This is a genomic window from Sporotomaculum syntrophicum (assembly GCF_009932395.1).
In the GTDB taxonomy this organism is placed as follows: domain Bacteria; phylum Bacillota; class Desulfotomaculia; order Desulfotomaculales; family Desulfallaceae; genus Sporotomaculum; species Sporotomaculum syntrophicum.
Genome location: NZ_LSRS01000001.1, coordinates 252,919 through 310,589, shown reverse-complemented (window position 1 = coordinate 310,589; position 57,671 = coordinate 252,919). Strand labels below are relative to the sequence as shown.

General features: G+C 48.0%; 59 protein-coding genes, 1 other RNA gene and 1 riboswitch (1 of these 61 running past the window's edge). Of the genes, 56 read left to right on the top strand and 4 right to left on the bottom strand.

The features are described from left to right. The 3 genes in view from SPSYN_RS01645 to SPSYN_RS01635 are tightly spaced (at most 53 nt apart) and all read left to right on the top strand, a layout consistent with a single transcriptional unit that may run on beyond the window. On the top strand, nt 1-357 hold the final stretch of the coding sequence (locus SPSYN_RS01645; protein WP_202623700.1) for a RelA/SpoT family protein. Its footprint begins 1,821 nt before the window's first position; the window shows 357 of its 2,178 coding nt (coding positions 1,822-2,178); its start codon lies off the left edge, out of view; it ends in the stop codon at nt 355-357. Nucleotides 358-410: 53 nt separating this feature from the next. Continuing rightward, complete coding sequence (locus tag SPSYN_RS01640) at nt 411-1,025, top strand: MBL fold metallo-hydrolase (protein ID WP_161820756.1); 615 nt, start codon at nt 411-413, stop codon at nt 1,023-1,025. A gap of 50 nt (nt 1,026-1,075) precedes the next feature. Continuing rightward, nucleotides 1,076-1,693: an MBL fold metallo-hydrolase gene (locus SPSYN_RS01635; RefSeq protein ID WP_161820755.1), complete on the top strand. Its 618-nt coding sequence runs from the start codon at nt 1,076-1,078 to the stop codon at nt 1,691-1,693. A gap of 76 nt (nt 1,694-1,769) precedes the next feature. Here SPSYN_RS01635 and SPSYN_RS01630 read toward each other — a convergent pair whose 3' ends face one another. Then, nucleotides 1,770-1,985: a DUF896 domain-containing protein gene (locus SPSYN_RS01630; RefSeq protein WP_161820754.1), complete on the bottom strand. Its 216-nt coding sequence runs from the start codon at nt 1,983-1,985 to the stop codon at nt 1,770-1,772. 241 nt (nt 1,986-2,226) lie between these two features. Between SPSYN_RS01630 and hisS the strand changes: the two genes are divergently transcribed. From hisS to SPSYN_RS01415, 45 genes are all read left to right on the top strand, one after another. Next, entirely contained in the window at nt 2,227-3,483 is a 1,257-nt protein-coding gene (hisS, locus tag SPSYN_RS01625; RefSeq protein WP_161820753.1) for a histidine--tRNA ligase, read from the top strand. 92 nt (nt 3,484-3,575) lie between these two features. Next, nucleotides 3,576-5,390, top strand: a complete 1,815-nt coding sequence (gene aspS / locus SPSYN_RS01620) for an aspartate--tRNA ligase (RefSeq protein WP_161820752.1) — start codon at nt 3,576-3,578, stop codon at nt 5,388-5,390. An 81-nt stretch (nt 5,391-5,471) separates the two neighbouring features. Then, nucleotides 5,472-5,654, top strand: a non-coding RNA gene (gene ssrS, locus SPSYN_RS01615) — 6S RNA. Nucleotides 5,655-5,779: 125 nt separating this feature from the next. Further along, nucleotides 5,780-6,511 carry a tRNA threonylcarbamoyladenosine dehydratase gene (locus SPSYN_RS01610; protein ID WP_161820751.1) on the top strand — a complete coding sequence of 244 codons (732 nt, stop codon included), beginning with the start codon at nt 5,780-5,782 and terminating at the stop codon, nt 6,509-6,511. Nucleotides 6,512-6,619: 108 nt separating this feature from the next. Then, nucleotides 6,620-6,949: a thioredoxin gene (gene trxA, locus SPSYN_RS01605; RefSeq protein WP_243152867.1), complete on the top strand. Its 330-nt coding sequence runs from the start codon at nt 6,620-6,622 to the stop codon at nt 6,947-6,949. A gap of 77 nt (nt 6,950-7,026) precedes the next feature. Beyond that, the gene (locus SPSYN_RS01600; protein ID WP_161820749.1) at nt 7,027-8,349 is read left to right on the top strand and encodes a replication-associated recombination protein A; all 1,323 of its coding nucleotides are present in this window, start codon (nt 7,027-7,029) and stop codon (nt 8,347-8,349) included. Nucleotides 8,350-8,448: 99 nt separating this feature from the next. Next, nucleotides 8,449-8,886, top strand: a complete 438-nt coding sequence (locus SPSYN_RS01595; RefSeq protein WP_161820748.1) for an RrF2 family transcriptional regulator — start codon at nt 8,449-8,451, stop codon at nt 8,884-8,886. Between the two features lie 38 nt (nt 8,887-8,924). Beyond that, on the top strand, nt 8,925-10,148 hold the full coding sequence (nifS, locus tag SPSYN_RS01590) for a cysteine desulfurase NifS (protein ID WP_161820747.1): 1,224 nt from the start codon (nt 8,925-8,927) through the stop codon (nt 10,146-10,148). Nucleotides 10,149-10,297: 149 nt separating this feature from the next. After that, nucleotides 10,298-10,666, top strand: coding sequence for a Fe-S cluster assembly scaffold protein NifU (gene nifU / locus SPSYN_RS01585; RefSeq protein WP_161820746.1), 369 nt, complete (start codon nt 10,298-10,300; stop codon nt 10,664-10,666). Then, nucleotides 10,629-11,780, top strand: coding sequence for a tRNA 2-thiouridine(34) synthase MnmA (mnmA, locus tag SPSYN_RS01580; protein WP_161820745.1), 1,152 nt, complete (start codon nt 10,629-10,631; stop codon nt 11,778-11,780). The genes nifU and mnmA overlap by 38 nt, the downstream gene beginning before the upstream one ends. Before the next feature lie 157 nt (nt 11,781-11,937). Continuing rightward, entirely contained in the window at nt 11,938-12,111 is a 174-nt protein-coding gene (locus tag SPSYN_RS15670; RefSeq protein WP_202623699.1) for a hypothetical protein, read from the top strand. Nucleotides 12,112-12,136: 25 nt separating this feature from the next. Continuing rightward, nucleotides 12,137-12,337, top strand: coding sequence for a hypothetical protein (locus SPSYN_RS01575; protein WP_161820744.1), 201 nt, complete (start codon nt 12,137-12,139; stop codon nt 12,335-12,337). Nucleotides 12,338-12,385: 48 nt separating this feature from the next. Beyond that, nucleotides 12,386-13,444 (top strand): AI-2E family transporter, encoded by a 1,059-nt coding sequence (locus SPSYN_RS01570; protein ID WP_423828265.1) that lies wholly within the window; start codon nt 12,386-12,388, stop codon nt 13,442-13,444. A gap of 239 nt (nt 13,445-13,683) precedes the next feature. Continuing rightward, nucleotides 13,684-16,320: an alanine--tRNA ligase gene (alaS, locus tag SPSYN_RS01565; RefSeq protein WP_161820742.1), complete on the top strand. Its 2,637-nt coding sequence runs from the start codon at nt 13,684-13,686 to the stop codon at nt 16,318-16,320. A 104-nt stretch (nt 16,321-16,424) separates the two neighbouring features. Continuing rightward, on the top strand, nt 16,425-16,679 hold the full coding sequence (locus SPSYN_RS01560) for an IreB family regulatory phosphoprotein (RefSeq protein ID WP_161820741.1): 255 nt from the start codon (nt 16,425-16,427) through the stop codon (nt 16,677-16,679). Nucleotides 16,680-16,708: 29 nt separating this feature from the next. After that, complete coding sequence (locus tag SPSYN_RS01555; RefSeq protein WP_161820740.1) at nt 16,709-17,653, top strand: aldo/keto reductase; 945 nt, start codon at nt 16,709-16,711, stop codon at nt 17,651-17,653. A 40-nt stretch (nt 17,654-17,693) separates the two neighbouring features. Beyond that, nucleotides 17,694-18,119: a Holliday junction resolvase RuvX gene (gene ruvX, locus SPSYN_RS01550; RefSeq protein WP_161820739.1), complete on the top strand. Its 426-nt coding sequence runs from the start codon at nt 17,694-17,696 to the stop codon at nt 18,117-18,119. Nucleotides 18,120-18,165: 46 nt separating this feature from the next. Continuing rightward, nucleotides 18,166-18,489 (top strand): DUF1292 domain-containing protein, encoded by a 324-nt coding sequence (locus SPSYN_RS01545; RefSeq protein ID WP_243152866.1) that lies wholly within the window; start codon nt 18,166-18,168, stop codon nt 18,487-18,489. A gap of 250 nt (nt 18,490-18,739) precedes the next feature. Then, entirely contained in the window at nt 18,740-20,392 is a 1,653-nt protein-coding gene (locus SPSYN_RS01540; protein ID WP_161820738.1) for a VanW family protein, read from the top strand. 53 nt (nt 20,393-20,445) lie between these two features. After that, nucleotides 20,446-21,516, top strand: coding sequence for an endolytic transglycosylase MltG (gene mltG / locus SPSYN_RS01535; protein ID WP_243152865.1), 1,071 nt, complete (start codon nt 20,446-20,448; stop codon nt 21,514-21,516). 41 nt (nt 21,517-21,557) lie between these two features. Next, nucleotides 21,558-22,778 (top strand): peptidase U32 family protein, encoded by a 1,221-nt coding sequence (locus SPSYN_RS01530; protein ID WP_161820737.1) that lies wholly within the window; start codon nt 21,558-21,560, stop codon nt 22,776-22,778. Nucleotides 22,779-22,840: 62 nt separating this feature from the next. After that, nucleotides 22,841-24,547: a peptidoglycan D,D-transpeptidase FtsI family protein gene (locus SPSYN_RS01525; RefSeq protein WP_243152864.1), complete on the top strand. Its 1,707-nt coding sequence runs from the start codon at nt 22,841-22,843 to the stop codon at nt 24,545-24,547. Between the two features lie 163 nt (nt 24,548-24,710). Continuing rightward, a complete protein-coding gene (locus SPSYN_RS01520) occupies nt 24,711-25,484 on the top strand; it encodes a helix-turn-helix domain-containing protein (RefSeq protein WP_161820736.1) in 774 nt (257 codons plus the stop codon). An 89-nt stretch (nt 25,485-25,573) separates the two neighbouring features. After that, nucleotides 25,574-25,825: an FmdB family zinc ribbon protein gene (locus SPSYN_RS01515; protein ID WP_161820735.1), complete on the top strand. Its 252-nt coding sequence runs from the start codon at nt 25,574-25,576 to the stop codon at nt 25,823-25,825. Beyond that, nucleotides 25,776-25,985: a hypothetical protein gene (locus tag SPSYN_RS15665; protein ID WP_202623709.1), complete on the top strand. Its 210-nt coding sequence runs from the start codon at nt 25,776-25,778 to the stop codon at nt 25,983-25,985. The genes SPSYN_RS01515 and SPSYN_RS15665 overlap by 50 nt, the downstream gene beginning before the upstream one ends. 220 nt (nt 25,986-26,205) lie before the next feature. Beyond that, on the top strand, nt 26,206-26,832 hold the full coding sequence (gene mobA, locus SPSYN_RS01510; RefSeq protein WP_161820734.1) for a molybdenum cofactor guanylyltransferase: 627 nt from the start codon (nt 26,206-26,208) through the stop codon (nt 26,830-26,832). A gap of 56 nt (nt 26,833-26,888) precedes the next feature. After that, entirely contained in the window at nt 26,889-27,458 is a 570-nt protein-coding gene (locus tag SPSYN_RS01505; RefSeq protein WP_161820733.1) for a YqeG family HAD IIIA-type phosphatase, read from the top strand. Next, complete coding sequence (locus tag SPSYN_RS01500; RefSeq protein WP_161820732.1) at nt 27,439-28,335, top strand: shikimate dehydrogenase; 897 nt, start codon at nt 27,439-27,441, stop codon at nt 28,333-28,335. Before SPSYN_RS01505 ends, SPSYN_RS01500 begins: the two co-directional genes overlap by 20 nt. Before the next feature lie 71 nt (nt 28,336-28,406). Then, on the top strand, nt 28,407-29,567 hold the full coding sequence (aroC, locus tag SPSYN_RS01495; protein WP_161820731.1) for a chorismate synthase: 1,161 nt from the start codon (nt 28,407-28,409) through the stop codon (nt 29,565-29,567). A 48-nt stretch (nt 29,568-29,615) separates the two neighbouring features. Continuing rightward, complete coding sequence (locus tag SPSYN_RS01490; RefSeq protein ID WP_161820730.1) at nt 29,616-30,137, top strand: shikimate kinase; 522 nt, start codon at nt 29,616-29,618, stop codon at nt 30,135-30,137. Continuing rightward, nucleotides 30,134-31,222, top strand: coding sequence for a 3-dehydroquinate synthase (aroB, locus tag SPSYN_RS01485; RefSeq protein WP_161820729.1), 1,089 nt, complete (start codon nt 30,134-30,136; stop codon nt 31,220-31,222). The genes SPSYN_RS01490 and aroB overlap by 4 nt, the downstream gene beginning before the upstream one ends. A 114-nt stretch (nt 31,223-31,336) precedes the next feature. Continuing rightward, nucleotides 31,337-31,446, top strand: a riboswitch (cyclic di-GMP riboswitch). A gap of 104 nt (nt 31,447-31,550) precedes the next feature. Continuing rightward, the gene (locus tag SPSYN_RS01480) at nt 31,551-33,221 is read left to right on the top strand and encodes a GspE/PulE family protein (protein ID WP_161820728.1); all 1,671 of its coding nucleotides are present in this window, start codon (nt 31,551-31,553) and stop codon (nt 33,219-33,221) included. Beyond that, nucleotides 33,222-34,292, top strand: a complete 1,071-nt coding sequence (locus SPSYN_RS01475) for a type IV pilus twitching motility protein PilT (RefSeq protein WP_161820727.1) — start codon at nt 33,222-33,224, stop codon at nt 34,290-34,292. It begins immediately after the preceding gene. 32 nt (nt 34,293-34,324) lie between these two features. Further along, nucleotides 34,325-35,533, top strand: coding sequence for a type II secretion system F family protein (locus tag SPSYN_RS01470; RefSeq protein ID WP_161820726.1), 1,209 nt, complete (start codon nt 34,325-34,327; stop codon nt 35,531-35,533). A 4-nt stretch (nt 35,534-35,537) separates the two neighbouring features. Further along, nucleotides 35,538-36,263, top strand: a complete 726-nt coding sequence (locus SPSYN_RS01465; RefSeq protein ID WP_161820725.1) for a sigma-70 family RNA polymerase sigma factor — start codon at nt 35,538-35,540, stop codon at nt 36,261-36,263. A 41-nt stretch (nt 36,264-36,304) separates the two neighbouring features. Continuing rightward, a complete protein-coding gene (gene pilM / locus SPSYN_RS01460) occupies nt 36,305-37,372 on the top strand; it encodes a type IV pilus biogenesis protein PilM (RefSeq protein ID WP_161820724.1) in 1,068 nt (355 codons plus the stop codon). Nucleotides 37,373-37,375: 3 nt separating this feature from the next. Then, nucleotides 37,376-38,005: a PilN domain-containing protein gene (locus tag SPSYN_RS01455; RefSeq protein WP_161820723.1), complete on the top strand. Its 630-nt coding sequence runs from the start codon at nt 37,376-37,378 to the stop codon at nt 38,003-38,005. A gap of 47 nt (nt 38,006-38,052) precedes the next feature. After that, the gene (locus tag SPSYN_RS01450; RefSeq protein WP_161820722.1) at nt 38,053-38,586 is read left to right on the top strand and encodes a type IV pilus inner membrane component PilO; all 534 of its coding nucleotides are present in this window, start codon (nt 38,053-38,055) and stop codon (nt 38,584-38,586) included. Between the two features lie 39 nt (nt 38,587-38,625). Continuing rightward, nucleotides 38,626-39,375: a hypothetical protein gene (locus SPSYN_RS01445; protein ID WP_161820721.1), complete on the top strand. Its 750-nt coding sequence runs from the start codon at nt 38,626-38,628 to the stop codon at nt 39,373-39,375. Next, the gene (locus SPSYN_RS01440; protein WP_161820720.1) at nt 39,372-40,634 is read left to right on the top strand and encodes a secretin N-terminal domain-containing protein; all 1,263 of its coding nucleotides are present in this window, start codon (nt 39,372-39,374) and stop codon (nt 40,632-40,634) included. The genes SPSYN_RS01445 and SPSYN_RS01440 overlap by 4 nt, the downstream gene beginning before the upstream one ends. 150 nt (nt 40,635-40,784) lie before the next feature. Continuing rightward, complete coding sequence (locus tag SPSYN_RS16140; protein WP_279279230.1) at nt 40,785-41,141, top strand: competence type IV pilus major pilin ComGC; 357 nt, start codon at nt 40,785-40,787, stop codon at nt 41,139-41,141. Between the two features lie 278 nt (nt 41,142-41,419). Beyond that, nucleotides 41,420-41,824 carry a type II secretion system protein gene (locus tag SPSYN_RS01430; RefSeq protein ID WP_161820719.1) on the top strand — a complete coding sequence of 135 codons (405 nt, stop codon included), beginning with the start codon at nt 41,420-41,422 and terminating at the stop codon, nt 41,822-41,824. Between the two features lie 422 nt (nt 41,825-42,246). Beyond that, nucleotides 42,247-43,971 (top strand): DUF7305 domain-containing protein, encoded by a 1,725-nt coding sequence (locus tag SPSYN_RS01425; protein WP_161820718.1) that lies wholly within the window; start codon nt 42,247-42,249, stop codon nt 43,969-43,971. Between the two features lie 126 nt (nt 43,972-44,097). Beyond that, nucleotides 44,098-44,493 carry a type II secretion system protein gene (locus tag SPSYN_RS01420; RefSeq protein WP_161820717.1) on the top strand — a complete coding sequence of 132 codons (396 nt, stop codon included), beginning with the start codon at nt 44,098-44,100 and terminating at the stop codon, nt 44,491-44,493. Beyond that, complete coding sequence (locus SPSYN_RS01415; protein WP_423828268.1) at nt 44,494-45,045, top strand: prepilin-type N-terminal cleavage/methylation domain-containing protein; 552 nt, start codon at nt 44,494-44,496, stop codon at nt 45,043-45,045. 86 nt (nt 45,046-45,131) lie between these two features. On the opposite strand, the gene SPSYN_RS01410 is transcribed toward SPSYN_RS01415, so the two are convergent. After that, nucleotides 45,132-46,355, bottom strand: a complete 1,224-nt coding sequence (locus SPSYN_RS01410) for a hypothetical protein (protein ID WP_161820715.1) — start codon at nt 46,353-46,355, stop codon at nt 45,132-45,134. A 231-nt stretch (nt 46,356-46,586) separates the two neighbouring features. Between SPSYN_RS01410 and SPSYN_RS01405 the strand changes: the two genes are divergently transcribed. From SPSYN_RS01405 to SPSYN_RS01370, 8 genes are all read left to right on the top strand, one after another. After that, on the top strand, nt 46,587-47,654 hold the full coding sequence (locus SPSYN_RS01405; protein WP_161820714.1) for a type IV pilus twitching motility protein PilT: 1,068 nt from the start codon (nt 46,587-46,589) through the stop codon (nt 47,652-47,654). 155 nt (nt 47,655-47,809) lie between these two features. Then, nucleotides 47,810-49,429, top strand: coding sequence for a copper amine oxidase N-terminal domain-containing protein (locus SPSYN_RS01400; RefSeq protein ID WP_161820713.1), 1,620 nt, complete (start codon nt 47,810-47,812; stop codon nt 49,427-49,429). A 279-nt stretch (nt 49,430-49,708) separates the two neighbouring features. After that, nucleotides 49,709-52,162 (top strand): PAS domain S-box protein, encoded by a 2,454-nt coding sequence (locus SPSYN_RS01395; RefSeq protein ID WP_161820712.1) that lies wholly within the window; start codon nt 49,709-49,711, stop codon nt 52,160-52,162. 182 nt (nt 52,163-52,344) lie between these two features. Next, a complete protein-coding gene (locus SPSYN_RS01390; RefSeq protein ID WP_161820711.1) occupies nt 52,345-53,172 on the top strand; it encodes an STAS domain-containing protein in 828 nt (275 codons plus the stop codon). An 11-nt stretch (nt 53,173-53,183) separates the two neighbouring features. Then, complete coding sequence (locus tag SPSYN_RS01385; protein ID WP_161820710.1) at nt 53,184-53,534, top strand: STAS domain-containing protein; 351 nt, start codon at nt 53,184-53,186, stop codon at nt 53,532-53,534. Between the two features lie 16 nt (nt 53,535-53,550). Further along, entirely contained in the window at nt 53,551-53,958 is a 408-nt protein-coding gene (locus SPSYN_RS01380) for an anti-sigma regulatory factor (RefSeq protein WP_279279229.1), read from the top strand. Further along, nucleotides 53,946-54,521, top strand: a complete 576-nt coding sequence (locus SPSYN_RS01375; protein WP_161820709.1) for a PP2C family serine/threonine-protein phosphatase — start codon at nt 53,946-53,948, stop codon at nt 54,519-54,521. Before SPSYN_RS01380 ends, SPSYN_RS01375 begins: the two co-directional genes overlap by 13 nt. Nucleotides 54,522-54,544: 23 nt before the next feature. Then, a complete protein-coding gene (locus SPSYN_RS01370; RefSeq protein WP_161820708.1) occupies nt 54,545-55,918 on the top strand; it encodes a diguanylate cyclase in 1,374 nt (457 codons plus the stop codon). A 5-nt stretch (nt 55,919-55,923) separates the two neighbouring features. On the opposite strand, the gene SPSYN_RS01365 is transcribed toward SPSYN_RS01370, so the two are convergent. Further along, entirely contained in the window at nt 55,924-57,258 is a 1,335-nt protein-coding gene (locus SPSYN_RS01365) for a hexokinase family protein (protein WP_161820707.1), read from the bottom strand. A gap of 221 nt (nt 57,259-57,479) precedes the next feature. Beyond that, nucleotides 57,480-57,665, bottom strand: coding sequence for a 4-oxalocrotonate tautomerase DmpI (gene dmpI / locus SPSYN_RS01360; protein ID WP_161820706.1), 186 nt, complete (start codon nt 57,663-57,665; stop codon nt 57,480-57,482). Nucleotides 57,666-57,671: the final 6 nt, after the last annotated feature.

Genomic DNA, 57,671 nt, shown 5'->3' with positions numbered 1-57,671 from the left:
ATAACCCGCGGCCGGGGGGTATCCATTCACCGGGAAGATTGTCCAAATGTCGAGCCGATGCTTGATGAGCCTGAACGTTTAGTGGAAGTGGCCTGGGACGAAGATTTTCATTCACCTTTCCAGGTGCACCTGGAAATAGTGGGAGCTGACCGGGCCGGGTTGCTTAACGATATTATGGCGATCCTTACGGACTTGAAAATTAGCGCCAACTGGGTTACTGCACGGGGGCGTAAGGATAATACCGGGGTAGTGGAAATAATACTGAATATAAAGAATAAGGAGCAGCTGGATTATCTCATCAGCCGCATTAGCCGCGTGCAAAATGTGTACAGCGTACATCGCCGAGGGCAGGCTTAAACATGCTCAAACTATAATTTTATTCGGATAACCGATGAATTGGAGGGATATTTTTGATTTTTGAACGACTAGTAGTAGGCTCCCTGGCTACTAATTGTTATATTATTGGTTGCCCTGATACCATGATTGGGGCAGTGGTAGACCCTGGTGAAGATGGTCATGTAATATTAAATAAGCTGAACAGCCATAAATTAAAGTGCAAATATATAATCCTCACCCACGGGCACATTGACCATATCGGTGCGCTGGATCAAGTGCATGCCGCCACCGGTGCAGAGGTGTTGATCCACTCGGCCGATGCCCCCAGACTGCTTAACCCGAATAGATATTCATATTTTCTAACTGTTAATTTTAAACTGCCCCAGGCCGACCGTTTGCTGGAAGACGGGGATAAAATTCAGATAGGCAAACTTACCTGGGAGGTCATTCACACGCCCGGCCACTCTCCTGGCGGCATTTGCCTGAAGCATGGAAACTTTTTAATCACAGGTGACACTCTGTTTGCCTATTCGGTGGGACGTTCCGATCTGCCGGGGGGCAATCATCAGGTGATGATTAATTCTATCAAGACCAGACTACTGGGTTTTCATGATGAAACCAGGATTTTTCCCGGCCACGGCCCGATTTCAACTATCGGTGCGGAAAAAAGATTTAACCCTTTCCTATAAAGACAGCAACTATACAGCTTGATAAATATTTAATATGGGAGGTCGTTATTTTGATCTTTGAAGGCTTTGGCGTAGGCCCGATTGATGCCAATTGTTACATTATTGGCTGTGAGCAAACCAAGGAAGGAGCTGTGATAGATCCCGGTGACGAGGGCAGGCGTATATTAAAACGTTTAGATGCCCTGGGGCTTAACTGCAAGTATATAATTCTTACACATGGTCATGCCGATCACATTGGAGCTTTACAGGAAGTGCGTGATGCTACAGGCGCCGAGGTACTCATCCACAAGCAGGATGCCGGTATGCTCACCAACCCAAACCAGAACTTATCCATGATGCTGGGACTGGTGCTCAAATTCGAGGCAGCCGATCGCCTGCTGGAGGAAGGGGACATTATCCAGGTGGGGGATATAGACATTAAAGTTATCCATACCCCCGGTCATTCCTTGGGAGGCATATCACTGCAAGTTGAAGACTTTTTAATAACCGGGGATACTTTGTTTGCAGGTTCGGTGGGTCGTTCCGATTTTCCCGGTGGTAGCCACAATGTGCTGATCAATTCAATAAAAACAAAGCTGCTGGTTTTCCCTGACGAAACCAAAGTATATTCCGGTCATGGCCCCGCTACCACTATTGGCTATGAGAAAAGATATAATCCTTTTCTCTAAAAACAGTTATTACCAGCCAAACGTCAGCGTTTATATTAGCGGCAAAGGGACATGCCTCCTGGGGGAGGAGTGTCCCTTATTGGTGTAGCTTGCAGTCGGGACAATCACAATGGGCGTTGTGTTTTCTTGTATACCCGGCACCTTCCATGGCGTCTACTATCTGCTGTCGGATACTGTCTAGATATTGCCTGCGTACTTTTTGCTGTTCATTTTTTTCCTCTTCGGTCAATCCTTCATAACGTGCTTTGCGAGCCAAATAATTAATTCTAGCCACTAATTCCGAAGTTATCATCAGGACATCACCTCACCCTTTTGTTTAATTATAGCATTTTAGCCTGGCAACTGCCAACGAGGCATTAAATATAGATAGTCTTGTTCCATTCGGGTGGTGCTGGTGCTGGTTGACAAAACTCGATATTTTACATAAAATTGGTTTTAGGTATGTACAGTTGATTACTGCTACACCCTCCCGTTTCCGATAATTGGTTACGGGAGTTTTCTGTTGTAATAAACTGAAGGAGGCACTCATCAGCATGCTGACTACACGGCCGCGGGGGACGGCGGATATTCTACCGGGCCAGATTGAAAACTGGCAGTACATAGAGGGTATGGCGGCTCAGGTGTGCCGGGAGTATGGTTATCGGGAAATACGCACCCCGATTTTTGAACATACGGAATTGTTTGTACGCGGTGTAGGGGATACCACCGATATAGTAGAAAAAGAAATGTACACCTTCCAGGACCGGGGTGAGCGGAGCATCACCTTGCGCCCCGAAGGAACAGCGTCGGTGGTGCGGGCTTACCTGGAAAATAAACTTTACGCCGGTCCGCAACCTGTGAAAGTCTATTACATTGGGCCTATGTTCAGGTATGATCGCCCTCAGGCCGGTCGTTACCGGCAGTTTCACCAATTTGGGGTAGAAGTGTTTGGTGCCCAGCAGCCTACGGTGGATGCCGAGGTAATGGCGCTTGCTATGGATTTTTACGCTAGGTTGGGGCTAACTAACCTGGAGTTGCATATCAATAGTTTGGGTTGCCCCACTTGCCGAACCACAGTTCGGGATAAGCTGCAGCAATATTTCCAGCCCATGCTGGGTGAATTATGCCCTAACTGTCAAAGCCGGTATGACAGAAATCCCTTGCGGATCCTAGACTGTAAGTCCAGCCGTTGCACCGAGCTGGCTTTGGATGCACCAACCACGGCCGACTGCCTGTGCTCGGATTGCCAGGCTCATTTTGAGCAGGTACAGCTGTATATGCAGGACCTGGGAATACCGTATGTGCTAGACAAGCAATTGGTGCGCGGTTTGGACTATTATACCCATACCGCCTTTGAAATAATGGCCCCTGGTATCGGTGCCCAGAGCTCTGTTGGCGGTGGCGGGCGTTATAACGGTTTAATTGAAGCCTGCGGCGGGCCGTCTACTCCGGGAATTGGTTTTGCCCTGGGTCTGGAAAGGATTCTGCTGGCTTTGGAGAAAAGCGGCAAGCTGCCGCAAATTCAGGCTCGCCCCTTAGTATATTTAATCGCAGCCGGGGACCGAGCGGTCCGGTCAAGTTTTTCATTGCTGGCCCGGCTGAGGGCTGCCGGCATTGCTGCTGATATGGATTACCAGGGACGTAGTCTTAAAGCACAGATGAAATACGCAGGCAAGCTGGGCGTGCGTTATGCCGTGATTACCGGTGAGGACGAGCTGCAAAGGGGCAGCGTAATGCTGCGGGATATGAACGCTGGTGAACAGCGGGAAATTCCCGTCGGTGAAGTGATCAACACCTTAGGGAATAGATAGGACACTTTAATGACTAAGACATATGGCCGGCGGTGTTAAATAGTAAAAAGCCGCAGAAAGCCGCCGAAAATGGCAGGGAGGTTATTTTGCTGATGTCAGAATCGATGCAGGGGTTGAAACGCAGCCACTATTGTGGGGAATTAACCGCAGTGGATAATGGCCGGGTAGTCACTCTAATGGGTTGGGTGAATACCCGCCGTGACCACGGGGGCCTAATATTTGTTGATTTGCGCGATCGTACCGGATTGATACAGGTGGTCTTCAGTCCCGAGATTAACAGCGCGTCTTTTACTAAGGCTGGCGGTGTGCGGAGTGAATATGTGCTGGCGGTTACCGGTAGGGTGTCAATAAGGCCTGAAGGGACGGACAACCCTAATTTAGCCACCGGGGAAATTGAAGTGCTGGTTGATGAACTGCGTGTGTTAAGCCAGGCTAAAACACCGCCCTTTTACATTGAGGACGGGGTTGAGGTGGATGAAAACTTGCGACTGCGCTATCGTTATCTGGATCTGCGCCGGCCGGAAATGCAGCACGCTTTGCATTTGCGCCACCGGGCTGCCAAGGCAGTTCGTGATTTCTTGGATGAGCACGGTTTTTGGGAAATAGATACGCCCATGTTAACTCGCAGTACCCCCGAGGGTGCCAGGGATTTCTTAGTACCTAGCCGCTTGAACGCCGGCCGTTTTTATGCCCTGCCACAATCACCCCAATTGTTTAAACAACTTTTAATGGTCTCGGGCGTGGATCGTTACTTCCAAATTGTCCGTTGCTTCCGAGATGAAGATTTACGGGCCGACCGTCAGCCTGAATTCACTCAAATCGACATGGAATTGTCCTTTGTGGATGTTGAAGATGTGCTTGAACTAATGGAAAAAATGGTTTCCAGACTGTGCCGGGAAATGGTGGGGCTTGAGGTGGAAACTCCGCTGCCTCGCTTTACTTACCAGGAAGCCATGGACCGCTTTGGCTCAGATAAGCCCGACACCCGGTTCGGCATGGAATTAGTGGATATTACCGATATCGCCAGGGGCTGCGGCTTTAAGGTGTTCACCTCGGCGGCCGAAGAAGGCGGGCAGGTACGCGGCATTAACGCCGCAGGCTGTGGCGGGTACAGCCGCAAGGATATAGATGATCTGACCAAGTTTGCCGCCATTTACCGGGCGCGTGGTTTGGCTTATTTCATAGTCACTGCTGAGGGCGCTAAATCGCCGATCACGAAATTCTTCAATGACCAGGAAATTGCAGCTATTTTAGAGCGTTTTAACGCCCGTGAAGGTGATCTGTTGCTGTTTGTCGCCGATCAACCGGATGTTGTGGCGGCCTCGCTGGGGGCGCTCCGCGTGCACTTGGCCGAGCAGTTGGATATCATTCCTCGTGATAAATTTAATTTCCTGTGGGTTACTGATTTCCCCCTGCTGGAATATGACGAGGAAGAAAAACGCTGGGTAGCCATGCACCACCCCTTTACTTCGCCGCTGGAGGAAGATCTGCCCTTATTGCAAACCGATCCAGGCAAGGTACGGGCGAGGGCCTATGACATAGTCTTAAACGGCATTGAAATTGGGGGCGGCAGTATCAGGATTCACCGTCGGGATGTGCAGGAACTCATGTTTAATGCCATTGGTTTGACCAAGGAAGAAGCCCACGAAAAGTTTTTCTATATGCTGGAGGCCTTTGAATACGGAACCCCTCCGCATGGGGGCATTGCCTTCGGGTTTGACCGGCTGATCATGCTGCTGGCCGGCAAAAAGACGATTCGTGATGTTATTCCGTTCCCCAAGACCCAAAGTGCCACTGATTTAATGACCATGGCGCCGGGCAATGTGGATGAACGGCAGCTCAGAGAACTGCATATTAAAAGCACATTAAAAAAATTACCTGACCAAAATAATAATAAGAATAAGTAAGATTATTGCGACTATTTGGCGCTTTAACTTGCCATAAAGCTTGTCAATATGTTACCATACAGTTAACATAGATTTTAAGAACATACCCTGTGGTGTGCGAGATCTCCTGGGGTTGTGAGCCAACATCATAATAAAGGGAGCCAGGTCTCTGGATGTGGAATTGTTAGACTCTTCAGTGAGGAAACGTGAAACATTTAGGAGGGCACCCACCTGTGAGAGCAGGTTCAGTAAAACTTGGGGGATTAACGGCATTACGGGGTTATTAAGGACATTACCGGGTTTCCAGGGGACAGTTGCGGGTAAGCAATTGACTGCTGGAAACTTTGCATTATGGCGAGAATCATGAAGAACTCTCCCGCTCTGTAAGATAGTAGCGAGGTGGAAGAAACATGCCGGATAGATTTGCCAGGACGGAACTGCTGATCGGCAGTGTGGGTTTGGCCAAATTAGCCGCCAGCAAAGTGGCGGTTTTTGGCCTGGGTGGTGTGGGATCTTTTACCGCTGAAGCGCTGGCTCGTTCCGGGGTGGGAGCCCTTTTGCTTGTAGACCACGATAATATTGATATTACCAATATCAATCGCCAGCTGCACGCAGTTACAGAAACAGTGGGCTGCCCAAAAACTAGGGTCATGAAGGAACGTCTGCGCCAAATTAACCCTGTTTTGCGGGTGCAGGCACGACAGATAAAATTCACCCCGGAGCAGGCTGCCGCCCTGCTGGATTACCAGGACCTGGACTTTGTGGTGGATGCTATTGATGACGTGGATAATAAGGTGTCTTTAATTGCCGGGTGTGTCAGCCGTAGCTTACCGGTAATTTCCGCCATGGGAGCCGGTAATAAATTAGACCCGACCTCGTTTAAGGTTGCTAGCATATGGAAAACATCGGTTTGCCCGCTGGCCAGGGTGATGCGAAAGAAATTGCGAGCGGCCGGGATTACAGCAGATGTACCCGTTGTTTATTCAACTGCTCGGCCTCTCAGCCCAATTGCGGCAGACAAGGAAGCTTATTCGGGAGGCACCCCGGGCAGTATTGCTTTTGTGCCGCCTGTGGCGGGATTAATTATGGCCGCTTATGTAACGGATAAATTGCTTGGCTTGGATGTTTTTTCCGGTATATGAATTGACATTTTTCACAGAGGCAGATATTATAACCTTATGGACAGACAGAATACGCAGTTAAAGTCAAGATTTATAGCTACATAAATTCACAGTAAAGGAGAAATGCCCGTGGCCAGTGAAAAAATTAATGTGTTAGAGGAAGCTAATTTTAACGACACAGTTAACAATGCTAAAACACCCGTACTGGTGGACTTTTGGGCTGATTGGTGTGGGCCCTGTAAGATGATTGCTCCTGTAGTGGAAGAAGTTGCTGAGGAGTATGAGGGCAGGATGAAGGTAGCTAAGCTGAATGTTGATGAAAACGGTTCTGTTGCAGCTAATTACAGTGTGGTGAGTATCCCTACCTTAATTGTCTTTAAGGACGGCAGCGAGGCGGAAAGGATTGTAGGCTATCGCAGCAAAAAAGAATTAAAGGCCATACTTGATAAGTATATATAATTAAATAACCGAACGAGCCAGGGACGGGGATGTTCCTGGCTTTTTTTAATATTTTCGATGGGGGGAAACATTTATTTATGGAAGATATGTTCCAGCAAGCAGCACGTCACCAAATGAGCCGCTCTGCACCGCTGGCTGTGCGAATGCGACCCCGTACGCTGGAAGAATTTGAAGAGCAAAAAAATTTGGTAGGCTATGGGCGGCCTCTTAGGCAGCTTATTTCTAATGACGGTTTACAGTCCCTGATTTTTTTCGGGCCGCCCGGAACCGGAAAAACCACTCTTGCGCACATCATTGCCGGGATGACAAGCGCGCACTTTGAAAAAATTAACGCGGTGATGGCCGGTGTAGCGGATATCCGCAAAGTAGTAGACCAGGCCAAGGATCGCCTGGCTCTGTACGGCAAGCGTACCGTACTATTTATTGATGAGATTCACCGCTTTAACAAGGCCCAGCAGGATGCGCTACTGCCCTTTGTCGAGGAGGGCACGGTGATTTTAATTGGTTCAACTACAGAGAATCCGATGTTTTCGGTGAATCGCCCGCTGCTCTCCCGCTCGCTCCTTTATCGTCTTGAGCCGCTCTCTACAACGGCCCTGGCCAAAATTGTGCGCCGGGCTCTGGAGGATGAAGAGCGGGGGTTGGGCGGTTATCGGGTGGAGCTGTCCGATGAAGTTGTGCAAAAGATTGCGGGTTTTGCCAACGGCGATGCCCGAGCTGCGCTTAATGTGCTGGAGATGGCTGTGTTGACTACCCCGCCCGGGGAAGATGGACTGCGCCGGATCACCGAGGCCGTGGTACAGGGAGTTTGCCAGAACAGGATTATCCAGTTTGACCGGGCGGAGGAACATTACGATGTAACTTCGGCATTTATTAAAAGCATGCGGGGCTCAGACCCTCAGGCTACATTGTACTGGCTGGCGCGGCTTATTTATGCCGGTGATGCTCCGGCCTTTATTGCCCGCCGTATCATGATTCACGCTGCGGAAGATGTTGGACTGGCCGACCCCCAGGCGCTGGTGTTAGCTTCGGCGGCTGCACAGGCGGTGGAGCGCATTGGTATGCCCGAAGCGCGAATCATTTTAGCCGAGGCCGCGCTTTATGTAGCCCTGGCCCCGAAGAGCAATGCAGTTTGCAGGGGAATTGATGCAGCCCTGCAGGCGGTGCGTCAGTCAGAGTCAGGCTTGGTACCCCTGCACTTGCGGGACACCAGTTACAGCGAGGCTAAAACTTTAGGGAACGGGCAGGGTTACTTGTATCCGCATAATTACGAGGAGCACTGGGTAAAACAACAGTATCTTCCAGATAATATGCTGGATGCGCAATTTTACCGGCCGTCGGGCCAAAAGCAGGAAAAGGCCTTATGGCAGAGGCTGCAAGCCCTTAAGCAGAAACAATAAAATATTTTTCTAACCTTATTGACAAAATCCGAGCGGAATGCTAAGATATTTTTGATTTAATTCCGAGTTGTTTAGTACGGATTGGATGGGGGTGGAAAATTGCGTTTGTCCACACGAGGGCATTACGGGCTGCTGGCTATGTTTGACCTGGCTGAACATTATGGAGCTGGGCCCATCCCGCTTAAAATGGTGGCTGAGCGCCAAAATATATCGGACAATTATCTGGAGCAATTAATTGCCGTTTTGCGTAAGGCCGGTTTGGTCAGGAGCGTGCGTGGATCCCAGGGTGGTTATATTTTAGCCCGGGAGCCGGGCAGTATAACAGTGGGTGAAATCATCAGGGCGATGGAAGGACCAATTGCGCCGGTGGAGTGTGTCAGCGAAGTGGAACCTACGGAGTGTGACCAGGCGGATTCCTGTATTACCAGGCTTGTTTGGACCAGGGTACGTGATAAGCTGGTTGAGGTGATGGATTCTATCAGCCTGGGTGATATGCTGCGTGATGCTGAAAGATTATCGGTATCTAGAAAAGCGTGATAAGACATAGTATTAAGGTCATAAGGAGGAATATTGCGGTGCGCAGAGTTTACATGGATCATAGCGCTACAACGCCGGTACGACCGGAAGTTGTGGAGGTCATGCTGAATTGCCTGACGGAAAAATTTGGAAATCCATCCAGCCTGCATTATTTTGGGCGCCTGGGGCGCAGAGCCCTGGACGAAGCCAGGGAAAAGGTGGCTAATGCCATTGGAGCCAAGCCTGAAGAAATTGTGTTTACTAGCGGCGGCACAGAGGCCGACAACATGGCAATTCACGGGGTGGCCATGCTTAACCAAAACCGTGGCAACCATATCATTACCTCTGCTGTGGAACACCACGCTGTATTAAATACAGTAAAAGCGCTAGGCAAACAAGGTTTTACGGTGACCATTTTGCCGGTGGATAAATACGGCATGGTCAGCGTGGAAGACCTGGCCAATGCGATTACCGATAAAACGATCCTAATTACCATCATGCATGCTAACAATGAAGTGGGAACGGTTCAGCCTATTAAAGAAATGGCCGCACTGGCCAAGGCTAAGGGTGTACTGTTCCATACTGACGCAGTGCAGAGCATGGGTAAAATTCCGGTTAACGTAGATGAGCTGGGAGTGGATCTGCTGACCATTAGCGGTCATAAAATATATGGTCCCAAGGGTGTGGGCGCGCTGTATATCCGCAAAGGCACCCGCTGGAGACAATCACTGTTCCATGGCGGCGCCCAGGAAAGGCTGCGCCGGGCCGGCACCGAGAATGTGCCAGGCATTGTGGCTCTGGGCAAGGCCTGTGAACTAGCCGTGCAGGAATTGGATAAGGAAGCGGTGCGCTTAACCGGCATACGAGACAAGTTAATTCAGGAAGTGATGGAGAAAATTGCCGACGTGCGCTTAACCGGGCATCCTACCAAGCGCTTACCCAATCATGCCAGTTTTTGCTTTGAGTTTATCGAGGGTGAATCAATGTTGCTGAGCATGGATATGAAAGGCATAGCCGCTTCCAGCGGGTCGGCCTGCACCTCAGGTTCACTGGAGCCCTCCCATGTGCTGCTGGCCATGGGTATTCCCCATGAATTAGCTCATGGCTCTATCCGGCTCACGCTGGGTCGGGATAACACGATGGAGGATGTGGATTACTTTATTGAAAATATGGTTCCCATCGTGGAACGTCTGCGGGCAATGTCTCCGCTGAATCCGGACAGCGAATTTGATTTTGAAGAGAACTGTGCGGACTGCAAAATAAGCAGCTCCTGTCACCTGTAAGGGTAATTACCCGGTACTTGCTGGAACGTGAATATACTTGCTGTATGATGTAGCACGGTTAAGAGGTATACGATTAAATTCCAGAAAATTATTGTCTTCGAAGTATAAAGGTCTACCGCCGGTAAAATATATTGGGGAGGATGCGGAGTATGTATTCCGAAAAGGTTATGGATCACTTTGAAAATCCGCGCAACGTAGGCGAAATTGCCGATGCCGATGGAGTAGGTCTGGTGGGTAACCCTACCTGCGGGGATATTATGAAAATATACCTTAAAATAGATAATGATGTGATCACCGATATTAAATTTAAAACCTTTGGCTGCGGGGCTGCCATTGCCACCAGCAGCATGGTTACGGAAATGGCTAAAGGCAAGACCCTTGATGAAGCACTGCGGCTGAGCAATCAATCTGTAGCCGAGGCCTTGGACGGGCTACCGCCTCAGAAAATGCATTGCTCCAACCTGGCAGCGGATGCACTGCATGCGGCGATTGATAATTATCGAGAGAAACAAAAATAAATTGCAGGTGGATACCTTGGCAAAAGATAAGAAAACAGTAGTAGTAGCCATGAGCGGCGGCGTGGACAGCTCTGTCACCGCCGCTCTTTTAATCGAGCAGGGTTATGATGTAATTGGCATCACTATGCAAGTGTGGGATCCTAAGATTACTGAAGTGGACGGTGATTTCGTGGGCTGCTGCTCGCTGGCAGCTGTGGAGGATGCACGGTCGGTGGCCAATAAACTGGGCATCCCTTATTACGTGCTTAATTTTTATGACCTTTTTCGGCAGTCGGTAGTGGATAACTTTTGCCGGGAGTACCTGAACGGTCGCACTCCTAACCCGTGCGTAGTATGTAACCGTAAAATTAAGTTTGGGGCGTTGCTGAGTAAAGCTTTAACCTTGGGCGCGAAATTTATGGCTACCGGCCATTACGCCCGGATCAGCTATGAGGAGAGCGCCGGTCGTTATACTTTAAGAAAAGCTCGGGACTACCATAAGGATCAGACTTATTTTCTTTATAACCTGACCCAGCCGCAGTTAGCCCACACCCTGATGCCTCTGGGGGAATATACCAAGGATGAGGTGCGGTTCATGGCCGCCGAGCGGGGGCTAAGAGTAGCAGACAAACCGGAGAGCCAGGAAATTTGTTTTGTACCCGATAATAACTACCGCAATTTCCTGCGGGAAAATGCGGATAATAGCGTCATTAAGCCTGGTCCCTTTCTTGATTTGGATGGCCGGGAGATAGGCCGGCACCAGGGTATCCCCTTTTACACCATCGGCCAGCGGCGGGGACTGGGGCTGGCGATGGGTGAGCGGGTATATGTGGTGGATATCGACCCTGCTCACAATGCTGTGGTGGTAGGCCCGGAGGAAGCACTTGACCGCACTACGCTGGTTGCTGAAGACTTGAATTTCATCTCCATTGCCGGCCTTACCGGGTCTGAGCAGGTACAGGCAAAGATTCGCTACAACAGCCCGCCTGCCCCCGCCACCATCACCCCCCTGACGGGCAACCGGGTGCAAGTGAAATTCGCTGCTCCCCAGCGGGCTATTGCACCGGGACAGGCCGTGGTATTTTACCGCGATGATTATCTACTGGGCGGGGGAACCATTACAGGTTCGGGTTAACATTTTTTACTGCGCCGCGCAGTTGTTGGTTGTCACCCGGTTTTAACCGGGTTTTTATTATTAAACACCTCGTCTTGCCTAGCATTTTATTTAAAAAATCTGGGCATAATTAATCTAGTTTAGTAAATGTTTTATCTGCTAAATAGGAGGCGATAGTTTGCATTGCCCGGTATGTGGCGGTAAAGCCACCGGCAAGGTAGGTGTGGACCAGTATTACTGCTGGGACTGCTGTGTGGAATACCGTATGAATAAAGAAGGGGTTAGCATCTATGAGGTCGCGGAGGATGGCAGCTTGGTGGCCTTTGATCCCCAAAACGAAGTGCTCCTATAACGTCCTGTATGGGGGGGTGAATTGATTGCAAAATGGTTTTTGGCGTGGCGTACTTGCCGGTGGTATTTTAGCAGCAGTAATATCAATGCTAAAAAAACCGGATCGCAAGTTAGCAGCCGGCATACTTGATATAAATCAAATCAGACGTAAATATCCTCGCCAGACTTCCGAGCAGGTGTTTAAAGAAATGTCCCGCAGGGTAAGCGGACTGATCAAAAAGAAATAAGCAGGTCAAAAAAGTGGGGAAGACTAATCCTCACTTTTTTGTCGGGTGGTGGCTAAGTTGTCCCCGTGGCAAATAAAAACAAATTATTTAAGGCTGGCTTTAAATCTAATACTGGTGGTTTTGGTACTGTACTTCCTTTACCTGATCCGGGGTATCTTTTTATCCCTGTTGCTGGCGGTAGTACTGGCTTATTTATTGTACCCGCTGGTACGTCTTGTGGAGGCCAGGGGTATGTCCCGAACCTCAGCTATTTTAATTGTGTACAGCGCGATGTTTATTATCCTGGCCGGGCTGGTGCTGTATGGTATGCCGCATATTATCGAACAGCTGTACCTGTTGGCGGAGGTGGTACCTGGTTATACCTCCAAGGTGCAGGAGTTAACAGCATCGTTGCAGGTGGAGTATGCCCGGGCAGGTATTCCTGAAGCTGTACGTCAAATTATTGACGAGCGCATCATTTGGCTGGAACAGATGCTGGTACAAATGGCGGAAAAAGTAGTCCAGGTAATCATCAGCCTGGCCAGCTATATTTTTAACTTGATCCTGGCCCCTATTTTTGCTTATTATTTGCTCAAGGATGTGGAGATGTTTACCGAGCGGGCGGCGTTGCTTATCCCGGCCCCGTGGCGGGAGGATGTGCAGTACCTGGGCAGTGAAGTGAGCCGAGTGGTGGACAGCTTTATCAGGGGTTACCTGTTAGTCAGCGTAATTACAGGTGCCATGACCGGCCTGGCATTGGCCTTGTTAGATATGGAATTCGCTTTAATGCTGGGCATCTTTGCCGGGGTTACCAACTTAATTCCATACTTTGGCCCGTTTATAGGTGCAATACCGGCCATTGCTCTTGCTCTGTTGGTATCTAAATGGCTGGTGCTAAAAGTAATCATCGCCTTTATCGTAATCCAACAGTTGGAGTCAAGTATTATATCGCCTAAAATCTTGGGAGACCGGGTTGGTTTGCATCCTTTGCTAATCATCCTGGTATTGCTGGCAGGTGGCCAGCTTTTCGGGTTATCCGGGTTAATATTAGCCGTGCCTGTAGCGGCAGTTCTACGGGTAGTGTTCATATTTGCCATGAACAGGCTTTGGCCAGAGTATAATACTTAGCTTGGCACCGGTGTAAATCGCAGTTCTTGACATGATTTGTACTAATTTTGTATAATTATAACGCATATGGGAAAAGTGAAATACAAAAGTTCTTATATTTCTAGCAAATGGTAATAGGTTTAAATATGTATTGTTAATCAGGTTGGTACCGCGGAGCCTTTCTGTCCCTGGCCGGGGATGAAAGGCTTTTTTACTACTTGATCCGATACACAACAACTGCAATCGAGGGGGTTTTATTTTTGACGGGCAAAGAAATAAGAGAAAAATATCTTAAATTTTTTGCAAGCAAAGGCCATAAGATATTACCTAGTGCATCTTTAATTCCCCATAACGACCCAAGTATTTTGTGGACTGCGGCCGGTATGGTGCCCTTTAAACCTTATTTTACCGGTGCGGCCAAGCCTGAAGTGACCAGGGCTACCACATGCCAGAAATGCCTGCGCACACCTGATATCGAAGAAGTGGGGCATACTGCTCGGCATCATACCTTTTTTGAAATGCTTGGCAACTTTTCCTTTGGCGATTATTTTAAGAAGGAAGCCATTCAATGGGCCTGGGAATTTGTCACCGAACACCTGGGCATGGAGGCTGAAAAGCTGTGGGTTACCATTTATGAGGATGATGATGAGGCTTTTGAAATTTGGCATCTAGATGTGGGCATTCCAGCAAGCCGGATAGTGCGCCTGGGCAAGGACACGAACTTTTGGGAAATAGGGGTAGGTCCCTGCGGCCCCTGTTCAGAAATACACTATGATCTTGGCCCCGAGCGGGGCTGTGGCTCTCCCGATTGTATAGTTGGCTGTGATTGCGACCGCTATTTGGAAATTTGGAACCTGGTATTTATCCAATATTTCCGTGATGAAGAGGGTAACTATACCCCCCTGCAAAGTAAAGGCATTGACACCGGCATGGGCCTGGAGCGAGTGGCCTCGGTGCTGCAAAAAGTAAAAACCAATTTTGATACTGACCTGCTACGGGATATCATGGACTTCACAGCGGAGCTGACCGGTAAACGTTATGGTACCAGCGAGGACGTGGATCTGGCGCTGAAGGTGATTGCAGACCATGTCCGGGCGGTGACCTTTGCCATTGCCGATGGAGCTCTGCCGGCTAACGAGGGACGCGGCTATGTGCTGCGCCGCCTGCTGCGCCGGGCTGTGCGCTTTGGCCGGGTGCTGGGCGTGGCGGAGCCCTTCCTGTACAAGGTAGCCGGAGCAGTGATTGACAAAATGGGTGATACTTACCAGGAGTTGGTAAAAAACCGCGAGCTGGTTACTAAGGTGATCAGAACGGAGGAGGAGCGGTTTGGGGAAACCCTTGCCCAAGGCACTGATATGCTCAGCAGACTGATCCTGGCAGCCAAAGAGTCCGGCTTGCAATGCATCGACGGTGAACAGGCATTTCGGCTCTATGATACTTACGGCTTCCCGCTGGAACTAACCGCGGAAATTGCCGGGGAAAATGGCTTGACAGTTGATCAGGATGGTTTCACCAGGGCGATGGAGCAGCAGCGCAGCAGGGCGCGCAACGCCCGGCAGGAAACCGAGTATATCTCGGAGAAAGCAGCCCGTTTGAAATCCGTACTCGAGCAAACCGGAGAAACGGTATTTGTCGGTTATGAGACTTTGACCAGCCGGTCTACAATAAAAGCTATCTTTGTTGATGAACAGCAAGTTGGGCAGGCCGAGGCCGGCCAGGAGGCGGAAGTGGTGCTGGATATCACTCCCTGCTACGCTGAATCCGGCGGCCAACTGAGTGATCACGCCAAGTTAAGCTCGGAGAACACCGAGATTACTGTGGATATGGTGACCAGGCCAATAGAGGGACTGCACCTGCACCGGGGACGGGTGCTCAGCGGCATGATTAGAGTTGGCGATCAAGTTGTGGTGCAGGTTGACACCAGGCGGCGCATGAATATTGCCCGCAATCACTCGGCCACCCACCTGCTGCATAAAGCCCTGCGGGAAGTGCTGGGTGAGCATGTTAACCAGGCAGGCTCGATGGTTGCTCCGGACAGGCTGCGGTTCGACTTCACTCATTTCGCCGCTATAACCCCGGATGAACTGGGACAGGTTGAACAAATAGTTAACGAAGCCATCTTGAATAATTTACCGGTGCAGACGGTGGTGTCTACGCTGGATGAGGCTCGAAATATGGGGGCTATGGCGTTATTTGATGAAAAATACGGAAACAAGGTTCGAGTGGTCAAAATGGGCGATTTCAGCATGGAGCTTTGCGGCGGCACACATATTAGTTCTACTGCCGAGGTGGGTATGTTTAAGTTGTTGAGCGAAAGTAGCGTTGGTTCCGGTCTGCGCCGGGTGGAGGCAGTGACCGGCCAGGGAGCGATGGATTACCTGCGGGCACGGGAGGACCAGCTCAGCTTGATCGCCCAGGCAGTTAAAGCGCCGACTCATGAACTGGTGCACCGGGTGGAAGGACTGGTTCGGGATCTGCGCAGTCTGGAAAGAGAAGCAGAAGTACTGCGGGCTCGCCTGGCCAGCTACGAGGTGCAAAGCCTACTACACAGCACTGAGGATATTAACGGCGTTAAAGTGCTGGCGGCACGTTCCGATGCATCCGATATGGACAGCCTGCGCGCGATGCTGGATTTACTGCGGGATAAAATGGGCTCCGGAGTGCTTGTGCTGGGTGCTGAGTCCGGAGGCAAGGTTAACCTGGTGGCCGGGGTCAGCAAAGACCTGGTGGGCCGTGGTTTACATGCGGGTAAAATTATTAAAGAAATCGCCCCGTTGGTGGGCGGCGGCGGTGGCGGAAGGCCGGATATGGCCCAGGCGGGGGGCAAAAACCCGGCGGGACTGACCGGCGCGCTGGACAAGGTAAAGACGTTGGTTTTCAAGCAAACTGCTATTTAATACCGGTTATGTTTGCTTTTATCTGGTGTACCAAAGTATAATAGAAACACATCCTGCTGTTTTTGCAGTACGGTGCGGGTAAATATGTTTGGGGGGTATTTCTCATGTCTGGGGAACTAACTGAGCATACCGTCATGTTTAAGGTTCAGGCCGATGAAAATAAAGCCCGGGAAATCCTGCTCCAGGTTTACGCAGCACTCAAGGAAAAGGGCTACAATCCCATTAACCAGCTGGTGGGCTACCTTCTTTCCGGTGATCCGGCCTATATCACCAGCTACAACAATGCCAGAAGTCTAATCCGGCAATTGGAACGGGACGAGTTGCTTGAGGAACTAGTTAAAAATTACCTGGCTTCCTAACCTAACACAGAAAGAGAGTACTAATAGTTTTGCAGTACAACGAACTGGGTAATACCGGCATTATAGTATCCAGGCTTTGTTTTGGCACCCTAACCATCGGCCCTTTGCAAAAAAGGTTGGCCATTTCAGACGGCGCACTGTTAATCCGAATGGCACTTAAAGCAGGGGTCAACTTTATGGATACCGCTGAATTATATGGCTGCTACCCCTATATTAAAGAGGTATTGCGTGAATTTCCGGAAGCGGTGGTGGCCTCTAAATCCTATGCCTCCACCGGGGCGGAAATGGAAAAAAGTCTGCAGCATTGCCTCAAGTCAATTGGCCGGGATTATATAGATATTTTTTTATTACATGAACAAGAATCCATCTATACTATTCAGGGACACTGGGGAGCGGTGGAATACCTGGTCGAGGCCAGGGATAAGGGGTTGGTTAGAGCCATTGGCATATCCACACATTATGTGGCGGGAGTGCGGGCGGCAGCCTCGGTGCCTGAATTTGATGTTATTCACCCGCTGATTAACCTGGCAGGCATTGGCATTGCCGATGGCAGTGCAAGTGATATGCTGGAAGCTATCTCTTTTGCCTCGGTAATGGGTAAGGGCATATATGGGATGAAATGCCTTGGCGGTGGCCATTTAATCCCTGTGCTGGATCAGGCTATGGATTTTATTCTGGCTGTGCCCGAGCTGGCTTCGGTGGCCATGGGTATGCAATCTCCAGCTGAGATTAACTATAACGTCAGCAGGTTTTCCGGTGCTTTACCTGACCGCCGTATGTCCGAGCAGCTCAAAAGAAAAAAACGTCGCTTATTAGTAGAAGATTACTGCCATGGCTGCGGGCGGTGTGTAGAGAGGTGTACCGCCGTGGCGCTCACTATAGTAGACGGGCGAGTCCAGGTGAACCACCAGCTTTGCCGCTTATGTAGCTATTGTGCGTCTGTATGCCCTGATTTTTGCATCAAAGTTATTTGATGGTGCATAAGTATTCTTTAAATGAAAGGTTGAAGTAAACTTGCGCATTATGGGCATTGATTTTGGCGACCGGAAAATTGGGATCGCAGTTAGCGACCTGCTTGGTTGGACTGCCCAGGGCGTTGAGACGATTGTTCGCCAGCCAAGTATGGCAAAAGACCTGGATAAAATAAAGGCAATTGCGCAAAAATATGAGGTAGATAAAATAGTTGTGGGTTTACCCCGTAATATGAATGGCACCACAGGACCACAGGGGGAGAAAGCACTGGTATTTGCGGAAAAAATACGCCAGCACCTGCATCTGCCGGTGGAGACCTGGGATGAGAGGCTCACCACGGCGGCTGCCGAGCGTCTGTTGATTAGCGCCGATGTGCGCAGATCCAAACGCCGCCAGGTAATAGATAAAATGGCCGCAGCCATTATATTACAGGGCTATCTGGATGCTCATTCCGGCGGAGTTTATTGACATTTTGTGCTTTTTTATATAGAATAGCTCTAACTTATGGAAAGAGGTGATAATTCTGCCTGATCAGGATGAAATAATTACGATTATTGACGAGGATAACAATGAGCATGATGTAATAATTTATGATATTTTAGAGTTAGAGGGCAAGAGATACGCTATTGTCGTGCCGCTGGTCGATGAAGATGACGAAGAACCGGAAGACCTGGATTTTGAAGACTTTGACGATGAGTCTGAAGGCGATGCATTTGTGCTAAAAATTGAGCAAGATGAATATGGCGGGGACATACTGGTGGAAGTTGATGATGATGAATGGGAAAAGATCAAGGATGCCTGCATGGAGGTATTAGAGTCAAATGGGAATGAAGTTTAGTTCCAAACAGCAGTAGCCATAAAGCTGGACGGATAGGTATATTCGTTGCCAGCTTTATTATTTTTTCTTGACCTGACTAACTTGGCGTAAGTCTCCCACATAAATTGGGGACATTCCTTGAAAAGGTGTGTCCCCTAACCGCTTGAGAGGGAGTACAACGCCAACTAAGTCATGCATTTTGCAGTTCTAAAATTCAGGGGGAGTTGAAACTCCACCCAAATTAAGAACTTGCTTCAGAGGGGGTTTTCCGGTGCGGCGAGTTGGTTGGCTGTTTGGTTTTCTGGCCTTGCTTGTGGTCGGCGTGTTGTTTGGTTGTTCGGGTGCATCCTTTGCGAACAGTAAGATTACCCCTGGTGTGTATGTCGGTAATTTAAATTTAGGCGGGCTAACCAAAGAGCAAGCCCGGGAACTTTTAACCATGCTCGAAGATGAAGTGACCCATTACCCGGTAGTTATTAAACACGGGGACAATACCTGGACTATTAAAGCCGGTGAGCTGGGGGTAACGCTGGATAAAGAAAAAACGCTGCAAAAGGCTGTCGCTATCGGGCATGCAGGTTCCATTATCAACCAGTGGCGCGAACGGCGCCGGGTAGAAAAAGAAGGCGAGCATATCCAGTCTGAACTGTCTACCAGCTGGGACGTTTTGAAAAAAAAGATTATAGCCGAGATGGGGCAAATTATTGTCGAGCCGGTTAATGCAGGCTTTCAGATAACACCGGGCGACCAGGTGATAATAGTGCCTGCCCAAACAGGTACCGATATAGATTTTAACTCGCTGGCCAGTGAAATTTCACGATTGGTCAGCGATGGAGCAATCAACGGGGCTGAGGTTGGTGAAGTTGAGCTGCCCCTATTATCTGTACAGCCCCAGCGCACCACGGAAGACGTGGAGGCGATGCAGATCAATGGTCGGATTGCCCAGTATACCACGCGGTTTGATGCCGGGCAGGAGGGGCGCACCTACAATATCAAGGTAGCCGCAGCTGCTCTGGATGGGTTGTTGCTTGCACCTGGTGATGATTTTTCCTTTAACCAGGTAGTCGGTCCGCGCAGCTCGGAGGCAGGTTACAAAAGCGCTAATGTGATTGTGAATAACGAATTCGTGCAGGGTCTGGGCGGGGGCGTGTGCCAGGTTTCCTCCACGCTGTACAATGCCGTGCTGCTGGCTAATTTGCAGATACTCGAGCGCAGCAATCACACGCTGCCGGTGAGCTATGTGCCTATCGGTCAGGATGCAACAGTGTCTTACGGGGCCATTGATTTTAGGTTCGCGAATAATCAGGAAAATTATATTTATATTACTTCACTGGTGGAAGGCAACACCATAACCTTTAAAATATACGGCAACCAGGCGAACAGCCCCCGGGTAGAGGTGACCAGCTGGATAACCGAAACCATTCCACAGAAGGTCATATATGAAGATGACCCCAATTTGGCTGCCGGTGAACAGGTGATTAAGCAAAAAGGGAACAACGGCTTTAAAGTTGCCTCAGCCAGGCATGTGTGGGAAAATGGCGAAAAAAGGACCGAACAGCTACCGGCCAGTTATTATCACGCCGTTAACCGCATTGTGGCAGTTGGTACAGGCAAGGCCAAGCCAACAGTGGTAGTCCCACCGGAGAGTGCAGTGTTGCCGGTCAGCCCTGGTGTTATTAACCAACCGGTGCCACAAGAACCTGCCGGCAGTAACTCTGATGAAACAACCGAGCCGGTACCGCCGGCGCCTGAACACACTAATCCGGTTGAGCCCGGAGTGCCTTCTACAGCTGGTGACAGCCGGTCAACAGAGAGTGATGGTCAGGTACCGGAAAACGGGGATGTGCCTCCTGCAACCGGTGACAGCCGAGCAATAGAGGACGCTGAACAGGTACCCGAAACTGGAAATATATCCCCCGATTAGGTGCCGGAGCCGGCCACTGATTTTATAGACCAGGCATCAAGGGTGTCCGATGCTTGAGGAAATTACAGAGAAAGGCTGTAGTAATGTCTTATAATTATTTAACCGCAAGAAACCAAAGACGTCGACGCAAGCAGCGCTATTTACCAACCAGGTTGATTGCTATACTTTTGCTGATGGTGGGATGGGTGGCACTGTGGTACTCGCTGATGCCCGTAGATGCAGAAAATACTGGGGGGGTTACGGTGGTGGTACCCCGGGATGCCTCTACCGCACAAATTGCCACTATGTTAAAAGAGCAAGGTTTAATCCGCAGCGCCAGGGCTTTTAGCCTGTATGCAAGGCTACACGGTCTGGATGGAGCTATGAAACCCGGAACGTATACCTTGAGCTTATCTATGCCGGTCTCAGAGATTATTGAGGTGCTGACCAAAGGTCCACCGGACAGACTTAAAATAACGATACCGGAAGGCTACACCGTGGCCCAGATCGCCGTTTTGTTAGAAAAGCAGGGGATTGTTCAGCGGGAGGATTTTATGCAAGCCCTGCGCGGCCCCTGGCAGATGGCCTTTTTGCAAGGAGTGCCTGTAAACCAGTGGGGTCTGGAGGGTTATCTTTATCCGGATACCTACTTCCTGAGTACTGAAACCAAGGCGGATAGAATTGTGGAAATAATGCTGAAAAATTTTGGCCGGGTTATTGCGGAACATGACTATAGTCGGCATGTCGAGTCTATGGGGCTGACGCTGCATGAAGCGATGACTATTGCTTCTATGGTGGAGCGGGAAACCCTTGCAGCCTCGGAAAGGCCTCGCATTGCCGGGGTGATTTTCAACCGGTTGAAGCTGGGCATGCCTTTACAAATAGATGCTACTGTGCAGTACGCTTTAGGTGAGACCAAGGAGAAGCTGCTGTTCAAGGATTTACTGGTTGATTCCCCTTATAATACTTACCGGGTCGAGGGGCTGCCTCCCGGCCCAATTGCCAACCCCGGCTGGCCTTCAATGCTGGCAGTTATTCAGCCGGAGAGCCATAATTACCTGTATTACGTAGCTAAGCCCGATGGCACACATGCCTTTGCTGAGACATTGGAGGCCCATAATGAAAATGTGCGTAAATACCAGTAAATTAGCAGCCTGGCAAATGTTTGCGACATGGAGATGAACTGATGAATAAACCTGAATTATTGGCTCCAGCCGGCAGCCCGGAGAAATTAAAATTCGCTATTGCTTACGGGGCCGATGCTGTTTATCTGGGCGGTACCGGTTTCGGGCTGCGGACAGCGGCGGCCGCATTTGACTCGTCCTCCCTGGCTTGGGCTGTGGAGTACGCTCATGCTCGTGGAGTGAAGGTTTACGTGGCTTTAAATATATTCGCTCACAACCGCGATATCGAAGCCCTGCCCTCTTACATCCAAGAGCTAGCAGCCCTGGGTGTTGATGCAGTGATCGTGTCCGACCCGGGAGTACTGACCCTGGTGCGGGAGTTGGCCCCGGCTTTGAAAATACATATCAGCACCCAGGCCAATACCACCAACTGGCGCACTGCCCTGCTCTGGCAAGCGCTGGGAGCGGAGCGGATCGTACTGGCCAGGGAACTAAGCTTGGATGAAATAAAAACCGTATACAGCCGTACCGGCATGGAACTAGAGGTCTTTGTGCACGGGGCTATGTGCATGGCCTATTCGGGGCGTTGCTTGCTCAGCAATTATATGACGGGCAGAGGCGCCAACCAGGGGGACTGTGCACAATCCTGCCGCTGGAAATACCGGCTGGTGGAGGAAAAAAGGCCGGGGGAATATTTCCCGGTTTTTGAGGACGAGCGGGGCACCTATATACTCAGCTCGCGAGATTTGTGCCTGCTGGAGTACCTGCCCGACCTGGTGGAGGCCGGGGTGGCCTCCTTTAAAATAGAGGGGCGGGTGAAAAGCATTCATTATGTGGCTTCCATCACCAGAGTCTACCGGCAGGCGCTGGATGCCTACCGGTCAGACCCGGACAACTACTCCGTCCGCCCCGAGTGGCTGGAGGAGATGAGCAAAGTCAGCAACCGCGACTATACCACAGGTTTTATCACCGGTCTCCGTCCTGGCGAAACACCGCCGGAATACTCCATCTACCGGCGCCCCTATACCTTTGTCGGCGTGGTCCTGGGCTATGACGAGCAGCAAAAGATGCTGCTGGTGGAGCAGCGGAATCGCTTTAAACGGGGCGAACAACTGGAAATACTGACCCCAGGACGAAAAACTATCACAATGTTAGTCACCAATATATTAGATAATGAAGGCAATTCACAGGAGGCGGCGCCGCACCCGCGCCAGGTCGTCTTCTTGCCCTGGCCGCGCCCGTTACCCTCGATGTCACTGCTGCGCCGGGCAGAGCATGTATAAAACCCCTGCGCCAGGGGTCACCATAGTAATAATATGGCGATCATTGGAAAGGGGTTTTATTTTTGCTGCCTATACAGAGGCGCAGGATAGCTGCTTCCTTTTGGCTTTTAGTACTGGCCTTAGGGTTGGTTCTGGTGCATCTTTACCAGATACAGCTGCAGGGTTATAAATATGCCCGGCAAGCATTTCAATTGGGGGCTCAAAATATAGCCCTTGAACAATTTACCCGGGGTGAAATAACCGATCGGGAGGGTGGCTCCCTGACTGGGGGTTATTACGCCAACAGGGTGGTGGTGTTTCCAGCGCTGCTAAAACAAAAAGAGGTTCAGCTACAGCGATTAGCAGCTATCTTAAATATGGACACAGAGCAGCTAAAAGAGCGGGCCCGGCAGGGCGCCTTTTATATCGACCGGACACCGACCGGCAGTATCTGTGCGGAGCTGCAAGAGGCCAAATTGCCGGGGGTAATAATACTGCCGGTATACCAGCGTTATGGGAGCAAGCCGCTGGCGGTGCATATCACCGGGCAGCTTGGCAAAATATCCAGCCGGGAACAGTATGCTCAGCTGCAGAGCACTGGCGGCAAAAACTATCTGCTGGGGGACTGGGTAGGTAAGTCCGGTCTGGAATACTTCTATGAACAGCAGCTCAAGGGAACTCAGGCCAAACGCTGGGCCGGAGTGCCGGTTGATGCCCGGGGCAGGGTAATCCAGGGGCCCGGTCTGCTGGTGGACAGTATGGCTCGAGACCCCTGGCGTTTAAACGTAGTAACTACTATTGACGGGCGTGTGCAGAGCATTGTCGAGGAGATCATGGACCGCAATATAGTTACCGGGGCGGTAGTGGTGATGCAGGCCGGTACCGGTGATATACTGGCCATGGCAAGTCGCCCCAACTATCACCCGGAATTTCTTCATGCTATGTCCAGCATGGACGAACTGCCGGGAGAACTATTCATCGATCAGTGCACCGCGTTATTTCAGCCGGGTTCGGTCTTTAAAATTGTGCTGGCCGCTGCTGCACTGGAAGAGGGTCTGGTGCAGCCGACAACACTATTTGATTGTGCCGGTCCAGCAGCGCAGCCGGTGCGTTGCTGGAACAATGCCGGGCATGGACGGATAACCTTCCAGCAGGCCTTTGCTGAGTCCTGCAACCCCGCCTTTGTTGATATTGGCCGCCAGCTGGGTGCAGCCGGCATTATCAAATACGCGACAGCCTTGGGTTTAAACAAACAAAAGATTACCGGCTACCCGGTGCCGGCAAACAGTCACCAGGATTTAGCTCTGATTGCCGAACCCTATAGCCTGGCCAACAGCAGCGTCGGCCAGGGTCCTGTGCTGGTCACCCCGGTTCAGGTAACGGCGATGCTAAATGCTATTGCCAGCGGCGGCAAGTATTATACACCCCGCCTGGTGACCGGCCTGAGCGATGATAGCGGCCGACTGGTCGAGCAGTATAATGCAGAGGAGCCTGTTCAGGCTATTTCCCCGGCTACAGCTGCCCGGCTGGGGGCTTTATTGCACGAGGTTATCGCTTCAGGTGTGGGGAAAAAAGCCGCCCAGCCGGGTGTTGAAAGCGCCGGCAAGACAGGTTCGGCACAGGTGAGCGGGTATGAGGAGGATAAAGTGGATGCCTGGTTTGCCGGCTATGTGCCGGTTGAAAACCCTCGCTATGTAATTACCGTGCTGGTGCGGGGCGGTGCCAGTGGGGGCGATACGGCGGCACCGCTGTTTCGTGAAATAGCAGCCAGGTGTCTGGGGGTAGAATAACCAGCAATCAGTTGCCGGGCTTGGCTGGCGGCAGCCAGCCTGGTGGTAGCCAACCGCACATGCTCCCACAGATTGATTAATTAATCACATTATAGTAGAATGTTGAAAAATAATAACCAATATTAGAGAATTTGTAGTAATTCGCATCAAGCGGGGTGACATTATGAACGTTAGAGGGGAAAATATCCGGGCTTTGCGCGAAGAACGTGGTTATACATTACAGGATTTAGCCAAAAGGGCTAACCTGTCTTTGTCTTATCTCAGCGAAATTGAAAGAGGCACCAAGCGGCCTTCACCAAAAACTGTCGATAAACTCGCCGCCGCCTTGGAGGTACCCAAAACCCGGTTTATTAAGGAGGACGTTTCAGACACCAGCCTCTCCATTGGAAACAAAATCCACCTGCTGCGTGAGGAAAAGGATATATCCTTGCATGAGTTATCCCGGCGGGTAGATATAACAGTTAATTACTTAAGTGAAATTGAAAGGGGCATCATTGTTCCTGCATTGCATACCTTAAAGCGTATCGCCGAAGAATTGACCGTACCGGTGTCTTTTTTAATGGGGCAGGAAGGCACGCTGGGTTATAAACTAAAGGCGCTGCGGGAAGAATACGGGCTGACTCAGGCGCAATTAGCCAATAAAGCCGGTGTGACTGCCGGGTTAATTGGTCAAATTGAACACGGCAAAGTACAGCCATCGCTGAAAACGCTGGATAAACTTGCTAAAGTGATGAGCGTATCACCCTGTTATTTTATCATGGAACCCGGCGCAGTGGATGAATTGCTCAGCTTAATGACCCCGGAATTACGGGATCTGCTGATGCATCCCAATGTGCAGGCTGTTTTAAATTTGGTGTGTAATCTTAATGAAAAGGAATTGCAGTTTATATTAAACTTTATTCAGCTATTTAAAAGATCCGAGATAGCCCTTGGTTAGCTAAACAAATCTATATAAATTAGTATATAATATTCATACAAGACTTAAAGTTATTGCGTGATAATCAATAACAGGAGGTGGAGAAACAGATGCCAAACTATGACTTTCGCTGTGCCGAGTGCGGGCATAAATTTGAAGTTCAGGTGAGTATGAACGATAGGGACAAAGTTACCTGCCCCGACTGCGGAGGAAAAAAAGTGGAACAGCTGTTTACGGGTTGTATGGTGAACACCGGCAGCAGCGATAGTGCCGGTTGTGGCTTTGATTGCGGTATGCCGGGCGCCGGATTCGGTGGAGGTTGTGGAATGCCGGGTGCCGGTGGTGAATTCGGCGGCGGCTGAGGAATACAGCATTAAATCGGCCGTTGGCCGGAGTTATTACCTGGTTGCTTGGCGGTTTCCCTGTGCCAAGCAGCCAGATAAAACTGTACACCGGATGCTTTTAATTAAATGTTTTACCCCAGGCCGGCCGCCGGGGGATTTTTTATACTTTAGAAAATAATGCTTGTAACAAATATAGCAAGCGCTAAGGATAAAAATACTGAAAAGCGCACACAGAGGGAAACGGTATGGGCGTGCTTTTCTTGTTGGACTAATAAATAAGCCACAGGCGGGAAAAATTGAAAATGAAAGGAAAATGAGTTAATGCGTAGAATAAATCTGATGTATACGGTGTAGCGGAACGAGTAAATATGTGCACTTGATAGGAGTTGATTACCCCGTTGGCAAAAAATTTGGCACCTATTTCCGGGATCATACTGGCAGGTGGTAAGAGTGCCCGGATGGGAACCGACAAGGCCTTGCTCAAAGTGGGACCATATTACATAATAGAGCGCATATCCCGGGTACTAAGTACGATGGTGGATGAAATAATCATCGTTACCGACCGCCCGGAAAGGTATGCCAAATATGGTGACAGAACTACATTTGATATTATGCCCGGAAACGGTCCAATGGGGGGCATTCACGCCGGACTGGTTGAGGCAGCTCATCCCTGGGTTTTGGTAACGGCCTGCGACCTGCCCTTTATTAGTACGTCGGTGGGCCGTTTAATGATGCAGTGTGCCGATGGATATGATGTGGTAGTGCCCCGCTACCGGGGTTATTTTGAGCCGCTGTACGCGCTGTACAATAAAAACTGTATTAAAGTCTTTGAACAGCATCTGACCAAGGGGCTGATTAAAATAACCCGTCTCTACGAAGAGTTCAATACCAGGTATCTGGAGGAAGAAGAAATGTTACAGGTGGAACCACACCTGGAACGGGTTTTTTTCAATTTAAATACTCCGGAAGATATCTTAAAAGCCCAGGTCTGGGGCAACGAACCCTTGAAATTGCAGACTGATTAAGGTTACAATAAATGGAATTAGTGATTACTGCTTTGCAAGCTGCTGAGGAGAGCTAAATGCTGCGTATCTTTTACCCCAAGATGTATGTCCCCTCAATTTTTGAGATCAACCCGGAGGAACTGCAAAAACAAGGCATTACAACGTTATTGCTGGATTTGGATAACACCATTGTACCCCGGCACCTGGATGAATTCGCGCCTGAAATAAAGGCCTGGCTTACCGGTATGCGACAAAAAGGGTTTAAGCTGTGTATTGTGTCCAACAACAGCTCGGGCAGAGTAAGCGCGCTGGCCGGGTCGCTGCAGATACCCTGGGTGGTCAGGGCTTTTAAACCCCTGCGGCGAGCTTTTATCCGGGCCATCCGCCTGGTGGATGCCGCCCCGGAGGAAACCGCGGTAGTGGGCGACCAAATATTTACCGATATACTGGGCGGAAATATGCTGGGCATGTTTACCATATTAGTGGTGCCAATGCCCGGCAAAGAATTCTGGGGCACCAAGTTAATCAACCGGCGGCTGGAAAAGGTCGTGCTGAAACGCCTGGCTAACCATGTTTCACATAAAGATAAACAGTACTATGTTATCAAGCGGAAGGGAGCGTGCGGTGATGGAAAACAACAAGTATAGCGCAGAACAGGTTATCGATGGTCGGACTGTGGTGTACGGTATTATCGGTCACCCGGTAGCCCACAGCTATTCGCCGGCTATGCAAACAGCCGCGCTGCGCGAGCTGGGGTTAAACGGCGTATACGTGCCCTTTGACACGGCGTCGGTATACATAGCGGAGGCCGTTGCTGGCCTGCGGGCACTGGGCATTGCCGGGGCTAATGTTACTGTGCCGTTCAAAGAGATTGTAAGGCTATATATGGATGAATTGGACGATTCCGCCAACCTTTACGGAGGAGTTAATACAGTGGTAAACCGGCAGGGCAGGCTAATTGGCTACAACACCGATGGACCTGGTTTTATTAAGGCGTTGCAGGAAGACCAGGGCTATGATCCTGCCCGGGGACCGGCCATGATTTTGGGGGCGGGGGGCGCTGCCAGAGCAGTGGCAACAGCCCTGGTTAAGGCAGGATGCCCGGAGCTGGCCGTGGTCAACCGCCACCCGAACCGGGCTATAGCGCTGGCTCAGACTCTGCATGCACAAACCGGTTTTACAGCGTGGGTGCTGCCATGGGACGCCAGCGACCAGGAGGCGGCTGATTTTGCCAGGCAGGCGAAGCTGGTGGTCAACTGTACTCCACTGGGCATGTCCGGACACGAAGCACGTGATTGGCCGCTGCCCGAATCGCTGCCCGGGAAAGGTCAGCTGGCTTACGATTTGGTCTATAACCCCACTGAGACACCGTTTATGGTCAGGGCAGCCGGCAACGGCGCAGCGGCGGCCAACGGCCTGGGTATGCTGTTGCACCAGGGCGCGCTTGCTCTGGAGGCGTGGACAGGCTTGCCGGCTCCCCTGGCTGTGATGCGGCAGGTTCTCCACCAGCAGGCAGGCGATTAACTTGACAAAGTCATGCATTTAAGAACTTGCTTTAAAAAAGATATAGCTTGATGCGAAAGGATTGATGAGCTTTGCTGCGTTACCTTACGGCCGGGGAGTCCCACGGACCTTCCCTTACCGCTATCCTGGACGGTATTCCGGCAGGACTGGCTATAGATACCGGTTACATAGATTTACAGCTGGGCAGGCGCCAGGGTGGTTACGGGCGGGGCGGCCGCATGGGCATAGAACATGATTTTGTTGAGATAACCTCCGGCGTTCGGGGCGGGATGACTACGGGTGCCCCGGTTACGCTGGTTGTAAATAATAAGGACTGGGATAACTGGTGCGACGTGATGGCCTCGGGTCCTAATGCTGATTTGGAATCTCAACAGGTCACCCGCCCTCGTCCAGGGCATGCTGATTTAACCGGTGCCATCAAATACGGGCATCTGGACATGCGCAATGTGTTGGAACGCTCAAGCGCCCGGGAAACAGCAGCCAGGGTGGCGGCAGGCTCGGTAGCCCGCCAGCTGCTGGAGGAGCTGGGCATTGAACTGATAGGCAACGTGGTGCAAATAGGCAGTGTCAAAGCCATGACACAGGATCTTAATGCAAAAGACCTGGAAAGAGCGGTTCTTAACTCTTCCGTGTACTGCGCCGACCCCGAGGCCTCTCAGGCCATGATTAACGAAATAAAACAGGCCAAGGATGTGGGCGATACTGTGGGCGGGGTCTTTGAAATAAAAGTTTTCGGCCTGCCGGCAGGCCTGGGCAGCTACTCCCAGCGGGACCGCACGTTGGACGGTCGTCTGGCCGGGGCGCTGATGAGCATTCAGGCCATCAAGGGTGTTGAGGTGGGCGCCGGTTTTGCCGCAGCAGCTATCAGGGGCTCCCAACTGCATGATGAAATATTTTACGACTTTAATTCCGGTTTTTACCGGCAGACCAACAACGCCGGCGGCATCGAGGGTGGTATGTCTAATGGTGCTCCGCTGGTGCTGCGGGCGGCCATGAAGCCTATCCCTACCCTGTCACGCCCGCTGTACACGGTGGATTTAAAAAACAAAATGCCGGTCAGCGCTGCAGTAGAGCGTTCAGATACCTGTGCTGTGCCCGCAGCCAGTGTGGTTGGTGAAGCTGTCGTGGCCTGGGAACTGGCTGTTACATTGTTGGAAAAGTTTGGCGGGGATACAATGCGGGAAATAAAAGAGCGTGTGGCTGCTTATCGACAGTATGAAAAGAGTATATAGGCGCCCACCGGGGAAGACCCGTTCTTTGTGCGACTGGAAAGGATGCCAATGAAAAAAAATATCGTGCTAATTGGCTTTATGGGTGTCGGTAAATCTACTCTGGGCCGGCGGCTGGCCAAGCGACTTGGCTATAAATTTATCGACACGGACAGTGCCATAGAAGAAATAACCGGTAAGACCGTGGAACAGATTTTCCGCACCGACGGCGAAATCAGGTTCCGTTCGGAGGAAAAGTTGCTGGCGCGTAAACTGGCAGGCCAGACCGGGCTGGTGATCGCCACGGGCGGCGGTATGGTACTGGAGCAGGAGAACGTCGAATTACTTAAACAAAACGGGGTCCTGATTTGCCTGCATGCGGATCCCCAGGTAATTTTGCAGCGAGTGAAAAACAAAAGGCGCCGGCCTCTGCTGAGCAAGGGCAATTTGCTCGAAAACATTATCAGGCTAACCAGGGAACGGGAAGGCGCTTACGATATAGCCGAGCTTACCCTGGATACCGGTAAGCTTACATATGACGAGATGCTGCAGGAGATAAAGAAATTCTTAGAGCAAAAGGGCTATTTACGATGAGTGAAGTAGAAATTAATTTAGGCAGCCGCTCCTATCGCATCATGATCGGCAGTAGCTTACTGGACCGCGCCGGTGAACTGATTGCCGGGCTGCCTGTAGGCCGCCAAGTACTCCTGGTTACCAATACCACGGTAGGCCCGCTTTACGCCGGGCGGGTGGCCGCGAGCCTGGAGGGGGCAGGTCTGACAGTTACTGTGGCTGAGGTGCCCGATGGGGAACAGTATAAATCCCTGGCCAGCACCGAACTGCTTTATGAACGCGCTTTTTCCGCCGGCCTGGACCGGCGCTCGGCGGTGGTGGCACTGGGCGGCGGGGTAGTAGGAGATCTGGCCGGCTTCGTGGCAGCTACCTATATGCGGGGCGTACCTTTTGTGCAGCTGCCCACCACTCTGCTGGCCCAGGTAGATAGCAGCGTGGGGGGCAAGGTTGCCGTAAATCACCCGCGGGGTAAAAATATTATCGGGGCTTTCTACCAGCCGTCGTTGGTGATTGCGGATACGGACACACTGTCAACCTTAAACAACCGGGAACTGCGCTCCGGCCTGGCTGAAGTGATTAAATACGGCATCATTGGCGATGAACAATTTTTCACCTGGCTGGAGCAAAACTTGCCGCAGGTGCTGGCGCTGAAACCGGAAGCGCTGGCGTATGTTATCGAGCAATCCTGCAGCAATAAAGCCCGGGTGGTGGAAGAAGACGAAACCGAACAGGGTGCTCGGGCACTGTTAAATCTTGGTCACACTGCGGGCCACGCCATCGAGGCTCTGGCCGGCTTCGGGCGTTACACCCACGGCGAAGCAGTGGCCATGGGCACGGCCGTGGCAACGCAGCTGGGAGTGCAGCTGGGCAGGCTCACCCTGGCAGCGGCGGATAGAATCACCGGCCTGCTGCGCCGGGCCGGTTTGCCCACCACAGTGCCGGCGGAGCTGGCCGGAGCAGACCTGGTCGCAGCCATGCACGGGGATAAAAAGACTGTCGGTGGCGCAATAACGTTCATTCTTCCGGTGAAAATCGGCCAGGCGGTTATTCACCCCAACACAGCGGAGGAACACATCAGCCGGGCTATTGTGGCAGCAAGGACATAAATTTTTCTTGAAATTTGTCTCTTTGTTAATATTTGTATTGTTATTTGTATTGTTATTTGTATTTTTTTTATCTATAATTTTAATATCTTTACAAATATTTTTATTTACCAAGAGACCTGAAAATAGCAAATACTTTGAAAGAAGTATACGCAAAGTTTCGGGCCTAAAGTATATACCTACTACCACTATACGTTAGTATATACAATGGCGGCCGGGCAGCTAGGTGCGGGAACTTACCGGTTCGCGCACTTTTTTATATTTACTGGATATTAAAATAAAGCTAAAAAGAAGCTGAAAAACTTTCAAAATATGTTGAGGTTAAATTTTTATGAAGTTCAATAAAAATCTTCTCGGTACTTGGTTAATTCGTGAAGGAATAATAACCGAAAACCAGTTAGCCGAGGCGATGGTTGTTCAAAGAAAGGAAAAAAATTTTTTAGGTAAAACACTGGTCCGGCTGGGGTATTGCACAGAGGATGACATTGCCGGAGTGATTGCCAAACGTTCAGGCGTTGATTTTATTTCCCTTGAAGAAACCGTCATTGACAGTGCCGCCGTGGCCGCTTTGCCTGTCGAGGCATATAAACGCTACAGGGTCCTGCCCATAGGTTTCAGCGATAATAAACTGGTAGTGGCCATGCAGCATCCCAACAACATTATGGCTATTGATGACCTGCGCATTCTATCCGGCTTTGATATAAAAGTGGTAGTGGCTCCCGATAGTGAACTTGAAGCCATGATTGAAAAATATAGCCGGGCTAATATGGATTTTGGACAGGTTAAGGATGATCTGCAGGATGACGAAAATATAACCATAGAAACCGAAGAGCAAACAACCAGGCCCGCAGTACAATTGGCTAATATGATTATAGCCCAGGCGGTGGGGGCCAAAGCCAGTGATGTGCATATTGAGTTATACGAAAACAACTTGAGAGTGCGTTTCCGCATTGACGGCGTGCTGCACAACGTTATGCATCTGCCCAGAGCAATGCACGGCTCTTTAATATCCAGGATAAAAATTATGGCCAATATGAATATAGCCGAGCGCCGGATTCCTCAGGACGGTCGAATGTCCTTGAAAATAGAAGGCCAGACTATCGATGTGCGGGTGGCTTCGTTGCCTGCCAGCTATGGCGAGCGGTTGACTTTAAGGTTGCTCAACCGGTCGTCCAATATAATAACTCTTGAGGAACTGGGCGTTTCCCCCGGGGTGCTGGATAAATACCGGGAAGCCATTAGGCGGCCCTATGGTTGTATTCTCGTTACGGGTCCTACGGGCAGCGGCAAAAGTACAACGCTTTACGCCGGCCTGGCTACGCTTGACAAGAATGCAAAAAATATTATAACCGTGGAAGATCCGGTTGAATATCGCATGGACGGTATTAACCAGGTGCAAATAAATCCCAGGGCCGGTCTGACCTTTGCTACGGGTTTGCGCTCCATACTGCGCAGCGACCCCGACATCATCATGGTTGGTGAAATCAGGGACCAGGAGACAGCCAAACTGGCTATTGAGTCGGCTCTTACGGGACACCTTGTTTTTTCCTCTCTCCATACCAATGACGCGCCGGGTTCTATAACTCGCCTGACGGAAATGGGTATTGAGCCGTTTTTAACCGCATCATCGCTATTGTGTGTGCTAGCTCAGCGTTTGGCGCGGGTACTGTGCCCCCATTGCAAAGAATCCTATACTATTTCGCGAGATAAAATGCCGGATTTTCCAGACTTCCCTTTCGATGAAAATGAAACCGAGGTCGGGCTGTACCGCCCGGCGGGGTGTATGCGATGCAGCAATACTGGCTACCGGGGCAGGACCGGTATTTACGAACTGCTATTTGTTAGCGAAAGGATACATGACATGATCTTGGAGCGGAAATCGTCCCGGGAAATTAGAAATGCCGCCATCTCCGAAGGTATGGTGACACTACGCCGGGACGGGTTGATGAAGGTGAAACAGGGTATTACTTCATTGGAGGAATTGGTTCGGGTGGTGGTATAGATGGATTTAAATGAAATACTCATTCAAACAGTTAATATGTACGGCTCAGATCTGCACCTGGCGGTCGGCATACCTCCCGTGGTGCGTGTCAACGGGGAGTTGGTCAGACTTTCCATGCCCGCTTTGATGCCGTCTGATATTGAAGAGATGGTTTTCCCCTTGCTTCAACCCAAACAGCGTGAACAGCTGGAAAATAACAAGGAGTTGGATTTTTCCTATTCAATACCTGGAGTCAGCCGCTTCCGGGGTAATATTATGTGGCAGCGCGGTTCTCTGGGAGTCAACTTCAGGGTGGTGCCTATGCAAATACCCGGTCTGGATGAGTTGGGCTTGCCGGAAACAGTTAAAAATCTGGCTATGCTGCCTCGCGGACTAGTTTTGGTTACCGGTTCAACCGGAAGTGGTAAATCTACCACTTTAGCTGCGTTAATCAATACAATAAATGAACAGCGCAGTGTAAACATATTGACAGTCGAGGACCCGATTGAGTATTTGCACAGCCACAAAAAATCAATAGTCAAGCAGCGTGAGGTGGGCAGCGACACTCACTCCTTCGCCGTTGCGTTAAGGCATGCGCTGCGTCATGACCCCGATGTTATTTTAATCGGTGAAATGAGGGATACCGAAAGCATTGCCATTGCTCTTACTGCCGCGGAAACAGGACATCTGGTGCTCTCTACGCTGCACACTCAGACGGCGGCTCTGGCCGTGCACCGTATAGTGGATGTATTCCCTGAAGGTATGCGTAGCCAGATAAGGCAGCAGCTGGCCGATTCTTTGCAAGGAGTGCTGGCCCAGCAATTAATACCGCGCAAAGACGGTCGCGGGCGGGTAGCGGCGGTGGAATTGCTGCTTACCAACCCGGCGGTGCGCAATTTAATCCGCGAGGCTAAGGAACACCAGCTATACAGTGTCATGCAAACCGGGCGTGGCGCGGGTATGCAGACTATGGATCAGGCTCTGGCCGAATTGTGCCTGTCGGGTGTTATCACCAGAGAAAACGCCCTGGAGCGGTCTGTGGATAAGGTAGAGTTGCAGAGGGCGCTGAGCAACCAGAATTTTATGATATAGTTGTCCGTTTATAGTTGGAAAGGTATGATAGTATGCCTATGTACGCTTACGAGGCGTTTGACAATGCCGGGGTTCCGGTAAACGGTAAAATTGAGGCCGAGCACGAGCAGTCGGCCGCCGATCGGCTGCGCAAAAAGGGTTACATTGTTGTTGAAATAACCGGGGTCAAAGAAACATCATTAAGAAAAACCTTCAGCAAACATTGCAAAATTAAAGTAGGAGATATAACTTTTTTTAGCCGGCAGCTTGCCGCCATGATTTCGGCCGGTATACCGCTGACGCGTTGTTTATATACTTTGCATGAACAAACCAACAATGTTAAATTGCGCGACATTGTGGGCGAAATTGCTCGCAATGTGGAGGGAGGCATAAGTTTATCCGAGTCACTGCGTGCGTATCCGGAGGTGTTTTCTCCCATGTTCGTAGACATGATCAGAGCCGGTGAAGTGGGCGGTGCTATGGAAGAAATGCTTAAGCGCCTTTCAGAACAATTGGAGCGCAATAAAATACTGCGGGACAATATCCGGGCCGCTACTTTTTACCCTACCGTAGTAATATTATTCGCCTGTTTTGTTGTAATGGCCATGCTGTTTTTTGTTGTGCCGGTTTTTGTCGGCTTTTTTCCACCCGGCACCCCCTTGCCGCTACCTACAAAAATAATGATTGCTCTAAGCGATTCACTGCGCTTTTACTGGTATATACATATATGTTCGCTTATAGCAGTTGTGCTGGGAATGCGATTTTACCTGGCTAATGACGCCGGTAAAAAAGCCTGGGATAGTGTTAAATTTCGGTTGCCGGTTTTTGGCGATATTTTTAAAAAGGCCGCTGTGGCGAGCTTTTCCCGCACTCTATCCACGCTGCTGGCCGGAGGTATTCCGGTTTTGCAGGCACTGGAGACGGCAGGCCCGGCAACAGGCAGTATGCAAATCACAAAAGCAGTTCAGCAGACCGGAGCCGGCCTTCAAGAGGGGCGAGGCATTGCCGTGCTGCTTCAAAAAAGCGGCTTCTTCCCTCCCATGTTGATTAACATGGTGGCCATTGGTGAGGAAACAGGTGAATTGTCCGCTTTACTGGGCAAAGTGGCCGAGTTTTACGAAGAAGAAGTGGCTGTCACCACCAAGGGGCTGACATCGCTGTTGGAACCGGTGCTGCTGATAATAATTGGCTGTATTATTGGGGGGATGGTAATTGCCATTTACCTGCCGATATTTACCGCGGTAACCTCGGTAGGGAGGTAAAGTGATGATTGAGGAGGGGAAAACTTGGGACGCGGCAAATAGTATTGAAGCAGCTATGGCGGATTACCTCCGCTGCCCAGATGAACAGCATTTGCAGCGAGTGGTGCGGGCAGGTTCCCGCCTGGTGCACCATTTTGCCAAATTATATGCCCCGGACCTGCCAAAAGATGATGTATTACAAGCAGGTTTTGAGGGATTAATCAAGTCGGTTAAACGTTATGACCCGGAGCGCAGTGCAGCCTTTGCCACCTTTGCGAGTCATTACATTATGGGTGAGATCCGGCACTATATTCGCAAAGAGGCCGCTTATTACCGGCCGGGCTGGGCCGCCAATTTACAGAACAAGATCGACCAGTATATTGAAGAATGCCTCAAACAAACCGGCAATGTGCCCGAGGTCGGTGAAATTGCCGCTGCGTTAAACGTACGGGAGGAAGGCGTTATCCAAACCATGCGGGCGGGTTTGGTTTCTTTCGACGATATTGACATATCACAAATTCACAGCATGCGATATGAAAGTTTTCACTTACCCATTGAGGATATCATTGTTCTCGGGCAGGCCCTGGAAAAATTGTCTGAATTGCAGCGCAAGGTAATCGGGCTGTTGTTTTACCGGGATATGACCCAGAACGAGGTAGCCGAGGAACTGGGCATAAGCCAGCGCAAGGTATCCAGAATATTGCATAAAAGTCTCAAAATAATGTCGGATTTATTCCAAAAACGGCCTTAATAATTATAATGTTAAATAAAATTAAGGGAGTTGGTGAGCTTATGCAGTTACTTAAGTCTGCCGACGCGGTAGGCCTTGAACTGGACACCGGGATTATTCGTGTGGTGAGCTTAAGCGGCGTTAAGCATGCCCCATCACTGGTAGCGGCGGGGGAAATAACGATTCCTGAAGATGCCGTGTCCGAGGGAGTGGTAGCCGATGTTGACGCCGTTGCGAGTGCATTGGAAGAGTTGTGGGCGAAAGCCCGCATAGGCAGCCGTGAGGTGACGCTGGGCATATCCAACCAGGGTGTGCTGATGAGGCTGACCAACTTTCCCAAAATTCCGGACAATAAACTGTCCCAGGCATTGCATTTTCAAGCTGGCGAATACTTGCCCATATCGCCTGATGAAATGGTGTTAGATTACGCCGTAATGGGTGAAATAGACGGTGACAACGGCCGCCTGTTGCAAATATTGCTGGTGGCGGCCAGGCGGGATCTGCTTGATAAAAGCCTGCAGGCGGTGCAAAAGGCGGCCCTGGTGCCCCGGGTGGTGGATGCCGTTCCTTTGGCACTAATGCGTACACTACCTGCGGAACGGCTGAAAAGTTCCCTGCTGCTGGCCGACATATCCAACGGGCTTACAACGTTGCTTCTGGTTACGGACGGTATACCGCGCTTTGCCCGGGTGATACCGCACTCGCTGAAATCTTATGCGTGTGAGCTGGACAAGCCGTTGGAAGAACTGCTTCAGGCGGTGTGCCAGGCGGCTGCGTCGGCTCAGGACAACCGGTTACCGGGCGAGCATGCCTCGGATACCGGTCAAGCGGCTGCCGGTTCGCCGAGCGTGTGGGAATTGGCACTGGCTAATGATATACGCTCTTCAATTGGCTATTACATGACCCAAACCGAAGAGGTCGCGGTGGACGCTCTGATTATCAGTGGCCGAGGCGCCCGATTGGCGGGGCTGACCGAATATTTACAGGCGGAAATTGAGCTGCCGGTGGAGATCATTGACCCGCTGGTCAATATCAAAGACTACATCCGGGTCAAGGATGTGGATTTGCAGCGTAAAGGACCGGATTTTGCCGTAGCTATCGGCCTGGCTTTGCGCGGACTGGAGGAATAACGTTTGTATGTCAGAATAAATTTATTGCCTCCGGAGATTAAAGCCCGGTGGGAAAGCGAGCGTAAAAAACGAACCGCGCTGTTGATGGCAGGTGCTGTACTGGCGATCTTTATCGTGTTATATGGCGTGCTGGTGCTGGCAACGTTTCAGGTGCGGGCCGATGTGACCGGGCTGCGCAATGAACGTGCGGAACTGGAAAGTAAAATCCCTGCTTTGCAGCAATATGCCCAATTGCAGAACCAGATTGAGCAAACTGAGGGGTTAATAAAAGAAGCGGTAGGTATTCCCCCGTCGTGGAAGTCCGTTTTAGAAAACATAGGGCTCCATATACCCGTAAACGTGTGGTTGTCGGACCTTTCGTACTCCAATGAAAAGAATGGAGGCAGGCAAAGTACCAGTTCCAACAGTAATACGACAAATAACCAGGAGGCACCCGAGACCTGTGGCGAGTTAACCATTCAGGGTTATGCTTTTGAGTATATTGCGATGACGCAGTGGCTGGAGCAAATACGCCAAATACCGGAGCTAACTGGTGTTAATTGCCGGTTTTCCTCCAGGGAGGAACTGAACGGGGAACCGGTGATCCGTTTTGAGATTAAAGCCGGTGTGCTTTCAGGGCAACCTGCCGGTTAATCGATCATTATATTCCTATAATAGCAGCAAAAGCAGGTGGTGGTTAAGTGAAGAAATCAAATTATTCTCGTGAGGAAGTGCTATCGATTGGCCTGGGAGCTGTCGCAATAATACTTATGATGTTTTTGCTTTACAACCAGTGGACCGCATTACAGGAAGGACATGCCGCCATAGACCGGGAACGTGCTTCCCTGTACAAAACGCAAGCATCGTACCGGGGATTAAAACAGTTGGAAAGCCGGGCCGAACAAATGCAGGAAAAATTAAACGAGTTCAATAAAGCGTTTCCCGGGAGCCCGGCGGAAGATTTGTTGATTAATGATATCAGCAATATGGCTACGGCTGCCGGCGGCGATCTGCTGCAAGTGCAATTTGCCGAGCATATCACCCGAAAGAAATACATGGAAATGCCTGTAACCATTGATTTGAAGATAAATTATACGGGTATGATTGATATGCTGGACTACATGCAAAACGGCCCCCGGGCGTTGCGTATTGAGGAATTCACCATGAGAGGGGGCGACCAAATGTCGCCGGGTATCAGCGCAAATATCAAGACTACCGCATTTTATACGGATTAAGGTTCATTTATTTTAACGATGCGGAAGGAGTAGTAGAGCGTGACCATGCCAAAAATCAATATCAACCGGGAGCAACTAGGACAATTTATTGTTAACAATAAAAAAAATCTGATTACCGGCGGAGTTATTTTGCTGGCTTGTTTTATTTTTTTGGCTATGCTGTTTAAATTAAACGATAGCTATATTAATAAAAACCAGGACGAGCAGACTCAGCAGCAAAACGGCAGCAAAACAGCTAAAAGCCCGGAACCCGGGGCCCTGAGTACATATTTGCCGGATACCGGCCGTAAGCTGGATGAAAGCCGCGATATACGTGATCCTTTCAGCAGTGGCATGGTTTTAAAAGGTATCATTACAGGCGGCAATGGCGGTAACCTGGCTATCATTGAAACGGGGAACACAGCTTTTGTGACCGGACCCGGCGAAGAGATAGCCGGGGGTTGGACGGTGGAGGAAATAAAACGCGGCGCCGTGATAATAAAAATGGGCACTAATAAACTGCAGCTGGAGTTTAACGGCCGGGTCAAGGATTTAACCTCCCGGGCAGCTCAGGTTAAGCCGTCAACTAATCAACCGGCAGATAAAGCTGCAGCGGCTGAAAAGGCAACGTCCGGTGATACTGCGGAGCAATCATCCGCCCAGGCGCCCGGCAACACTTCCGGGCAAGGGAGAGGGCAAGTTACTGAACAACCGGCTGAACCGGAAACAATATCCCAGGCAGAACAGGGTGCTAATCAAATGGACAATCAGTCACCTGACGCGCTGGATGAAGAAGGTGGTAACGAATGACCGGTAGAATAATTATCATTGCCGTGATCCTTATGCAGTTTTTTTTCGCTTGCCCGGCCATTGCCGATGCTCCGGTTGTCGGGAGCGTTGGCAAAGGTGATATGTTGCCGGCTTTGGCTGCCGCCGACTACCCGGTGGACTCGGCTTTTGCCATCAACAATGAACGTATATCCCTCGATTTTCGTGGCGTGGATATCCGGGACGTATTGTCCGCGCTGGCCATTAAAATGGGCGTGGATATTATACTGGTGGATGCGCAGCCCGTTGAAATTAACTTTAAAGCCAACAATATTACCCCCTTGCAGGCGATGGAACTGATTATTGAGGAGCAGGGGCTGACTTACCTGCAAAACGGGCAAATTATGCTGGTAGGCTCTCCGGGTATATTGCAGGAAAACTTTTTTGACCAGATGTTTATAACAAGGTTCAGCCTTTTTTACGTGCCGGCGGATAAAATGAAGGAGCTTATCGGCTCTTTGGGAGTTGAGCAAGTAACCGTTACAGTTGATACCAACCAGAACCTGATCTGGGTACAGGGGACCGCCCAGGTTTTGAAAAAGGTGCGAGAGCTGATTTACGCGGTAGACACCGGAGACAGCCAGCTATCATTAGAATATAAAACTCTCACGCTGACCCAGATACCCACCGAACGGGTGGTGGAACTCTTTAAGGATGTCGGCATTGAACTAAAACGATATGTACAGCTTGATAACAGGCTTTTAGTATTTGACAGTGAGCTGTTTTCCCGATGGGAGCAAATTGAGACACTGGTCAAGGAACTGGATATAACGGCTGCAGGCAAGCGAAAGGTTTTTGTTTACCAGTTTAAAAATATTACTGCCGGTTATGCGGCGGAGAGATTGTCAATGTTTAACTTCGGTGATGATGTTAAAACAGTAACCTATAACTACGAAAAATTCGGCAAAGAGTTGCTGGTCATCTGCCCACCTAACATGGAAACAGCGGTGCGCAGCGCGCTGGCCGGTTTGGATACCACGCGCCAGAAAACCCGGGTACCCGTGCTGACGGTGACCGGCACGGGAGCGCACGAAAGCCTGAATGCCAGGCGAAACCTGCTGAGCGAGCTATCCGGCATCTCACTGGCTAACTTTCATATTTCCAATAACCTGTCGGGAGATAAAGATAAACCGGAATACGTGCTCTGGGTGGAGGAGACACCTGATAATGTGCAGCTGGTAAAGGATTTGATTGGGGAAATGGGTGGTGGAAGTAGCGGTAGCACGGAAAGTGAAGATTAAGAATAAGTGGCGAATAGTAAGTTGGATAAGTAGTTGAAAAATTTATGACGAATTGTGTCTAAGATTCGGTTTGGCAGGTATAACATGGGTAGACAGTTAAGTTTGAAGCATGAGATAATATAAAATTTCACATGTAAGGAGGTGAAAAGAATGTTTAGAAAGATTAGCTATGCGCTGAAGAACCGGAAAGGCTTTACGCTGGTGGAACTGATGGTGGTTGTGGTGATTATTGGTATTTTGGTGGCGATTGCGGTGCCGGTGTATAATAATGTGACGGAAAAAGCTGAAAAAAATGCTTGTGCTGCTACAGTCCGTACACTTAATGGTGCTTCAAGCATGTATAATGCAAATGAAGGTAGTTTTCCAACAGACGTTGATATGTTGGTTAATGGAGGTTACATTCTAGAAACACCAGAATGCCCTGCGAATGGAACTTATACAGCTGAAGCTGGCGTTTTTTATTGTAGCGAGCATAATCCTGCTTCTGGTGATGATACATCAGATTAGGAGAATAGGGTGTCAGGCATCCAACTTGTTAACCTGTTATTTGATAGAATTAACACCTCTTGTTAATAAGTATACCGGGAGGTGTTGATTTTTGGCAGGTAACGAGTAGAGTATTCAATGAAACACGGGGGCGGTTTTTGCTCCAGATTTGCGGTGTTGTTACTTTCTCATTGCTTTCTCGGCTTAATATGGGGGAACCGGAAGTTGATGTTTTTCACTTAAGCGGAGATTAAAGTATGGTTGATGTACTTTAAACGAGGCGAGAGGAGGGGGTTATTATGAAGTCGGTACAGGAAAGGGCTTTTTTATCCTACCGCCATAATAACCCCCTTTTGAACCATTCCGGCTTTAATTTGGTTGAACTGATGGTCGTGGTGGCCATTATTGCCGTCTTGCTGGCGGTGGCAGTACCCGTCTACGAAGCAGTAAAAACATATGCTGCAGAAGAAGCCAACGAGGCAAATATGCGTATCATTCACGGTGCCGTGCAGATGTATATTGCCGACCATGGTGTGCCGGACGGCGCTTTTACCTCAGAACAATGGGAAGAAAAGCTGAAAACCTACCTAATGCAGGAATGGCCTGACCCGCCTCCCGGCTATGCTGGAAGATACAAGGTAAACGGCGGTTTTCAAAATTATACTATTAGCGGCGTTACAAAGGCTCATAAAAATAAAGAATAAGGTGGCAGGCAACATTAGTGTATTTGGTATGGCAGGGGTTGGCTTATCACTAACCCTTGTTCGCCCAGTTATGGCGGTAACTATTACACAAAGTATTTTGCCTGTCTATTTACCTTCCAATTTAATGCACCTACCCCTGACCGGATGTACTGTTGTAGCTGCAGGTAGCCATTTATTAGCTCAATATAGTCAATTAGTTCTTTATCAAAACTAGTGTGTTATGATAGCTCATGGGGAATAGATCCAACTGTATTTTGGTTATAATTATTCACTTTATTTGGTTTTTAGTTGTTTTTAGTGTTTACTGCCTATTCGATAAGTGAAGATAAATTATTTATTTATGTTTGGATGTTATTTAAGAATTTTCGAGCAGACTCTTAATAATATGGTTTTATAGTTTAACGAAAGGCAGTGTATGATATATGTTTATGTTAAAGAATGAAAAAGGAATGGCTATGGTATTAGTTTTATTTATAGTTGTTCTAACTACAATGTTGGGTACTGTAGTATGGCATGCTAGTTCCCAGGAAACTTTATCTTCTAGAAAAAATGAGAATAAAACACAAGCTTATTACTTTGCCCGGTCAGGCGTTGAGATGGCCATAAGTCTTATTAAAAATGGCTATTGTGACGACATGTCTCCAGCCGATCCTCCTGTGGAGTTTTGGGGGACTTTAGACGGTCCCTTAAGTCCAACAGAAACCCAGGATTATAATATTAAATTTATTATATCATTGGATATTGTAGATGGTGAGTACTATTTTAATATAGATTCCGTTGGCATTGTGAGAGAAGGTCAAATATATGCAGCACAGGCCCAATCTGATTTAAAATATAAAATTAGAAAATCAGATATTGTAGATAATGGAAGTAATGCTGGTGGGAATGGTGGTGTTGTTGGGGATCCAATGGCTTTATTTGCAGAGACCTCTATAACAATCAATAGTGATGCTAAAATAAACGGTAATGTTGCAACAAACTCTATTACAGCTAATAGCATTAAATTTAGCTATAACGGTTATATAAATAACGGGAATTTATATATTGGACCTGGGGGAGATGGAGCGTCGGTTGTGCAATTCACTGGTTGGCAGCGCGGGCCAGAAACAAATATTCCAAATGGCTCAATTGAAAATCTTCCTTCGGTTCGGGAGTATCCTTTACCCAGTTATCAATTTGATCCTTTTCCTAGTTTTCTTCCGCTTCCAGAGGAACCTCAAACTCCTGTAAGTGTTAGTGCAGGCGGAACAATAGCAAATGATGGATGGTATAATGTCAATGTTAATAATGGCAATTTGTTAATTAATACGGGGAGTGCTGGGGAAATTCGTAAGGTTTGTGTAAGTTCATTTAATCTTAATGGAGGACACATACAAGTTCAAGGAAGCGGACGGCTGTATCTATATATAAGTGGTAACTTTTCCATGAAAAACAGTACAATTAATAACAATGGCGATTCTACTTTGGTTTATATTTTTTTACATAGTGATATTAAATCCATTACCTTAGATCATAATATCAAGATCTTTGGCTCACTGTATGCTGAAGACGCAACTATAAAATTAACAGGTAATTCCATGGTAAAGGGAAACATTTATACTGAGGGATCTGTTGTAGAGTTATTAGGCAGTAACAGGGAGGCAGTGAGCGGATCTATTTTTGCAGAGAACGGAAATATAAAAGTCTACGGTGATTCTATAATAAGGGGGAATATCTATTCTGCTGGGGACATGGTGGAAGTGTATGGTAGTGTTAGAGATGCGGTAATCGGTGCAATCTTTATTGAAAATGGTGTTGTTAATATCTATGGTAGTGCCACAATAAATGGTGATGTTATTTCCCGAGGCGGAACTGTGAGAGTGTCTGGTTCAGGGGCCGCAGTTAATGGTTTTACGTACGCGCCATGCTCAAATGTAGAAGTTTTAAATAGCGGAATGATCCAAGGAACTGTTGTGGCTAATACTTGCACTGTAGATGGTGGGAATCGTGATGCTATAACTGCCAATAGTTCGCTGGATACAACCTTTTTTAATTCGCTGGGTTGGGGTACAAATGGCCCTCCCTCACTTGTATTAAATGAGCAAGTAACACCCGTAGTTACGCCAAACACAAATTGGCGTAATAAAGGTAAATGGGTAAAGGAATAGGTCTATACGGAATGTGTATGTTGATCAAAATAGTCTTAGTGGGTAATTAATAGATTGTCAAAGTAATTATCATTAGATGGCTAAAAGTAAATAAATCATATGAAGCCAAAAAAGAGATGTGATAATATGAAAAAACTAACCTGTAACAAGGGGTTCTCATTGGTAGAAGTAATGGTAGCCCTAATAGTATTAGTAATCATGGTGGGTGCTTTTGTCAATTTTTTCGGTTGGAGTATTACGAGTATATTTGCAGATGGTGAAAAAACCCGGGCTGTTGCCGAGGCGGAAAAAAAACTTGAGCATTTACATAATTCCATGGATAATTATTATACCGACACAGAATATGTAAACGATTATAATGATGTATTTATTAAATACCCTGACCGTGTGCGTAATTTTTGCGTGGAAGAAGTCACCCGGCTAAATGGTATTGTAGAGGGATATAACGTAACGGTGGTAGTTTTTTATCATAATGGTGAACGTCACGTTTCTGTTTCATCATTCATTGAGGGGGAGACATAAATCTTTTATTCACCTTTTAACAAAAAAGGATTTACATTAATTGAGATGCTTATTGCCCTGACTATTTTACTTTTGGTGTTGGTTGTAGGGTTTAATTTTTATTTTTATGTCAATAGAGCCTCTACTGTTTCCAGCCGACAAGCCGCAGTACAGTTTAATGTGCGCTTTGCCAAGGAACAAATCGAGGAAATCGTTCGTTTGGCAGATAGTATGGAAATCTTTCAAGAATGGAATGCCAGTCTTGTTAATAAATCCTCCGATGAAGCCATTTATGTTGATGAATCCGGTTCATTAGTTCATTATCAAAATGGTACACCAAAAAACTTGCTGGAGGGTATTTCAGAGGGAATTGATTATGAGATTACCTTTAATACTGATGATCAAGTTTTTTTATGTTACAACATAAGTGGTATGACGGATGATGGTTATACTTACGAAATGAGCACGGAGTTGAAAATATTAAATATTGCCGGGGATTCAGGTATTATTAAAAACTTTGGTGATGAGTTTACCACCGGATCGGCCATTGTATTTAGTTTTGATGGGAATTAAGTGTAGTTAATCATATTAATTTTGCTAAGATTATATAAGATTATATCCTGGTAAAAAACCAGGCTTGTTTTTTGTGACAGGGGGTGCTACTCTATCCCAATACCAACCATATACACATCAATCCCATCATTACGTTTCTGCGTAATGCCCAGCTGCTCGTCCCGCCAGCCGGTCACGATATACCCTTTATCTTGATTTGGCATAATGGAAAACTCCCGGTTTAGATTGCCATTGTGCCAGGTTTTTTCCCACAGTTTTTTCCCATTGGCATCGGTCTTTACCAGGTATAAACATAATTCCCTATTGACGACGGAATTTGACCAGCCTGCCACCAAAAAACCACCGTCACTGGTTTGCTGAACAGTTTTGCCAGTTTCTAAATCAGCTCCGCCGAATGTCTTTTCCCAGATTTTTTTTCCGGCATAGTTTATTTTAATAAGGTAGATATCACTGTTGCCTGCGCCAAAAGAAGCTGTCTGCCCGGCCACGATGTAGTCGCCGTCTTTGGTTTGTTCCACGGAGGCAGCCGTATCCCAGCCTGCACCGCCGAAAGTTTGAGCCCAAATTTGATTCCCATGAGCATCCGTTTTGATCAGGTATACGTCATAACCGCCGGCCCCGAAGGAATATGTCTGCCCGGTCACAATATACCCGCCGTCACTGGTTTGCCGGACGGCAGTGGCAAAATCGGTTTCCTTGCCGCCGAGGGTTTTTTCCCACTCTTTTTTACCCTCGGCATTGGTTTTAATAAGGTATACATCGCTGTCACCGGCTCCTGATGAAGAGGTTGCGCCCGCGATAATATAGCCTCCGTCCGCGGTTTGCAGCACGCAGGCTCCGGTATCTTCACCGGTCCCGCCAAATTCTTTGTGCCACTCTTCGCGGCCCGATGTGTCTGTTTTGACGAGGTAAACATTGTTGCCTTCCGGTTTTAAGACAGGCTGTGTGGTCCCGGCCATAATGTATCCCCCGTCGCCGGTCTGCTGTACGGAATAGCCCCGGTCGTTTTTAGCATTGCCGAATGTATGTTTCCATTCCAGGTGCCCTTTTGTATCAAGTTTGATCAGGTAGGCATCGTAATCACCGTTACCGTGCATATGGTAAGATTGGGATTCTCCGGCAATTATATAGCCGCCATCATTTGTCGGTTGGGCGTAATACCCCCGGTCATTTTGTTTATTACCCACTGTACGCTCAACATCAACTTCTAATTCGGGTGCGGCCCAAGCATTGTATATATTAGGACCGCCCCAAAATATTATGGCAAGCATGCATATCGTAATCAGTTTGGTTCTAATGTTTGAGAACAACTGTCTATCACCTTTCTTTGAAAATAATCACATATTGTGTCTTAATTATAACATGGAATTATATGCTTGCTAAGGGAACTTTTTATGTGCATGGGACATTAACAATGCTTGTATCTTTTTATCTTTGGCAACGGTATATCTGTACAAATTTTGTAAATTAAGTTAGTATAATTATTTAGGACATAAGCTATTGATATTGTAAATAAGTCAAGAAGGATGGGAATATAATTAATGCACATCAATGATCTACTTGAACAAGCAGTTGTCCGGTGTGCCTCCGACTTACATATAATGGCGGGAGTTGCACCTTTGCTGAGGATAAATGATGAGCTGACCGAAATAAATTTCCCACCGCTTACGGCGAGTGATACTCTGGAATTGGCCAGGCAATTACTCAACCCGGAAAAGATAAACATTCTGGAGCAGCTTGGTGAAGTGGATTTGTCCACTGAATGCCGGGGTTTGGGGTATTTTCGGGTAAATGTCTATTACCAGCGGGGCACCGTGGGTATTGCCTGCAGGGTGGTCGGTACCCGGATTCCTACTGTTGATGAACTAAATTTACCCGGCTCTATTAAAGATTTGGCCCGGCGTACCCGTGGATTGGTCATTATCACGGGACCGACCGGCAGCGGTAAGTCTACAACTTTGGCTGCGATGATTAATCTTATTAATGATGAAAAGCAATATCATATAATTACTCTGGAAGATCCCATTGAATACAGGCATTCTAACAAAAAGAGCATCATCAGCCAAAGGGAAATCGGCAGGGACAGCAGATCTTTCCCCAGTGCGCTGCGGGCGGCCTTGCGGCAAGATCCGGATGTTATACTGGTGGGCGAGATGCGTGACCTGGAAACTATTTCTATCGCTATAACTGCCGCTGAAACTGGCCATCTGGTATTGGCTACATTACATACTATGGATGCTCCCCAGACGGTGGAGAGAATCATTGATGTGTTTCCACCCAATCAGCAGCAGCAGATAAGGATCCAGCTGGCTAATACACTGGTGGGGGTGGTTTCCCAGCGTCTTTTGCCAAGTAAAGACGGGCAAAGAAGGATACCGGCCGTGGAGGTGCTGGTATGCACCCCTGCGGTGCGCAATTTGATCCGGGAGAAAAAGATATTTCAGATTTATTCTTACATGCAAACAGGCGGCAAGTACGGTATGCAGACACTGGACAATCATTTATTGGAACTTCACGGTAAAGGACAGATCAGCGCTAAGGACGTTATGGAGCATGCTTCGGATGTGGAGGCTATGTCGCGTTATTTTAAAGATGGTGCCAGGCAATGACAAACACCCGATGATCCCTGCTGTATTCCCAAAACCTTCCTATCGGTCTCTAGTTGTTAGTCATCTTATAGCTGTTATGATTGCATTTTATATGAATAACTATTTAATTATGATATAATCCCAATAGGATGTATAAATTTACGGAGGTGATCCGCTTGCTCAAGAAAACCTTATTTAATGTTTTACTGGCGTTATCTTTATGTTTTTGTGTGGTTTTGTCTACCAGTGCGGCACAACCAACTGCGAAAGACCTGGTCATAACCGGCATTAAAAACTTTGATTTAGGTGTTGACAAAGGTTTTTACGAAAAGTCTGAGGATGTAACCAGCATTAAGATTACTGAGTTTGACGGGAGCGTTACTAAGGAGTTAGGCCAATTTAAAGGTGCGTCTATTGACCTTTTATCACAGCTTGATTCAAATAATAATGTTATTAAAGTAAGCTATACCACAGAAATTGATGGTAATAAACACAACGGCGATATCTATTTAAAAGATGATAAGGTTATCTTGAACAAGGATATCTTCATTTTACTGAAAGATTTCGGGCTTGATGTATTTAAGAATAACCCTGCATTTTTAGAACAAAGTCCCGAATACCTGTATTTATCTAATGAACAGCTTAAGAGTGTCTGGGAACAGATGCTCAGCTATCAAAACCAGCAACTGCCCGGGGAATACAAAGATTTACTGCTTTTCCTGGTGGAAGCCATACCGGAGCAGTACTTTAACCTTACTGCCAGCAAGGTTACTTTACAATTGGACCAAAACGGTTTTGAAGATGTAATATACAACCTGTCAACTAAAATAAAAAATGAGAAAGAAAGAGTAGCCGACATAGTAGTTAATTTAAACAAATACAATTACGAACAGATGGGAGTTACTCCGGAACAATTAAAGCAGCAAATTATTACCGGCATTGACAGCATGCCTGTTATATCCCGGGAGCAAATAAAGCTGTTTAGCAGCTTCGTGGAAGTCAATGATTTTATTTATGAGGCCGCTCTTATACCCGGCGGGCAAAAGAACTTTAATCTGGACCTTGGCTTTAAAGCACCCGACGGCTCAGTAGGTGGGCAGTTAGCTGTTGTTATAGACAGTGTAGGGACAAAAGATAACCTGGAAGGCACTTATAAAATTTCAGGTAACTTTAATGCTCAAAACGGCCCCCAGTTTAATTTTGAAATAAATTGTTTGTGTAATTACCAATCGGAGGCCGCTTATGCCGATACCACTATCAAGGCGACAGCTAAAGATAATACCACCGGTGAATTATTATTAAACTTTGCTGCTATAGCCGATTCCACTACTAAAGTTAATCCTAACCTGGTTGTAAATGCCCCGGAATTAAATGATTCTAACAGCACCGATATAACATCTTTAATTCCGGGACCGGAGCAGGTAAAGGTGGTGACACCACCCATTACTGAGGAAACCGGTTTAATAGTTATTGTAAACGGAAATACCATCGATACTGAAGTGAAACCTGCAATTAAAGACAATGAACATCCCATAGTGCCGGCCAGAGCTGTATTGGAAGCACTGGGCTGCGGGGTTAGATGGTATGCTCCAAACGAGGTGCACATCACCGCCGGTGACAAAACAATATTAGTATACATCAATGAAAGCAACTATAAGGTCAACGGGCTGGAAAAAGCTTTAAGCGTACCGGCCTACCTTGAAGCATGTCGTACAATGATTCCCACCAGCCTTATTGATGAGGAATTAGGGGCTGTAATTGAACTGGTTAACGGGGCTGTAGTAATTACGAAATAACATAAACGATAAAAACCAACCCGCTGCGATGCCAGTTAAAAGCAGCGGGTTGGTTTTTGGGCAAATTGCAAGGTTAAGTGTTTGGCCTTTTTTTATTTTCTTTTTAAAGGCCTGTTTGTTGGCAGTCAATATCTTTGATCGGAGACACCAAGGATGCAAGGATTTTAGGTAAAATTGTTGAAATACATCTAAATCTTAAAGGTTTTTCATAGTTTGTACAGAAACAAAGATCTAGAAAAATAATGAATGTGAACAAACCTTCCCATCGAGGTGTTAATAATGTTTACTCCTTCTAATAACCCTCCAAAGCAACTCAATTGTTCAACTAGTAAGTTAAAACAAGTGGAAGAAGCGTTGCGCGAGAGCGAGGAGCAATATCGTCAACTTGTTGAACTATCACTTGATGCTGTTATCATATACTGCGAAGGCAAGATCGTCTTTGCGAATATGGCTGCTGTAAAACTTATAGGCGCTACAAATAGAGAAGAGATCATTGGAAAGTCGCTGATGGATATTGTGCACCCGGACTGCCGGGAAATCGTCAAAGAGCGCATACGACAAGCACAGGAACAAGGAAAGACCGCGCCATTGGATGAAGAGAAGTTCACCCGGCTGGACGGGTCGGTTGTAGAGGTGGAAGTGACGGCAATTCCTTTCACCTTCCAGGCTAAACCGGCGACACAAGCTATTGTCCGCGATATCACCGAGCGCAAATTGGCAGAGAGAGTACTTCGGGAGTCTGAAGAGAAGTACCGGACTATTTTTGAAACCGCCGGTAGCTCGATGGTAATTATCGAAGGAAATGACATAATTTCCCTGGCTAACACGGAGGCTGAAAAACTCTTCGGCTATTCCAAAGGCGAATTGGAGGACAATAAAAATTGGACTGAATTTATCTTACAAGATGATTTGGAGAAAATAAAAGAATTTCGTCGAATGCGAAGAATTGGCCCAAATGCTACTCTAAGAAACTGTGAATTGCGGTTCATTGACAGGCAGGGCAATGTTAAAAACGTCCTTATGACTGTTGACGTGATTCCGGGAACAGGAAAGAGCGTAGCATCTTTTTTAGATATTACCGAACGCACAAGGGCTGAAAATCGTATCAGTAGACTATACAGAGAGAACCTGCGCCAGTTGAAAACCCTCAGTGCGCTCTATGATAACGCGCAGAAACTCGGGCAAAGCCTTGATTTACAGGAACTGGCCGAAGATGTTACCCGTACCTGTGTGGAAATTTTCGGGGTGAGCTTGGCCGGACTTAGTCGTGCCGAAGAGGATGGTAGTGTAAGTTTGCCAATTCACTATCCCCGGGAGATAAAATACCCCCGGCAAGCAACGTTGCGCTGGGATAACTCATCATCACAGGAGCTGGGCCCGACAGGCACCGCCATCCGTACCGGTTCGCCGGTTATTATCACTGATATCGCCAGCGATCCTATTTTTGCCCCGTGGCGCAAGGCCGCGCTGGAGCAGGGGTATTGTTGTTCCGCCGCATTTCCCCTCATCAGCCGCGGTAAACCTTTTGGCGCACTGGTGCTGCACAGCGACCGGCCCGGCTTCTTTTCATCTGATCGCGTTGAATTCTTCCGGGCTTATGCTCAACAAGTCGCCGCTGCGCTGATAAACGCCCGGCTGTTTAAAGAAATAAAGCGTCATTCCGAACATTTGCAGGCCTTGCGCAATATTGACATGGCTATTACCTCTAGTCTGGATCTGCGTGTCACCTTCAACGTTATCCTGGATCAGGTAACCGCCCAACTGGGCATTGACGCCGCTTGTATCCTGCTGCTTAATAAGTATACACATACCCTGGAATATGCTGCTGGTCGGGGTTTCCTATCCAAGGCTATCGAGCGCTCCCGCTTTCACCTGGGCGAGGGGTACGCCGGCCGGGCTGTCCTTGAGCGGCGTATCGTTGTAATCCCCAATTTAACGGAAGCAGAAGGTTTCTGTGCTCTCACCCGGCTAATGGCGGATGAAGGTTTCATCTCCTACTACGGCGTACCGCTTATGGCCAAAGGGCAGGTCAATGGCGTGTTGGAAATATTTCACCGTGCACCGCTCGACCCCGATCATGAATGGCTGTATTTTTTGGAAGCCCTGGCGGGGCAGGCAGCCATTGCTATAGATAACGCCGCCTTGTTTGATGAACTGCAGCGCTCCAATGTTGAACTAACCCTGGCCTATAACGCTACCATAGAAGGCTGGGCACATGCCCTGGACCTGCGGGATAAAGGAACCGAGGGCCATAGCCGGCGTGTCACCGAGATGACAATGCGCTTAGCGCGTGCTTTAGGGATGAGTGATGCTGAATTGGTGCACGTACGCCGGGGCGCGTTGCTTCACGACATTGGCAAGATGGGCATCCCTGATCGGATACTGCTCAAACCCGGCCCGCTTACGGAAGAAGAGTGGACAACTATGTACCATCACCCGGTTTATGCATACGAAATGCTTTCTTCAATTAACTACTTACGCCAGGCCCTGGACATCCCCTACTGCCATCACGAAAAGTGGGACGGCACGGGTTACCCGCGCGGACTGAAAGGCGAGCAAATTCCGCTAGCGGCACGCATCTTCGCCGTGGTGGACGTATGGGACGCACTTACCTCGGAGCGCCCCTACCGTTCTGCCTGGCCTGAAGGCAAGGTGCGTGAACATATCCTTGAGCAGTCTGGTAAGCACTTTGATCCCAGGGTTGTTGAGGTTTTTCTGGAAATGGAACTTTAAACGAATAAAAAAAGCGTTTTTTACGGAAGCTGGAAGACTAAATTATCTATCTGTTTATTAGTTATATAGATATTTGAGTTATGGTATGATACAATTCAGTAAGAATATGGGTATAAATAGATCAATATTAATAATATATGATAAATATGTAATGTGCGGATTTTTTGGAGGGGTGTATATAAATGGAATTGGACCAAATCTTAACAAATAATGTTGAGGAAATAGTTCATGAAACAGTAACTAAGTTAAAGAATTTAGGTCATCCTCTGACTAATAAGCTTGAATACTCTGTTTTATCAAACCGGATACGCAAATTGGTCAACCAATCAGTGGCAGCGATTAAATCAGGTGTAGATGAAGGCTTTATTAATTATATGGATGATATAATCCTGAATAGATCCGGCGAGGGCTATAGCTTTATTGATATGCAAAATATTATGACGGTATTACGGGATAAGTTTATTGAGATAATTGAACGTGAATGCTATGAACAACCGGACAAGATTGTTGAGTACTTAAAGGTAATAATCAATTTTACCGGCGAGTCAAGGATTTGTATGGCTAATGCTTACATAAAGGTACGGGAGAATACAATAATACAGCAGCAGCAAGCTCTTAATGAGTTGTCAACCCCAATAATACCGCTTTTTGATAAAATCGTGGTGGTACCTCTTGTTGGCACTATCGATACCTTTCGGGCTAAGCAAACAATTGAGCGATTATTAAACGCCATAGTCTCCGAGCAGGCGGAAATTGTAATTATTGATGTCACCGGGGTACCTATAATTGATACAGCAGTTGCCCAAAACCTGCTTAATGCCGTTAATGCAGCCAGGTTGCTGGGCAGCACTTGTATTTTAGTTGGGATCAGTCCTGATATGGCTCAAACCATAATTAAACTGGATGTGAACTTATTTAGTGATATCATAACTAATACCAATTTAAAAAAAGGTCTTGAGACAGCACTAAATATGATAGATCTGGAAATAAAACCCAGGAAAAAAGAGTAGGTGAATAAGTGATGGAAATCCCTATTTTAAAAATAGACAATTGCCTGGTGGTATCCATCCAGGGCAGCCTAACCGATACGGCGGCTCTAGACCTTCAAGAGAACTTGGCACGGGACATATCACAACAAGAACCTGTGGGAGTACTGGTTGACCTGACCGCGGTAGAAATTGTAGATAGCTTTGTCGCTAAAGTATTAAGCGATATTTCTTCCATGTCCAAGCTAATGGGGGTTAAAGTGGTGGTAACGGGGATTCAACCTGGTGTGGCGATTACCTTAATAGAATTGGGCATTACCTTGGACGGTATACGTACTGCATTAAATTTGCAAAAAGGTGTTGATTTTCTCCGTGCCTCGTATTAGTGAGGGGTGTTAAAGTATGGAAAGCATGCAAGAAATTAATGTGCATCTTGAAAATGAATTTGATATCGTTTCTGCCAGGCAGGCGGTGCGAAATCTTTCCAAGTCAATGGGCTTTGGGTTGGTGGACCAAACCAGGATCACCACAGCTATCTCTGAACTGGCCCGTAATATAGTTCTTTATGCAGGAGAAGGCTCTATATATCTTCGGGCAATTAATAATGGTTTGCGGAAAGGTATTGAAATATTGGCTTCGGATAATGGACCCGGCATTGTTGATATTAATCTGGCCATGCAAGACGGTTATACCACTTCACGGGGTATGGGAACCGGGCTCCCCGGCACCAAAAGATTAATGGACGAATTTAGTATCCAGTCGAGCCCAGGTGAAGGAACACAGGTGGTTGTGCGTAAATGGTTAAGGTAGATTACGGGGTGGTTTCTCTGCCCAAGAAAAAGGGTGACTTGAACGGTGATGCTTACCTGGCTATTCTCGAGAGAGATTATGCCTTTTTTGCTGTTATAGACGGTTTGGGCAGTGGTGCAGATGCTTACCGGTCTGCTAAAAAAGTTATTAGCTTTTTTAATGGACATACTCATTTAAATGTAAAAGATTTGTTTTTAAGCTGTCATCTTAATGTTAAAGGTGAACGCGGAGCCGCGGCAAGTGTACTGCGGTTGAACCTGGCTTCAGGTGCCTTTGAATATATCGGAATTGGTAATGTCGAAGGTTACATATGGGGGGACAGGTCCTTAAGTTTAGTTAACAATAACGGTACCTTGGGCCGTGCAATACCGCATTCACTATATGTAAATAACGGAATGGTCCGGAGCGGAAATTACATTTATATGTTTTCTGATGGGATATCACGTGACTTTATCATTCAAAACAATCCTTTACACCAAGAACCCTGGGAAATGGCTCAAAAGATTGAGAAAGATTATATGAAAGACGACGACAGAACAATATTGATTATTAAAATAGTCTGACTGACTTAAAAGGGGGCAGCCCTTTGCAAAAAGATTTCGGGGAACAATATACAAAATTGTTAAAAAATTTCTTGGAAGATGAAAACGAGTCTAGTTTATATCAGGCTTCTTTATTCAGCAAAGAATTGATTAACAGTGGGATAAGACCCGAGGAAATTGTTGAGACTCATTTAAAGTCTTTTAAGGAAGTGCTTAAACCCTACCCTTATAATGAATGGGTGCAAAAGATTTATAAGTCCTTTAATTTATTGATTGAAATCATGACCTTTTACGGTAATGTTTATAATGAATATCTAGAGCTTAAAGATAATTTGCTGCAGGCTATGTCAATGCAGGTAGCATATAAGAGGCTGCAGGTTTATGTTGATGAAATTGAATTTATAACCCAAAGGCTGGCTTTAATCAACGAAGAACTGGATAGAAAAGTAATGGAACTGGGAACGTTGCATAAAATTAGTAAAGCTATTAACTCCGATCTAAACTTTAATAATTTATTGAAACAGATTTTGGTCTGTGTCAAAGAAGTTATTGATTACGAAGATTGTTATATCTTTTTGATGGAAGATCAGTCCACCAATTTAGTATTAATTGAATACTATGAAAGTTCCGTCAACCAGAGTGAAGCCAAGCGTAACATTTTGCAGCAAGTTAACCAACTGGTCATGAACAAAAAGGAAAACCAGGTGGTTGACCTGGAAACCCAGACTTGGGACCAGGCTTTTTCCGGTACCGGTACTCTATTGGCCATTCCCATGCTGGTGGAAAACAAAATTCTCGGTGTTTTAAGTATCATTACCGGGCAAAAAAAAGAAATTATTGACGAGTTGCTTAAAATGCTCTTCATAGTCGCTTCCCATGTGGCTATAGCCATTAAGAATGCCACCGATTATGAATATGTCAAAAAGACAGCTATTACCGATGGTTTAACCGGTGTCTTCAACCATCGCTATTTTTATGAACGTTTTAAAAGAGAACTTGATTGGGCCAAACATCATGAACTGCCCGTTTCTCTTTTAATGATCGATATCGATAATTTTAAAAAATATAATGACACCTACGGGCACGTTGCCGGAGATAAATTGTTGAAAATAATTGCCGATATATTAAGGTTTTGTACCAGGGATGAAGATGTTATAGCGCGTTATGGCGGAGATGAATTCACAGTTCTGTTGATGGGAGTTGCCAAAAGAGTTGCCTGTAAAATAGCCGATCGCATCAGGCTGGTAATTGGTTCGGAAAGCATTGACAACCATGAGTCGGTGACTGTTAGCATTGGGGTATCTAGTTTTCCCGAGGACGCTTTAACAGTAAGTGAATTGGTAAACATTGCGGATAAAGCATTATATACCAGTAAAAAGAACGGTAATAATCAGGTTTCATCCATAAATGATCTTTAGTGAGACTATGACTTTAAGATTGCGATATTAGACGTTCTGCCTGTTTGTTCTTCGACTATGGCGGCCGCAATGGCAGCTCCAACCCCTGAGCCATCTTTGGTAAGTTTAGTGGTAACAAAGCCGGGCTTATCTTTGAAGATGTTTTTGAGGATGCTGTTTAACTTATCTGCATACCCGGGCATTAATTCATACAATGAACCGTCTATGGCGATGGTGTGGCGGTGCTTTAAGCCCGGGTCGATATGTTTTAACACTCCGGTGTAAGTTGCGGCTATAAGCTGTATGGAACGGGTAATCACAGCGGTTGCAATATTGCGCAGGGTTATTCGCTCTTCTAACCGTGAACTGGGTATTTGGCAGGTTGTTTTCAGCCAATGCGACACGTCGGCTAAATCCGGGCTTTTGTCGTCCAGTAATCTGGCCAGATCCTCAGCTTTAATTTGATAAGGTATAAAGAATATTTCTGACCGGCCGGGTGCAAAAAGTAATTTTTTGTTAATGAAGTCTTGGATTATTATTCTGGTTAATTCACCTATATACTGGCCGCCGGCCATTTTTTCCAGACACTGTTCTCCGGGTAATTGGCTTTGCCTGTCCAGCTCCAGGTCGTAAGCAGTGGCAGGCAGTTCATTAAAATTGCCGGATTCCATATTAATAATCATAGTTTGGCCTGTTATTGGTGAACTTGGCTCCAGATAACAGGTGTTATGGCCGGTTCCGCATATTGACCCTATGTCCGCATGCCGGTCACCATAAGCTGCGGTTAGCAATGTGCCTACTGTGTCGTTGATAACGACCCTGGGCATAACCCGAGTTAAATTTCTAACGGCCAACGCTTTTTGCAGCAGTTCGGCAACGTCCCTGCCTTCCACGCCGGATGTTTGGATTTCTTTGGTCCATTTGATTAATGCAGCCCGGTTAACCCCTGTTTGCCGGCTGGGGAAAGAAAAGGTAAAGCCTAGGGGGTAAGTTTGGCCGGGTACCAGGATAGTTTCCATTTGCCCGGCAATAAACTGAAACAAATCGCTGCCGGCAGTCTCCGGGGTGGTGAAGTCGTAGCCTTTTTCCCGGTCCCGCAAGGGAAACGATCGTCGTTGGAGAGTTCTGTAAGCCCTGTTGCCTTGGAGTTCTACTGTTAACACGCGCACATTGGTGCCGCCGAAATCCACGGCTAGATAAACACCTTTTTCCTGTCCGGTAGGCAGCTTGGTCAAAAAAGAAGGCAGCATTTTTAATGTACTGCTCTTTCCGGCAAGGCCATCCGTCATGGCTTTTTGAAAACGGCCGGCTATCTCCAGTATTTGGGTTTCGGAAAGCATAAAACCTGCCAATGCTTGCATTTTTTCGCCCCCGGCATATTATTGAGCATTAATCCGGAAGGTCCGGTTCACCTTCCGGATTTATTATATTATGTAATGCACTTGGCTGTTAAGATTAAGTAATAAACTCTTTGACGTTATCCAGCATTTGTTTACGTTCCTCGTCGGAAACCTCGGATACGGCGTAGCAGTTCATGTGTTTAACATCAGTAAAGCCGCAGAAGATCCGCTTTCCTTATGATTTAGTCTTTATCAGACAGCAATATGCCCCCTACGCCTACGTTGTCGCGTTCCCTCTCCTCGATCAATACAATGATGGAACTTTCCGGCAGCTGGATTATTTCACTAGCTACTTTGGTGATGGCTTTAACCAGTTTCGACTTTTGTTCCCTGGTTAATTTTGGTCCGTCCACGGTAATTACCGGCATGGTTAA

Bases quoted from the DNA above. Each gene is read 5' to 3' on its own strand.
- nifU (WP_161820746.1), top strand. From the start codon at position 10,298: ATGTATTCCGAAAAGGTTATGGATCACTTTGAAAATCCGCGCAACGTA.
- hisS (WP_161820753.1), top strand. From the start codon at position 2,227: ATGCTGACTACACGGCCGCGGGGGACGGCGGATATTCTACCGGGCCAG.
- SPSYN_RS01380 (WP_279279229.1), top strand. From the start codon at position 53,551: ATGGAAAGCATGCAAGAAATTAATGTGCATCTTGAAAATGAATTTGAT.
- SPSYN_RS01520 (WP_161820736.1), top strand. From the start codon at position 24,711: ATGAACGTTAGAGGGGAAAATATCCGGGCTTTGCGCGAAGAACGTGGT.
- dmpI (WP_161820706.1), bottom strand. From the start codon at position 57,665: ATGCCGGTAATTACCGTGGACGGACCAAAATTAACCAGGGAACAAAAG.
- SPSYN_RS16140 (WP_279279230.1), top strand. From the start codon at position 40,785: ATGTTTAGAAAGATTAGCTATGCGCTGAAGAACCGGAAAGGCTTTACG.
- SPSYN_RS01480 (WP_161820728.1), top strand. From the start codon at position 31,551: ATGAAGTTCAATAAAAATCTTCTCGGTACTTGGTTAATTCGTGAAGGA.
- mnmA (WP_161820745.1), top strand. From the start codon at position 10,629: ATGCGGCGATTGATAATTATCGAGAGAAACAAAAATAAATTGCAGGTG.
- SPSYN_RS01430 (WP_161820719.1), top strand. From the start codon at position 41,420: ATGAAGTCGGTACAGGAAAGGGCTTTTTTATCCTACCGCCATAATAAC.
- SPSYN_RS01490 (WP_161820730.1), top strand. From the start codon at position 29,616: ATGAAAAAAAATATCGTGCTAATTGGCTTTATGGGTGTCGGTAAATCT.
- SPSYN_RS01515 (WP_161820735.1), top strand. From the start codon at position 25,574: ATGCCAAACTATGACTTTCGCTGTGCCGAGTGCGGGCATAAATTTGAA.
- SPSYN_RS01600 (WP_161820749.1), top strand. From the start codon at position 7,027: ATGGAAGATATGTTCCAGCAAGCAGCACGTCACCAAATGAGCCGCTCT.
- SPSYN_RS01440 (WP_161820720.1), top strand. From the start codon at position 39,372: ATGACCGGTAGAATAATTATCATTGCCGTGATCCTTATGCAGTTTTTT.
- SPSYN_RS01475 (WP_161820727.1), top strand. From the start codon at position 33,222: ATGGATTTAAATGAAATACTCATTCAAACAGTTAATATGTACGGCTCA.
- SPSYN_RS01420 (WP_161820717.1), top strand. From the start codon at position 44,098: ATGAAAAAACTAACCTGTAACAAGGGGTTCTCATTGGTAGAAGTAATG.
- SPSYN_RS01395 (WP_161820712.1), top strand. From the start codon at position 49,709: ATGTTTACTCCTTCTAATAACCCTCCAAAGCAACTCAATTGTTCAACT.
- SPSYN_RS01405 (WP_161820714.1), top strand. From the start codon at position 46,587: ATGCACATCAATGATCTACTTGAACAAGCAGTTGTCCGGTGTGCCTCC.
- SPSYN_RS01390 (WP_161820711.1), top strand. From the start codon at position 52,345: ATGGAATTGGACCAAATCTTAACAAATAATGTTGAGGAAATAGTTCAT.
- SPSYN_RS01470 (WP_161820726.1), top strand. From the start codon at position 34,325: ATGCCTATGTACGCTTACGAGGCGTTTGACAATGCCGGGGTTCCGGTA.
- aspS (WP_161820752.1), top strand. From the start codon at position 3,576: ATGTCAGAATCGATGCAGGGGTTGAAACGCAGCCACTATTGTGGGGAA.
- SPSYN_RS01630 (WP_161820754.1), bottom strand. From the start codon at position 1,985: ATGATAACTTCGGAATTAGTGGCTAGAATTAATTATTTGGCTCGCAAA.
- SPSYN_RS01425 (WP_161820718.1), top strand. From the start codon at position 42,247: ATGTTTATGTTAAAGAATGAAAAAGGAATGGCTATGGTATTAGTTTTA.
- SPSYN_RS01365 (WP_161820707.1), bottom strand. From the start codon at position 57,258: ATGCAAGCATTGGCAGGTTTTATGCTTTCCGAAACCCAAATACTGGAG.
- SPSYN_RS01385 (WP_161820710.1), top strand. From the start codon at position 53,184: ATGGAAATCCCTATTTTAAAAATAGACAATTGCCTGGTGGTATCCATC.
- SPSYN_RS01530 (WP_161820737.1), top strand. From the start codon at position 21,558: ATGAATAAACCTGAATTATTGGCTCCAGCCGGCAGCCCGGAGAAATTA.
- SPSYN_RS01500 (WP_161820732.1), top strand. From the start codon at position 27,439: ATGGAAAACAACAAGTATAGCGCAGAACAGGTTATCGATGGTCGGACT.
- SPSYN_RS01505 (WP_161820733.1), top strand. From the start codon at position 26,889: ATGCTGCGTATCTTTTACCCCAAGATGTATGTCCCCTCAATTTTTGAG.
- aroB (WP_161820729.1), top strand. From the start codon at position 30,134: ATGAGTGAAGTAGAAATTAATTTAGGCAGCCGCTCCTATCGCATCATG.
- SPSYN_RS01560 (WP_161820741.1), top strand. From the start codon at position 16,425: ATGTCTGGGGAACTAACTGAGCATACCGTCATGTTTAAGGTTCAGGCC.
- SPSYN_RS01610 (WP_161820751.1), top strand. From the start codon at position 5,780: ATGCCGGATAGATTTGCCAGGACGGAACTGCTGATCGGCAGTGTGGGT.
- SPSYN_RS01375 (WP_161820709.1), top strand. From the start codon at position 53,946: ATGGTTAAGGTAGATTACGGGGTGGTTTCTCTGCCCAAGAAAAAGGGT.
- pilM (WP_161820724.1), top strand. From the start codon at position 36,305: ATGCAGTTACTTAAGTCTGCCGACGCGGTAGGCCTTGAACTGGACACC.
- SPSYN_RS01465 (WP_161820725.1), top strand. From the start codon at position 35,538: ATGATTGAGGAGGGGAAAACTTGGGACGCGGCAAATAGTATTGAAGCA.